The sequence below is a fragment of the Biformimicrobium ophioploci genome, assembly GCF_030270605.1.
GTDB lineage: Bacteria > Pseudomonadota > Gammaproteobacteria > Pseudomonadales > Cellvibrionaceae > Biformimicrobium > Biformimicrobium ophioploci.
In genome coordinates, this window is sequence record NZ_BSYJ01000001.1 from 345,090 (window position 1) to 402,760 (window position 57,671).

Consider the following 57,671-nt stretch of genomic DNA (forward strand, 5'->3'; position numbering starts at 1 on the left):
CCGAACCTGACTACCCGCGGCGAGCCCGGGAAATAGCGGTCCCCGGAGAAGCTGCTGAAATCTGCGCGCGATGCGTAGCGTTCATCCAGTGCATTTTCCAATTTCAGGAAAACCGTGACCGAATCCGTAAATTGCCTATCTGCCGTCAGGTGCAGCAACCGATGGCCGGGGTACTGGTGCAGGCTCTGCGGGTCCGTATAGTATTTCCCAACGTAATCCAGTGCAGCCCGCACGTTCCAGCGATCGCCAATGCGCTGGTCGATAGAGGCACCGCCAAACCACAGGGGCGCTGAGTCCATCAGGTTGCCTGTCGTACCCGCCACCTGGTCATTGCGGTAGCGGTGCTCGCCGTAATTCAGCAGCAAGCTGAACGTTGTGCGATCCGTCAACGATACCCGCGCCCGGCTCTCCAGGCCGCGGTGCGCGGTCTTACCGCCGGAGACGTTAAAGAAATCCGCATTCCGGTAGATGACGTTGCGCTTGCGCTGCTGATAGGCCGCCAGTTCAAATTCCACACGGGCGATGGAGCCGCGTATCCCCACTTCGCCGCTGAACGCTTGCTCGGGATCGAGGTCAGCGACCTGCTGCACGCGCTGCAGGCGGTACAACTCTGCAGCCTGCGGCGTGCGATAGCCATTCGAAAGGTTTGCGTAAAACTGCAATGATTCGCCCATCCGGTAAGCGAGGCCCGCACGCACCGCACTGCTGACAAAATCATCTGCCCTGTCGGCAGGCCGCGAGTAGCGGCACCCACCAAAGGCGCAGGGCTCGCCATTCGCATCCGTGCGCCCATCGGGCAAATGGTTGTCGTAGTCGTAGCGCGTCCAGCCCGTACGCAACCCGGCATCGAAAACCAGCGCCTCACTGAGGGGGCGTCGGTAGCTGCCAAATACCGATAGTGATGCCGCCATCACGTCATAGCGGTACTGGTAACCCGCCGGAATCGTAGCTTGCAGGAAGGCAGAACCCTCTGTCGGCTCGGCCTGGAACTGCTCCAGGTAGGCGTCGGTCAATTCAGCCTCGGTGCCGTAATCCACCCGCCCACCAGCAAATGGCAGCCAGCCGCCTGCGCGTGCACCGACAGACGCATGGCTATTTTCTTCATCCGGCTGCCCCGGCAGGAAATGCATGCGAAATGCCATGTTGGTATCGCGGAACCAGGCGCTGAGCGCACGGCCCTGCTGGTCCCGCTCGTCGGTGCCGACGCGTACCTGGCCACGTATGGACCTTGCGGCACGGTAGGCGCCGGGCGTCGGGTTGGCCTCGCTCAGCGTTGTGTCTTCATAGGCGCGGTAGCCGCTGACGTAGCCGGCGGAGTCCTGGTCGAGATCCGCGAAGTGTATGGATGCGCGCAGTTGGCCTGTTGTCCCGCTGTGCTGCAGTTGCCACAGGCCGGTCGTCTGACGGTAGGTATTGTCCTGGCGAAAACCGTCGTTGCGAATATGTGCAAGACCCAGGGACTGGCCGCGCTGCGCATCACCCCGTGACAGGTCGAGGGCGGCCTTGGCGAAGCCCTGTTCGCCGTGCCAGAGGCTGAGCCCGGAACGGTCCCGCTCTGGCAAACGCAGGCGCGTGTCGATCACGCCATTGGTTGCGTTGGCGCCATGCACCATGCTGGCGGTACCGCGCACCACCTCCACACGCTCGGCGAACTCCAGCGGCGCCTCGAACAGCTCATTGATGTTACAAAAACCCGGTGCACGCAGTGCAACGCCGTCGAGCGTTGCACGGATACTGCCGCAGGCGGCCGCACCGGTGAGCACAGGAGAGCGCACAGCGGGCAGGTATTCAATACCATTGCCGCGCGCGATATTCACGCCCGGGGCATTGTTCAGCAGCTGCTGCACATGTGCGTAACCGCTGCGCGTGATTTCCTCATCGTCAATTACCGCGGTGTTGCCCGCGAGATCGGCAAGCACCAGCGGCTGCTGGTGTGCCGTCACCACCACCGTATCCAGCAGCGGTGCCGGCTCTGCGGCATCCACAATCAAAACGGGGAATAGTAGCGATAGCGCCGTAGCAAACTGCTTATCCACTAACTTACTTTCCCGCGTAGGTTACACGGTAGATCACACCGCCCTGGTCATCCGACACCAGCATGGCGCCATCGGGCATCACCAGCAGGTCTACCGGGCGGCCCCAGTTATTCTCCCCCTCGAGCCAGCCGTCGATAAACGGTTCGTAGGCGGTCGCCTTGCCGTTTTCATCCAGGGTCACCAGCGTCACCCGGTATCCGATCTTTTTACTGCGGTTCCAGGAGCCGTGCTCGGCAATAAACACCTGGTTGCGGTATTGCGCCGGGAATTGGTCGCCGGTGTAGAACTTGATACCCAGTGGCGCCACATGGGGGCCGAGGTTCTGGACCGGAGGTACGTAGTCTGCACAGCTTTTGCCTTCACCGAATTCAGGGTCGAGGGTATCGCCCTGATGGCAGTAGGGGTAACCAAAATGCATGCCCGCTTTCGGGGCGCGGTTCAGTTCGCAGGCAGGCATGTCATCGCCCATCATGTCGCGACCGTTTTCAGTGAACCAGAGCTCCCCGGTTTGCGGGTGCCAGGTAAAGCCGACGGTATTGCGCACGCCTTTGGCAAAGGTTTCCATTTTCTTGCCATCCGGGCTGATACGGCGGATTTCTGCAAACCCTTCTTCATCGCAGATATTGCATGGCGCGCCCACTGGCACATACAACCAGCCATCCGGTCCGAAAGCGATATATTTCCAGCCGTGGTGACGGTCCGGGAACTGGTCGGTAACCACGACCGGCTCCGGCGGGTTATCGAGCCGCGCCTCGATATCATCGAAACGCAGGATACTGGTCACCGCGCTGACCCAGAGCGCGCCATCACGAAAGGCGACACCGGTCGGCTGGTAGAGGTCCTCGGCAATGGTAATGACGCGGTCCGCACGATTGTCTCCGTCGTCATCGCGCAGTGCATAGACCTTGCCCTCGCGGCGGCTGCCTACAAAGATGGTCCCCTTGTCACCCCGCGCCATATGGCGCGCATTCGTCACGCCATCGGCGAACACCTCAATTTTAAATCCCTCGGGCAGGCGCAGCTTGTCCAGAGGCACTTCGGCGAAAGCAAAGTTGCTGGCCAGGGCGAGCAGAATCACTCCAAGTCGCATTGGTATTCTCCCGGTATTCTTTCCCAATATTCGGTTACTGTTGCTCGAGGGCTTCGAGTTGCTGCTGGTGCGGCCGGAACCTTGGCAGGTTCGACTCGCAGAAGGCGCGTACCGCGTCGATGCTATCGCCCCGCCGCGCCGGATCGGCTTTCAGCCGGACGGGAAAGCGACCCATTCCCGCGAGCAGGCAGTACCAGCTCGGGCCCGAATAGATCAGCTTGGCGCCCTCGCGCTCGAGCATCGCGTCAAAGTCACTATCGCCATCCCACACCGCCAGGATGGCTCGCAAGCGCTCGGATATGTGGATTTCCTCACGTGCAGCGCGCCAGTATGGGGTGTCGTCGCGGTTGTTGAGCGCATAGTGGGCAGCCACATAATCCAGCACCCCGTCAAACAGCTCGTTGATGTGCAGATTGTATGCTTCCTGTATGCCCTGTTGCTCTCTGCATATCGCAGAATCCATGGTGCCCGGCTCAAAACGCTCAAGGAAGCGCTCAATGGTGAATTGCACCAGCATCAGCGCCGTGGCTTCCAGCGGCTCGATAAAGCCCTGCGACAGTCCGACAGCGAGGCAGTTGCCGTGCCAGTGCTGTTCAGTGCGGCCCACCCGCATTTTTACATGGTTCAGCCTGGTCTCGTCTGCCAGGCCGAGTTTTTCGCGCAGCTCCTGGCCCGCCTGATCCGCGCTGATAAAGCGGTCGCTGTAGACATACCCACAGCCGGTGCGGGTCTGCAGCGGAATGCGCCACATCCAGCCGGCGGACATCGCCTCGGAGACCGTTTCCGAGATCAACGGCGCATCATCGTCGCGCGGCACCTGCACCGTCACAGCGGCATTGTTGTACAGGGTGTCGCTGAACTCGCGGAACCGGTAGCCCGGCATGCCGCCGATCAGCATGGCCCGGAAGCCGGTGCAGTCGACGAAGAAGTCCGCCTCGATATGGCCGGCGGACGCCGCCCGCACCGCGACAACCCGGTCGCCGTCACGCTCGACATGTTCCACCGTATCGACGATATGGCGCACACCCAAAGACCGGGCTTTTTCCCGCAGGAATGCCCCGAGCAGCCCAGCATCGAAGTGGTAGCCGTAGTCCATCTCGAACGGCATGGGCTGCGCGGCAACCGGCGCGCGCGCGGATGCAGACAGGAATGGGGCGTGAAAGAAATCCGTGGGGTTGGCAGGCACGTCGAGGCCGCTGCGACGCAAATTGGCGTTGCGGAAAAACTCCATTCCGACCTCGCGGTCAAGCGGCGAGAAAAACGGGTGGTAGTAGGATTCGTAGCCGGTCGCCGTGGACCAGTTGGGGAAGCGGATACCGCATTTGTAGGTGGCATTGCAGGCCGGCATCCACTCGGACTCGGGGATTTCGAGGGTCCGGAAAAAGGATTTCAGGTAGGGAGTGCTGCCCTCGCCAACGCCAATGGTGCCGATCTGGTCTGACTCCAGCAGTGCGATTTCAACGCCCTGCCCGTGCCAGTACTTTGCCATCAGGTTGGCGGCCATCCAGCCGGCGGTACCGCCGCCGACTATCAAAACAGAAAAGGGCTTGTCCAAAGCGCGCTCCAGCGATTCCTGCAGGCTGCCAATTGCACAAAAATGGCGCTATTCAGGCCTGCCCGCAGGGATTAAGATAATTCGATAAATCCAGTTAGAACAAAGCATTACAACATCGAACAGGGCCGCAAACAACGGCACTGCGGGGGCCGCTTGAGCAACATTAAAGACATATTGATCGTAGGCGGCGGTACCGCCGGCTGGCTGGCTGCAGCTTCCCTGGCACGCCAGCTGAATATTCTCGAAGACCCGGAGATGAGCATCACCCTGGTGGAGTCACCGGACACGCCCACCATTGGCGTTGGCGAGGGCACCTGGCCCACCATGCGCAGCACCCTGAAACGCATCGGCATCGATGAGACGGATTTTATTCGCGAATGCGATGTGTCCTTCAAACAGGGGACCAAATTCGTCAACTGGCACCAGCTCAACGAAGATGGCAGCGACGCGGCCTACCATCACTCTTTCGAGCTGCCCCACGGACAGTGGCGCACCTCACCGGGCCCCTACTGGCAGATGCTGGAAAAGGAACTGGGCCTACCCTATGCCGAAGCCATTTCGGTCCAGCCCCACGCCTGCCGGGAACACTTCGCCCCCAAGACCATGACCACGCCCGCCTACGAGGGCATCCTCAATTACGCCTACCACCTGGATGCCGGCAAGTTTGCGAAGATGCTGGCCCGCTTTGCCACCGAACAGCTCGGCGTCAGGCATGTGCAGGCGCATATCGAACAGGCCCACCTAGACGAAGATGGCTACATCCGTTCGGTCAGTACGCGCGAGGCCGGTGAGCTGCACGGGGATTTCTTTGTGGATTGCAGCGGCTTCACCAGCCTGTTGCTGGACAAGACCTACAACATACCGTTCCGGTCCGTCAGCGATACCCTGTTCGTCAACAGCGCGATCGCCATACAGACGCCATATGAAAGCGAAGACGCACCCATAGCGAGCCCCACTATTTCCACCGCGCAGAAGGCCGGCTGGATCTGGGACATCGGCCTGCAGAGCCGGCGCGGTACCGGTCATGTCTACAGCGATAATTACATGAGTGACGACGAAGCCGAGACCACACTGCGCCGTTACCTGGGCCCGGCATCAGAAAACCTGGATGCAAAGCTGATCAAGATGCGGCTCGGTTACCGGGAGAAAGTCTTTCACAAGAACTGCGTCGCCATTGGGCTGTCAGCGGCCTTCCTGGAGCCGCTCGAGGCCAGCGCAATCTTCCTGATCGAGGCGTCCTGCAATATGCTCGGGGAGCTGTTCCCGGACTCACGGGAAATGATGTCGCTGCTGGAGAAAAAATATAACCAATCGTTCCTAAAACGCTGGCATGCCGTGGTGGACTTCATCAAACTGCACTACGTACTGTCTGGCCGAACCGACTCCGAGTTCTGGATTGACAATACCAATCCCGGTACGGTGCCTGACACGCTGAAAGCGCACCTCGAGTTCTGGGCCCACCACCCCCCAAGCCGGTTCGAACTATCCAGTGCACTGGAGCCGTTCGTGCGTGAAAGCTATGAGTTCATTCTGTATGGCATGGGCCACCACAGCCGCTACACGCCCAACCCGGCGCGACTGCCACACCTGGATTATGCGCGGGAGAACTTTGCCCGTATCGCGCAGACGCGCAAGGAAATGCCAGAGCACCTGGTCACTAACCGCCGGTTACTGGAACAGTTGCAAAAGCATCGCTTCCAGGCGATCTGAGCAGAAAAATTTCAGGCATAAAAAAACCGGCGTTTTCACGCCGGTTTTTTCGTTCTGGATCCGGTGCCCGAAGGCACCGGAAAAACAGCATCAGAACTTGACAGAAGCATTCGCAAACCAGCGGGTGCCACCATCATTGATCAGCTGGAACAGACCATCCCAGTTGTCCTGGGAGTTTTTGGTGCGATACAGCTCACCAGTCAGGTTCACGCCCTGCAGGCTGACAGTGATGTTCTCGGTCACTTCCGCAGAGAACGCTACGTCCAGGGAGGTGAACGCTTCAGTTTCGGAGGCAGTGCCGATACGGATGCCGTTGAAGAACTCACCACGGTGGTTCGCCATCAGACGCGCACTGTAACGATCGTTCTCCCAGTAACCGGTTACGTTCCACATATCCTCGGAGTTACCCGGCAGGTTCAGACCTGACTCACCCATGTTGTCGATGACTTCCGCATCGGTGAAGGTGTAGTTGGCACTGACACCGAAGCCGTAGGCCAGCTCGGTCTGCAGTTGCAGCTCGAGGCCCTGCAGCTTGGCTTCACCGCCGTTACGGGTACGGGATACCTCGATATCCGCATCGATCTCATTACCGGAGTTTTCCTCGATGATGCGCAGGTTCTCGATCTCTGAGAAGGAGAACAGGAAGGAATCGATATCCTTGCGGAAGTAGGTCGCACTCGCCAAGGCGCCGTCAGCGAAGTACCACTCAACACCCAGATCCAGCTGGGTAGCGATCCACGGATCCAGGTACGGGTTACCCGCAGAGCCGGTCAGGGTGGTGCTGTTGTAGCTGAAGGTGTTGCGCAGGTCCTGGTAGTTCGGCAGCGCCATAACACGCGCTGCGGCACCACGAATCAACAGGTCATCGTTGATTGCGTAGACCACGTTCAGGCTTGGCAGGATCTCGTTGTAGTCATTGGTGGTCGGGACGTTCAGAACGTCTTCACCGTTGGCCACCTGGTTCGCAATGGAAGTCAGGTCGTAGTCGACGTAACGGATACCGAAGTTACCGCTGAATTTGTCGTATTCGAACTCCGCCATGGCGTAGAGCGCCAGCTTTTCTTCTTCAATCTTGTAGAAGTCGCTGAGGCTTTCACGCTGCATGGTGTTGCCCGGTGTCAGGTCGCCAGACAGGCTGCGGATACCATCCAGGTCCAGGGTCGGCAGGCAGGTCAGGGTGTTTGCCTTTGCCGTTTCCTCATACTGGCCACAACCGGTGTCTACCGGCAGGTCAGCATAGGTCGCGCCGGAGGCGAGGCTCGCCGGAATCAGGGCATCGAAGCTGTACAGGTGACGCTCGTTGGTGTGATCCTGGTACTTGAGGCCAGTCTTCACGGAAGTAATGTAACCGGCATTATCCAGCGGCACGGTCAGGTCGAACTGCGCGTAGGTTTCCTCGTCGGAATCCATGATATGCGGGTTGTTCGGGCGGATCGACAGCGGGTAGCTGGCCGGGTTGGACGGATCGAAACCGTCGAACTCGACACCCAGCTTGTTGCCGGTCAGGTCGAGGGTCAGTACCTCATCACCGGTCAGGCTGGTTGCGCCGATGTTGGTGGAGTCGATGCGGCCGGAGTAACCGATCACGATGATATCGCCTTCCGCTTCGGTGTGACCGACTTGCACGTGCGCCTCGAACAGGTCGTGCGTGTAAGTGGCATCCAGGTCAAACGCCTGAGCTTCCGGGTTGGTGTTACGGAAGAAGGAATCCGGACCAAACCAGTAGTCATCGCCACCATCACCGGAAACATTGGCGAGGATAGAGTCGTGACGCAGAATGCCGTTACCAGCCGGGAACTGCTGGGAAGCGGTTACGTTGCTGATGTCGTTGGTACGGCCCGGAATTACCAGGTAGTTGGAGTTGACGTTGTCCGCAGACAGGTCGAAGTTCAGGTAGTTGGCAGTGATGTCCAGCCTTTCGGTCGGACGATACTGGGCAGTGAAGTTGTACGCGGTACGCTCACGCTGCTGCTGGAAAATCGCGTGGCCAGCACCCCAGGTGGCATTGGTGTATCCACCGTCCGGGTCTACGTTCTTGCTGCCAACGCCGGTGCCATAGTAGTTCTCCATGGCATCGTAGGTGGTGAAACGTTCCTGGTGGCTCGCGGTTACGAGGAAACCGATTTTCTCATCGTCGGACTTCCAGCTGTAGAGACCGGAGTAAGCCGGGTCCCAACGCTCTGCATTTTCGGAGTACTGGGACTCAAAAGACGCACGCATGGTGTTGGCGTCCAGATCCAGCGGCTTGGCGGTCTTGATGTTTACCACACCGCCAACAGATCCGTCTGGCAGGTCGGCACGCGGGGACTTGTAGACCTCAAGGGAGGATACCAGCTCGGCGGCCAGCATATCGGAACGGAAGCCACGAGTTGGACGGTAGCCTTCGAACCACTGCGCTGTGGAGATGGCCTGGCCGTTCAGGTAAGTCAGGCTCAGCGCCGGGTCCAGGCCACGGATGCTGACACCGTCGGCCTCGCCGAAGCGACGCTCGATACCAACGCCCGGGATACGCATCAGCGCATCACCGATGTTCTTGTCGGGGAACTTGCCGATATCTTCGGCAGTAATGCTGTCCATGACCATGGTCGCGTAACGCTTGGCGTCGATGGCCTTTTCCAGGGACGCCTTGAAGCCGACAACCTCGACTTCTTCAATTACGTCTACTTTCTTGTCTTTCTGCTGCTCTTCCTGAGCCATGGCGAGCGGCGCAGTTACGCCAGCGAGTGCCAGGGCAATACCGCTAGCCAGCATGTTTTTACGAAATACGTTCGATGACATAGCTTTTTCCGGTCTTATCGTTATGTAAGTGGTACAAGGGCGTCTGTGCACAAATGACATCGCTGTCATTTGCCGGAAAAAAAATAGCCACCGCATCCGTAGCACTTCAACGCACATTGTCAGTACCGCACAAATCCCCCTAAGACCAGGTAGCCCGTGTGTCTGCTGCCTTGGACCTGGAAAGTGGCGGTCTTTGGCATTTTGTATTTATTCGTAGCAGTTTTTTAGTAGGCCGGAGCAGCTTCCACAACAATTACTGCGGGATTGCGCCGAAATTGCACATGCGAGCAAGGATGATAGCCGCTGGGCAATAGCAGGAATCCAGCTTTTGGTTCGCGGCTGGCAGACAGCAAAGAAATTTCGCGCCAAAAAATTCCCGTATACATTGACTTCGATCGACCCCTGCATAAACTGCGAGCCAAGTTATCAATACCACCGGGCCTAGCCCATTCTTTGGAGAGATGAAATGCGTTTGACAGTTTTGGTAAACCGGTTTCTCTAGACGCCTTTCATGCGCCCACGCTTGAAAGGCAAGCACGCCTTTCAAGCCAGCAGCCCCAAGAGCCCTGGCTAACGCCGGGGCTTTTTCGTTTACGGCCTCCGTAAAGGCATCACTAATATTTAAGTGGAGTTATCCAGGGGTGGACTATGCCCGTAAAACTCATACTCAATAAAAATGCAGACGCAGGGTCTGTGCCGGTCAAGATTTTTACTGACCAGGTTGAACAGGCTGCGCTGCAGCAGCTGAAGAATATTGCCAGCCTGCCGATCATTTACTCGCATGTGGCAGCCATGCCGGACGTGCATCTTGGCAAGGGTGCCACCGTCGGCTCGGTCATTCCGACGCTGGACGCCATCATTCCGGCAGCAGTGGGCGTGGATATCGGCTGCGGCATGAACGCGGTGCGCACCTCGCTGAATGCGAGCCAGCTGCCCGATAACCTGAAGCCACTGCGGAATGACATTGAAGCGCACGTGCCCGTCGGTTTCGGCAGGCACAAGATGATCAACGCGCGCGATACGGCCTGCAAGACACTAGCGCCTGGCGCGAACCGCCTGTTCGAGCAGCATCCGCAGCTACTAAAGATGCTGAAGCGACCACAGGAAACCTGGGTGACCCAGGTCGGTACCCTGGGCGGTGGTAACCACTTTATCGAGATCTGCCTCGATGAAAGCGATGCGATATGGATCATGCTGCACTCAGGCAGTCGCGGCATCGGCAACGCCATCGGCCAGTATTTTATCCGCCTGGCGCAGCGGGATATGGGCGGGCACCTGCACCAGTTACCGGACAGGAACCTCGCGTATTTCCGTGAAGGCAATCCGAACTTCGATGCCTATATCGAGGCGGTGAGCTGGGCGCAGGAATATGCGCGGGTGAATCGGCAGGAAATGATGAAGCTGGTGGTGAACTGCCTGAAACGACAGCTGCCAGCATTCACATTGACCGGCGAGGCGATCAACTGTCATCACAATTATGTGGTGCGGGAAAAGCACTTCAACCGCGATGTGTTCGTAACCCGCAAGGGCGCGATTGCTGCAAATGTGGATCAGCTGGGCATCATTCCCGGCTCCATGGGGACGCGCTCTTACATCGTCCGCGGCACCGGCAATGCCGAGTCTTTCTGTTCCTGTGCGCACGGTGCGGGCCGGCGCATGAGTCGCAGTGAGGCGAAGCGCCGCTTCAAGCGGCGCGACCTGGAAGAGCAGACTCGGGGCGTGCAGTGTCGCAAGGACAAGGGTGTGATCGATGAGATACCGGCAGCCTATAAGGATATCGACGAAGTCATGCAAAACCAGAGCGACCTGGTAGATGTGGTGCACACGCTGCGCCAGGTCATCTGTGTAAAAGGGTAATGGAATTCAAATACAGGGAGGATCCACGAATGACCGTGGACAACAGATATGGATATCGAACTGGCAAGGGAGATCATGGAGTGCCTCCCCAAAGAGCGCACCAAGTACTACTACTTTAAGGATATGTATGCGCTGCAGTTGCTGAAGTGGCATTGCAGCGGCGGGCGTAGTGTGCGCGAGTTAAAGCAGGGTGCATACGGCAAGCTGCTGCAGAAGCCGCTGGTACGGGATGCGCTGCGCTGTATCGGTAACGGCATGGTATTTCCGGAATTGCTGCACGATTACTGGCCGGACGAGATTGACGCTTACACACTGAGCCTCGGCTTGTGGGGCTCAGACCGTAAGCGCAGGGGTAGAAGCAATTATCACCAGACATCCCGTACCGGATACAACCTGGTGCTACAACTGAACTTCTGTAATCAACACGACCTGGAATACCAGCGCCTTCTTGGCAATCCGGCATACGACCCATTCGTGATGTGCTGTCACCCGGTTAGTCGCGCGCGCAACACCATGGCATGGGCGCGGATCGATCTGGATCTAGAGACGGGGGTCGCACTGATTGAAGAAATTCAGAATGACTGGTTACGAGAAGTAGAGTGGTCTGTACAGGAAGCGCGTTCCTATCTGGAAAAGCAAAAACGCAATGAGGACTCCATGTCCTGGTACGAAGATTTTTCGCCGGAAGCGACCCTCAAATATTTCGAGACCGCAATCAGGCAGTATCAAAGCACTTGGGCGGAAACTATGTTGTCGGCAGCGCTGTTTTTCCTGGTAGAGGAGATCGGCATTGAGCAGGTTTTCTACCACAGCTGGAAAACGGGTCGAGCTGTGAAGAAATGCAGCCCTCCAAAATCCATTTACAGCAAATTGCCGGAGAAATTCTGCTTTAACAAAACTGCCACCGGGCCGGCATTCCTCTACGAGGACAAGTCCTCCCGGCGCAAGATGAAAAAAATTCAGGATCAGCAGTGGTATCTGCTCGACCTGTCAAACAAGGAAAGGTGTTATGAAGAACAACAAACCGCGCAACCATGTTGCGCTTAATCCCCTGCTACGCAAGGGCGGGCCGCATACCCGGCCCCGATCGGGTGAGCGTCAGCGCGCACGCCAGCAGGTACGTCGCGACCTGATACATTTCGGCAGGTAAAAAAAGCCCGGCCATTGGCCGGGCTTAAGAAGCGATGATGAGAGATGCTAATCGGAACTACCCGGTGAGAGCCGGGTAAAACCGTACGCACCAGATACAGAGCAATTGCCGTGCCAACTTTGACAGGGTCCATTGGCAAGAGTTCATCGCCAGAAGCCCTTCCCCTGCACGGCAGAGGTGCATTTGCCGTATTGTCCGCGCGATCGTGGTGCGCGCAGGCAACAATATCCGCGTTTATACCCGCATTGCGTTTTTCTGCTGCTCGATCATCCGGGCGGCAACATCCGATATACCCAGTTTTGCCGCCAGCTGGTCCATATACTGCTTCTCGCGCGGGTTGTCCTCGTCGATGGTCATGGCGGAAACCATATAGACATTGAACGCCGTGCTCGGATCCTGGATGCGGGAAACCATCTGGTCGACGTCGACCGGGGACGTAAGCAGGCGCTTGAGCTCGGCCAGGTCCCCGGAATCCAGCTGCCCCTGCAGGGCGCCCATAATGTTCTGCTGCTCCGCCTCGTCGATACTGCCATCCGCCTGGGCTGCTGCGACCATTGCAGTCAGCATCACATCTGCCTTCTCTTCTTCCGCTGCGGCATTAGTCGGCTGGGCGGGCTGTGATTTGGCGGGGTCCGGCCAGATATCGGGCTTTGACTGCTGCCCCAGCGGCCCCTGCTGGCCAAATTTGCCTGCTGCGCCGCCAAACACCTGCCCAAGAATGTCCTGCAGGTTGCCGCCCTGCACGACTTTGACATTGCCCTGCTTCTGCGCCTGCTCAAAGATCCTGCGGGCGAGGTCGAACAGCGCCCCGGCACCGCCCGCTGCAGCCGCCGGGCCCGCCCCACCCGGGAAGCCGCCGCTCGCGCCACCGGGTGCCGCACCCGGCTTGACGCTGCCCCCGAATACATCGCCGGCAGGTGTACTGCCGGCCGCGGGACCCGCGCCGCCTGGCGCGCCAATTTTCGCAAAGATGTCCTCCAGGCTCGGCCCCGCAGGGCCCTCACCCGTGGGGCCGGGCACCTGCGAAAAGTCCGGTGTGTCGCCCTGCGGCACCTGCTGTTGGCGCTTTTTCTTGTTCAGAAGTGAAATACCGGCGCCAAGCAGCGCGCCGAGCAACAGTTTCTTGTTCATGGCTGAGAATCCGTTTGTCTGGTCAGGAATGGTTGAAGCCCTGCTATTTAATCTAGCCCAAGCGAACGGACGTGCCGGTTCTTCCCGGCAGCGCGGGTGACGCTCAAATCCTTCCATAATTTCGCATTTTTCAAGTACGCTTTTTCTAATCTTTCCTACCTCGCAGGAACAACTACACTGACTTTGCACGTTTGTATGCCTAAAAGGAGTCGTGGCATGAAAAGCCTTCCCACCCTGGCCTGCGGGTTATTGCTAGGCGCGTCTATCAGCCTTCCGGCGCTGGCCGATTACGAGCGCGAGACCATTGTCCTGCGTGCCGGTATAGGCCACGTCGATCCCTATTCCGAATCAGGAAATGTCTCTCTGGATGACCTGAGGCTGGAGGGAACTTCCATCGATGTGGATACCGGCACCAGCCTGTCCCTGACGGGAAGCTTTTTCTTCAACGAGCACTTTGCGGTGGGGCTGTTGGCGGCCTGGCCCTTCGAGCACGACCTGAAGGTGGAAGGCCTGCCGGATCTGGTCGGTGACAATGACTTTGAGTCGTTTGGCAGTGTCGACCTTGGCACCATCGACCACCTGCCGCCGACCGTGACCCTGCAGTGGTTTCCGCGTTGCTCCTGGGACTGGATCCAGCCCTACGTGGGCATCGGCCTGAACTACACCACCTTCTTTGACGAAGACCTTAGCGACGTCACCGAAAGTTACCTGGAAACCCATCTGGGCGCGGTGACGCGCGGCAGCCTGGAGCTGGACGACTCCTGGGGCGCGGCCGGTGAACTGGGTGTGGACTTCCTGTTTGGGGATGAAAAGGAGTGGTTGGTCAACTTCTCCGTGTGGGCCATCGACATCGACAGCGATGCCACCATCACCTATGACACGGAAGAAAGTACCGGCAGCAACGGCGAGGTGGTCCGTGTGAGCAACAAGCTTGCAGTCGATGTTGAGATCGATCCCTGGGTGTACTCCATCGGGATTGGCTACCGTTTCTAGGTTTGCCCCCGGCGCCGGCTTCGTGGCCGGCGCTGAGCAATCCTGAAGCCGGGCTCAACCGTCCTCAAACGCGTCGTCCCCGGAATCGGGGGCGTCCGGCTGTTCATCGGAAGGTACCTCGGTATCCGGCAGCGGTTCCGCTGCCGGTGATACCTGCCCGGAGGCATTGGAGTCGGCGGCAGCAGCCGGTGCCGGCACTTTCTCTTCCGGTGCACGGATACCTATGTGGTAGGCCGCAAAGCCCGGCTGCACAAACTGGTTCAGCGCCATACCAAGCACCCGGCCGTCGTAGGCCGAATGGATTTCCGTGCGCACATTGGTGATCGGGTTGGTAATGGTGCCAAGCAGGTCACCCTTGGACACGCTTTCCCCCAGTGCCACCTCACTGAAAATCACCCCGCCCATGGGCGCGCGCTGCCAGGTCGAGGTGTAGTAGACCGGCTCCGGATCCCCCCACAGGCGGAACTTGCTCACCATCTCCATGTGATTCAGCAGGGTCTGGATCGCCTTGGAGCTGTGCTCCACGGATGTTTCATCCAGCAGCATCGAGGCGCCGGCCTCGAGCGTTACCGCCGGAATCCCCTGGTTTACAGCAGCCCGCCGCAGGGTGCCCTCCGCGCCCTCGCTGTGCAGGACCACAGTGGCGCCAAAGCCCTTGGTCAGGGCCACTACCCCGGGGTTGGTCAGGTCGGCACGCAGCTGTGGCAGGTTGGTGCGGTAGTAGGAGCCGGTGTGCAGATCCACCAGGGCATCACAGTGGCTGATTACCTCGTGGAAAAACGAATGTGCGATCCGTGACGCCGAGCTGCCATCGGGGTCGCCCGGAAAAAAGCGATTGAGGTCGCGCCGGTCACTCAGGTAGCGCGAATGCCGGTGAAAGCCCTGCAGGTTGACGATTGGCACCCCCACCACTGTGCCGGCCAGTTTGTTCGGGTCGAGGTTGTACAGAACCCTCCGCACCGTCTCAATGCCATTCAATTCATCCCCGTGGATCGCCGCCGTCAGGCAGAGTACCGGCCCAGGCTTCTTGCCGTGCACCACCAGCACCGGGGTGGCCGCGTATATCCCCTCGAACGACTGGCTCGGTGCCCAGGCCAGACGCGTGGAGGTGGCGGGCGGCACTTCCCGGCCCAATAGTACGAAAGGCTGCGCGCCGACCAGATCATCCGGCGTGGCTTCCACAGCCGGTGCAGCGTCGGCGGTCGTGCCGTCCGGTGCCACCAGCTCTGCACCCTGGATCGGCTCCTGCAGGTCGATATTCTGCGCTTTCGGCAGGCCCTCGGTAGTGCCCTTCTGCGCCTGCGTCTGTGCTTTGGCCCCGGCCTGGGCGGGGGTCGCCGGCTGCTCCGCAGCTTCTTCTGATTGCGGCTTTGGCGCCTCCTGCGATTGCGCCTGTGCTTTGGCCCCGGCTTGGGTTTTAGCGTTGGCCTCGGTGGCAGGCGTCTGCCCGGCAGCAGCGGAGGGGTTACCGGCATGGCCCGCGCTGGTGGCGAGCAGCAACGTCAGGGAGACAAGACAGGATGAAACTCTGGAAGGCAAGACAAGGCTCCGCAATGGTAAGGCTGTTCTATAGAGCGCGGAGCGGGAAATAAATTCCCGCCGCGGCGCCAATACTAGCGGCTTCTTCTCCACGCCGCATCGACTGCCCTGGCGGATTCCCGCCCGGTCTGCCGGATTCAGGAATCGGCGGCCTGCAAAGCTGGCCAAAACCCTGCCGCTGCGTGACCATGGCAGCAAGCCGTGTGAAAGTCACCCTGCCCGGAGCAAATCGTGAACCAGTCCCATGCACCAGCCCTTCCTCCAATCGGGACAGAGAATGCCCCGGCCCGGCGCTATGACCTGGACTGGCTGCGCATACTCGCGTTTGCACTGCTGATCCTGTACCACCTCGGCATGCTCTACGTGGCCGACTGGGAGTTCCACCTCAAGAGCAGCCACCTGAGCGAACCGCTGAAATGGCTGATGCTGTTTTCCAGCGAGTGGCGCCTGCCACTGCTGTTCTTTGTCTCCGGTATCGCTTCGCGCCTGGCACTGCGCCGGGTCCCGCTCGGTCGCTTTACCGGTCTGCGCAGCCTGCGCCTGCTGTTGCCGCTGCTGCTGTGCAGTTATCTGGTGGTATCGCCACAGCTGTTTTTCCAGCTGAAGGCCGACCACGGCTACCCGCACGGATTCGGCACCTTCCTGTGGCAGTACCTGCAACCACTGCACCCGGAACTGACCCGGGGCGTGTTCAACGGGCTGATCAACCCCACCTGGAACCACCTGTGGTTCCTCGCCTACCTGTGGGCCTACTCGATGGCACTGGTGGCATTGCTGCCCCTGCTCGGATGGCTGACGCGTAGCCGCGTGGGGCGCGCCGTCCGCGAGCTGCTGAACAGGCCGCTGTCGCTGGTGCTGCTGCCCGCGCTGCCACTGGCACTGGGGTTCCTGCTGCTGAGCGAGCACTTCGCCACGACCCGTGCGCTGGTGGACGACTGGAACATGCACAGCCTGTACTTCACAGTGTTCCTGTACGGTTACTGGCTGGGGGATGCGGAAAGGCCCTGGGCCAGCATCCGTCGCCGCCGCCGCAGCCTGCTGCTCCTGGGCATGGCCGGTTACGCGCTGGTGAGCGCTCACTATCTGGCCGGCATGGCGCTGCCCAGAGTGATAGAGGCGCTAGTGGTCCACCTGAACATCTGGCTGTGGCTGCTGGCGCTGAGTGGCTATGCGGCGAAATACCTGAACTTTGACCACCCACTGCGCCGTTATTGCAACCGCGCCATCCTGCCCTGGTACATATTGCACCAGACGCTGATGATCGCCGCGGCTTACTGGCTGGTCCGCCAGGGGCTGGGACCGGTGCTGGAAGCGGTAGTGATCGGGGTGATAACGGTTGCGGGATGCTGGGCCGGGTATGCGGTCATCCGCCGCTACCGGCCGCTGCGACTGGTGTTCGGCCTGCCGCTGGCGGAACGCGAACGGGTCGCCGGCCAGGACGATGGACCACTGGAAGCCGCCGCGGGCGGCATGCAGTCCTAGGCAGGACGGCAGGCGCGGGCAGGCAGACCGCCCGCGCCAACCGTGGGGCGGGCCTAGCCGCCGAACAGGTCACCGAAGAAATTGCCCTGGTTCCAGCGCTGGCGCTCCTCGGTATTGGCTACCTCGCGCCCAATCTCGTAGTTCACCTCAGTGAACTTCTTCGCCGCCAGGTAGTTGATCGGCAGGTCAATCTGGTCGCTCGGGCGGTGGTAATCCGTCTTCAGGAAGTTGGTGAACACCTCACCGCCGTCGATATCCGGGTCGGCGGACTCAAAGCCCACCACCAGGAATACCGACGGCACACCCTGGCGCACGAAGCTGTAATGGTCGGAGCGGGTAAACAGGCCCTGCTCCGGCATCGGGTCCGGGCTCAGCTTGATACCGGCATTGGCCGCAGCCCGGGCCACGGTCTCGCCAAGGCTGGAATGCTCGGCACCAAACGCAATCACGTCATTGAACGGGTACAGCACCAGCGGCATGTCCAGGTTGATGTTCGCCACCATCTTGTCGCCCGGCACGGTCGGATACTGTGCAAAGTAGTCAGAGCCCAGCAGGCCGCGCTCTTCACCGGTCACCGCCACGAACAGGATCGAGCGGCGCGGGCGCTCGCCCTCGGCGAACATGCGTGCCGTCTCCAGCATGATCGCCACACCAGTGGCGTTATCGAGTGCGCCGTTGTTGATATGGTCGGCGCCTTCCTCGGCGTGCGCATCCAGCCCGATATGGTCCAGGTGTGCCGAAAACACAACGAATTCATCCTTCAGCTGTGGGTCGCTGCCCGGCAGCATCGCCACCACATTGGGGCTGGTGATCTGCTCGTGCTGGCTGTGGTTGCTGAGGCTGGCACGCACCGCCAGGTCAAAGCCCTGCAGTTTCTCGCCTTTCTCTACCGCCTCGAATACCTGCGCAAGCTGCTGCGGTGCACCGGCAAACAGCTTCTCGGCAGCGCCGATATCCAGGTAAATGCCCGGATGCACACCCGGCACTGTGTCGGAGGGCACCCCATCCTTGCCGACCCAGCGCAGGTTCGGGCGCTCGGCATACTTGGCGGAACGTTCGAACGGACGGCGCTTCTCCGCCTGCGGCGTGTGCACGGAAATCATGCCGACTGCCCCCCGCGCGGCGGCGGTCTGCAGCTTGGTGCGTCCGGAACGGTAATGTGCACCCTCTTCCGTCGGCAGGCTGGCGTGGCGGCCAGACAGCACCACCACGATCTTGCCGTCTACTTCCAGGCCTTCGTAGTCATTGATGCCAAAGCGCGGTGCGTCGATGCCATAGCCCGCAAACACCATCTCTGCGGTTACCGCGGAAGCCTGCTGGGCCTGACCGGCGCCGGCGAGGAAGTCCTCACCGAATGCCAGTTCGATATCGTCATCGGCGGTATGCAGCACCGCGGTGGGCTTCTGTTCTGTGTGGCTGGCGCGACGGAACGGCACCGTCTGCTTGAAGCCATCCTCGCCGGCGGGCTGCAGGCCGATTTCCCTGAATTGCGCGGCAACGTAATCCGCCGCCTGTTCATAGCCCTCGCTGCCGGTATCACGGCCCTGCAGCTCGTCGCTGGCCAGGTAGGTTACATGGGCGCGGATGGTATCCGGGTCGGCAGTGGGTACTGCGACAGTTGAAACTGGCTCGGTACTGCACGCGGCGAGCAGCGCAGCAGCCAGCAGGCTGATGGTCTTTTTCATGTTCTGGTTCCGGTTGGCGGCCTGGCCGCGGCAAATAACGCGCCATTTATACCGGAAACTGCCCATTATTTCAGCAGCTGCAGACTCGCTTCGGAGTGCCCGGCGGGCGTCTGGTCGAAAATGTGGTGCAAGGAGGGAATCAACCAAACAGCCGCTGTACCGCGCGGCCGAGGCGCTGGTGCGCATCGTGCCGACACAGGCTGCCGTGCGCGCCCAGGTGATGGCAGAAATCCAGCGCCAGCAAGCGCTCGAAATCCTCCGCAAGATACCCTTGTGGCTGGCCGCGGGGGCACATATAGCGCCGCCACGGCAGGCTGACCTGCATACCGCTGCGGAACCCCATCAGTGCCAGCAGCAACCGCCCGCGCCAGTTACACCGGTGCCAGTCACCCCAGTACTGCACCGCATCGCAGGTGAGCAACAGGCCGCCTCCCAGCGGCAGCCACAATGCGGCTTCAGGGCGCCGCGCGTTGCGAAACTCGAAAACCCGCGCACCACTGAATGGCACCGGGCCATCTTCCTGAAGCGGCTGGTCCAGTGGGGGCGCCGGGTAGCGGGCCGAGCCCTGCTGGCACCAGAAAGAGGCGTGGTATTGATCGCGGTAGTAGAGGTCGTCGCGCCCGTGGAAGTAGCCGAGCCGCACCAGGTGACGGATCCGCCCGAGCTTGGCCAGGCGCTCTTCAGCGGCGGGTTTCAGGCGCACCGGATTGACCAGGGTGAGGTCGTCGCCTTCGCGCAGTACCGCCATATTGCGACTGATGCGGGCACCGCCGGGCATGCGAATACTGCCCTGCACCCAGAAAAATCCGGGCATCTCGGCCTTGAGGGCGCCGTGTCGACACGGTAGCGGGTAGTTGATCATCAGGCGCCAGCCTGGAACCTCTTCGCTTCGAGGCGTTCACCGGTGTGCAGCAGGCGCCGGCACCGCCGCAGCGCGCGGCGCGCGTCGTCGAGCCGCGCCAGCACATCCAGCTGGAAGGCCTGCAGGATCATCAGTCCGATAAATTCGCCTAACTGCAGCGAACCTGCCGTGATCATGCGCTGTGAATAGACCACCAGCGCCAGCACCACCAGCAGTGGCAGCAGGCGCTGCAGTGCCCGGCGCACCCAGGGGCGGGCGAACAGCTGCAGGCCGGCGACCAGCACCAGCAACAGGAGCTGGGCCATGCCGAATACCGGCATCAGCCACCAGGCCACCGCCACCCAGATCAGGGTAAAAGGCAGCTCCAGCCAGGTCATCAGCTGCGAAAGGGAAAAACGCACCAGCTGGCGCCGGATTGCGTGATTCATCAGGCCGATGCAATGCAGGTTGCTATGCAGGCGACGCCGGAAGTGGGCCTCATCCTCGGCCAGACTGGCAGCCTGCAGGCGACGCAGCGAGAAGTAGGCAAGGAGTAGCAGCGCCGACAACGCAGAAAGGAGGCCCGCATAAGGCTCCGTAGGCCCGCTGCAGGCGACTGCCACCATCAGCGCAACCGCAGGCGGCATGGAGTAGATCAGCAGGTTGCCGGCAGTCGCCAGGCAGGTGTTATGGCGCACTCCCCACCAGGCATCCCAGAACCAGTGCCAGCCGGGCCGCGTCGCGGCCACCGCTTCCTGTGCCAATTCCCTCTGGCGATCCACCGCTATTCCTCCGGCTGCTTTTCCGTGGGATATCCCTGCTGCTGTTCCTTCAGCAACAGTTCCTCGACCATGATTTCGAGGGCGCTCTCTAGCTCAGCATCGGGTAGCAGCGGGCACGGCTGCCCCCCCTGGGGGTTGATCCAGTCGTGCAGGCGCCCGACAAACACGATGCGGGACTTGTGCAGGGTGTTGTCACCGATGCTGGCTTCGGTCCAGGTGGTCTGCCACACATTGCGGCTCTCCACCTTGTAGTCGCTCTCGTAGGACTTGAGTGTCAGGAAATAGGGGTAGACCTTGCCGCGCCGGCAAACCAGGCGCCGGCCCGTCTTGATATTGGCCATGCCGGTGTATGGATCGTAGTACCAGGAGACGTCGTACCCGTATGAGAATGCCGGCTGGCCACCCTGCTCCCTGGTAAAAGCATAGACGCGTCCGCTGCCGTCTTCGTTCAGACTCCAGACATGGCGCGCACTTCCGTCTCTGGCGATGAGCCAGCTGCCATGCCAGTCCGAAATCGTGAACCGGCTCTTGAATCCACCGAAGTTTTCAGTGCCGGCAATGGCGGTATCCGGCACCAGTAGCAGCCCGGATACCAGAAACAACAGGCAGGCCAGGCGTACCACGATGCTTACCCCGGTCCATCGCAGGGCGCCGGTGGCGATGCCGGCGGCAGGCGCCGCAGGAATTGCACCAGGTGGTTTGCCCCGAGTGCGCGCGGACGCCACTGCGCCGGCCCCAGCACCTGGTAGCGAATCTCAACGGGAGTGGCGGCAAAAGCCTGCAGGTGGCCGCCCTCACAGGCGAGGCGGTTGGCGGTGCGGACATGGATATCGCCGCCGGGTTGCAGGTCCCAGTAAAACTCGAAACCGTAGGCGAATTTACCGTTACCGCTGTCGTAGGCGTAGGTACGACCACTGCCATCGGCGGACAGGCTCCAGACATACTCCTCGCCGGCAATACGAACCTGCCAGCTACCCTGCCAGTGGGCCCCTTCCGGGGCCGCGATGGCGGCACTCGCCGCCGCTACCGCTACAACCATCGACAGGGCCACAGACCTCAAGGGCGGCATGGCGCGTCCTTCTCGTGGCTTTCCCTCGATAAAAGCCTAGCAGCGGCTGGCGCGACGCGGCGGTCTCCGCCAGCTGAACGCAACACCAGCCAGCAACAGCGCCATCAGCAACTGCGCGCCGATGCCCTCGAACGTCGGGTAGACCCCCAGCGACGGCAGTTCTACCAGCCCAATACCATGGGATGGGATCCAGCCCGCTGCCTGCCAGGCCTTGATCCAGTGCCCAGTGAAGATAACCGCCAACAGCAATACCGCCACATTGTGCCAGCGCACCATACGCGCCACGGAGCTGCGTCGCTGCTTGTGTACGGCATACCAGAGCAGGCCAATCAGGGTCGCCAGGGCAAACAACAGGCCGGCGACAATATAGTTGCGGCCACCGCCAGCGGATATCTGCCAGTAGTCCTCCACCAGCAGCCGGATCACGAGGACTTCATGGAAGAACACCAGGAATACCGCGGCACAGGTCAGGCGCACCCGCATTCGGGATTTTGGCAGTACCTGCGGCGGCATCTGCTGGCGCAACCGCCACAGGATCAGCCACAGGCCCGAGCCGAGGAACATCAACAGGAGCAACAGCGATATGGAACCGCGCAATGCGGCCCGGCCGGTGCTGCCGGGCGGCAGGCTCTCCCCCAGCAGCGCACCGGCAACCAGGCCGGCCACCAGTGCGGCGCCAAATAGCCCGAGCAGCAGCTTCACCTGGGAGTGCGACGGGGTGCCAGCCACGGCCTGCAGTGCCAGGGCCAGCAGCACCAGCTCCAGGCCGAGGCGCAGGATCAGGCGCAGCGTTGCCACGGTTGCAGTCGGGCCGGTGATGCCGGAATGGTAGCTCTCGGCCAGTGGGCGGATTTCCTGCAGGTCGGCGCGCAGGTTGTTAATCGCCTCCAGGGTCTCCAGCCGGCTGGCGTCCGCCGCCACGACCTGCCGCAGCTTGCGCCAGTCTTCATCGATGCGCGCCGCCACCGAGGGCACGCGACGGCGCATTTCTTCCGCCACCGGCAGGTAACCCTGGCCGTAGGCGGCGAGCAGGCGCCGGTATGCGCGCTCGGGCTCACCCTGCTGCAGCGCTTCGGCGGCCATCGCCAGCAGCCCATTGGCTTTCTGCAGCGGGTCCTGCAGGTGCGCAATCTTGTCCGGATTTCCCCGCCACCAGATCAGTGCGCTGGCAGCCTCCGGCGGCAGATCCACCGGGCGCGTGGTGGCAATACCCGGCAGGATCACCAGCTCCGGCCAGGATTGCGCGGCGCTGGCGGCGGGCAACGGGGTGCGATTGGCCAGCAGGCGCGCGCTGTAGACCGCGACTGCCCAGCGATCCGCACTGGTGATACCGCGACCTCCGAATCGCTGGTGGGCGCCGGGCACCCCCAGTTCCAGCAGGTTGTAGATATCGTAGAGGCTGAAATTTGCCATGCGTACCGGGTCCGCCAGGGAAGGTACCGGTGGTTGTGCCTGCGAGTCACCGCGGCCGTCGAGACCGTGGCAGCCCGCACAGTAGCGATTGAAATGGCGGCGCCCCCGGGCCGGCGATGGCAGCGCGGCCGGCGCCCGCGGCAACCGGTATATCGCTGCGATGCGGTCGCTGATGATGCCGGCACGCTCCTGTACCTCAGTGGCCGGTGCACGCCGCGCAACCGCCTGCTGGAGCTGCTGCACCTGACGATTGATGGCACTGCGCCCGGGGCGGTCCTCGAGCAGGGAAAGGCCGCGGGAGACCGCCTGCAGCTGCAACAGCTGCTCGCGGTGCCTGACCTGGTCGAGCACCCGGCCATCCTCGACCACATCGGGATAATCGGCACCGATAAACGACAGGATGCCGATGGTGCGTGCAGCTACCTCGCTGTCGCCGGCATGGGCTTGCAGGCTGGCAATCAGGCCAATGGTCAGCAGGAAGAGTCGCGCCGCGGGCACCGTGGATACCGTTCCAAACAGGGACTTAGGGATCAGTCTAGTGGCGCCTGCAGGGGATGCGCGGGATGCAAGGGACGCGAAAGGAGATCCGGGAGCTTCCGGAGGGAACTGCGGCGGCCAGGTGGCCGCCGCGGGGTCGGGCAGAAGGCCCGGGAATCAGCCGTTTTTGTCGGCCCTTTCCTTCTCGATCAGGTACTCGGCCACACGCAGCATGGCCTGCTGGCCACCCGGCTTGCCCTTGAAGCCCGGCATGGATGCGCTGATGCGGTATTTGCCGGCAACGACCAGCTCCGGTGTGCCGGTGATGGCGTAGGCGCGCTGCTTGGCCTGGCCCTGGCGCACCTGGCTGGTGATACCGAAGGAATTCAGCATTTTCACGGCCTTGGCGCCGTCAGCGCCATGCGCGTTGAACAGGTCCTCGATGGCCTTGGTGTCCGGAGTCCAGTTGCGACCGTTGCGGATTGCCAGGGTCTTGCGTTCCTGGGTGATGGCGTTGAACAGTGGCTGGTGCATCTTGTCCAGCACGCCCATGGCCTTGGCGATGTAGTAAAGGCGCGCGTGCACCTCCATCACCGGCTGCCAGACGGCCGGGGTCTTGACCACGTCGACATCCGCCGGCAGTTTCGCACTCCAGCCGTTGAACACCGGCTCGAAGGTGTAGCAGTGGCCACAGCCATACCAGAACACCTCGTTGATCTCGATTTTGCTGGCATTGGCCTGCGGTACCGCACGCGGCAGTACCTGGTAATGCTCGCCGGCCTTGAACTGGCTTGAGTCCTGGGCGCAGGCCGCCAGGCTCAGGATCATGGAGAACAGGGCTACAACAGCTCTCATTGGGCTAATTCCTCTCGATTATTCTGTTAGCGGGCGAAATGGATTCCAGCCCGCCCTCTATAGACAGCGGCCATTATTGAAGTTCCACGCCCCGCGGACAAGTCGGCGGGCGCTGCGGGCAACAAAAAAGGCGATCAACTGATCGCCTTTTTACTAGGTGACTGCTGAATCGCCCCTGAACGGGACGACCGGATCAGTCCTTGAGGCCGGCAATATACTGCGCCAGGCTCTTGATCTCTGCATCGGAGAGCTGCTTGGCCACAGAGCGCATGACGCGGGTTTCGCCGTCATTGGTGCGCTCGCCGGCGCGGAAGGCGCGCAGCTGCTTCTCGATGTACTCCGGGTACTGGCCAGCCAGTGCCGGGTAACCTGCCGGGGCGTTGCCCTTGCCGGTCGGGGAGTGGCAGCCCATGCAGGCCGGCACACCGGAGTCGGCATTGCCAGCGCGGTAGACATCGTGGGCCAGGGCCAGGCCATCCACGTCCTCACCATTGTTGAGGCGCACGGAAATCGCCTTGGCTCCGCTCAGCTGCATGGTCTTGCTAGCGTAGAATGCCGCGATATCCGCCAGGTCCTGGTCGTTGAAATTATCCAGCTGGCCAATCATTTCCGGGATCTTGCGCTCGCCGGACTGGACATCTTTGAGCTGCTTGAGCAGGTATTTCTCGCCGAGGCCGGCAATTTTCGGGAAAGTCGGCGCCGGGCTATTGCCATCCGGGCCGTGGCACGCAGCACATGCGGCAACCTTTGCCTCACCCGCAGCGGCATCCCCCGCTGCCATTGCGCCAGAGGCGCCTGCGACCATCCCGAGTGCCAGTACGGCGAGTTTGATAATGCTGTTCATACGTCATCCCATTAAACGTAAACACTGAGCGGCGCCGTCGTGCCCCCACGATACCGCCAAAAAAGCTGCCGCATTATATACCACCGATGGCGGCGCGATAAGCCGGCAGCGTAAATACTGCAGGGATCGCAGTTGCAAGTTGGCGCCCACGCGGCCAACATTGCGCCTGCCAAGACCGACCAGGTGTATTTTTCCATGTCCGAGCCGATCAATTTCCGCAACGCGAGCTACCTGCTCAGCGCGCCCACCCTGAAGGAATGCCCGCCCGACGAGGGCTTCGAGGTGGCTTTTGCCGGCCGCTCCAACGCGGGCAAGTCCAGTGCAATCAACGCACTAACGGAAAACACCAAGCTGGCCCGTACGTCCAAGACCCCGGGTCGCACCCAGATGATCAACTTCTTTACCCTCAGCGACACCCAGCGTCTGGTCGACCTGCCCGGCTACGGCTTCGCCAAGGTGCCCAAGGGCATGAAGGACGAGTGGCAACGACACCTGGCGGCCTACCTGGAGAACCGGGAGTGCCTGCGCGGGCTGGTGCTGCTGATGGATATCCGCCAGCCACTCAAGGAGTTCGACCGGCATATGCTGGCCTGGGCAGTGGAAGGGCAGCTGCCAGTGCACATCCTGCTGACCAAAGCCGACAAGGTGAAGAACGGGCCCGCGCAGAATATCCGCCTGAAGATCCAGAAGACCCTGCGCGAGGAGGGCCTTGGCGACGACGTGACCATTCAGACATTCTCGGCACTCAAGGGCGCCGGCCTGCCGCAGCTGCAGAAACAGCTGAAAGCCTGGCTCACCGGGCCAGTGCAGGAAGAGGACTGAAGCCAGCCTCCGGCAACCCTCCGGCCAGCTTCTGCAGGGCAAAAAAAAGCCGGCAGATGGGAGCTGCCGGCCAGGGGGATTGCGCCCTTGGGGAGGGGCGCTAAAGATGTGCCCAAGGGGGGTGGACACACCTAGGGGTTCGTTCTCCCTTAAAGTTAGGGTGGCGCCCGCATCATTCCAAACCGGCAAAAAAATGCCCCGTCAGTAGGGGGAACTGCGGGGCCAGGTCTAGCTGATTTTAAGGGGATGATGAGGTTGTTAACGCTGCGCTTTCCCAAGCACTTTCCAAACGATCTGTACCTTAGAAGGGGCCCGGCGGCGAAAGTTCCGGCGCCGGCGAAAAAATTTCGGTAAAGATATGTAAGCGTGCGCCAGAGCACACGCCTAGTGTGCTTCGTCCCAGTTCTTGCCCACATCCGCGTCCACGATCAGCGGCACTGCCAGCTCGGCGGCATCCTGCATCAGGGCCACCACGCGCCCTCGCACCTCCTCCAGCGCCTGTTCCTCCACTTCCAGCACCAGTTCGTCATGCACCTGCAGGATAATTCGCGCCGGCGCGCCACTTTCCTGTAGCCACTGGTCCACGGCGATCATGGCCAGCTTGATGATATCGGCGGCCGTGCCCTGCATGGGGGCGTTGATCGCGGTGCGCTCCGCGCCCTGGCGGCGCATGCCATTGCGCGAATTGATGTCCGGCAGGTACAGGCGGCGTCCGAACAGGGTCTCCACGTAACCGTCTTCAGCGGCCTGTTTGCGGGTGCGCTCCATGTATTCGAGTACGCCCGGGTAGCGGGCGAAATAGCGGTCGATGTATTCCTGCGCATCGGCGCGGGGGATATCCAGCTGCTTGGCCAGGCCAAACGCAGACATGCCGTAGATCAGGCCGAAGTTGATGGCCTTGGCCCGGCGACGCTGTTCGTCCTCCACTGCCTCCAGCGGTACCTGGAACACTTCGGCGGCGGTGGCGCGGTGGATATCGGCCCCCTCCGCAAATGCGCGGATCAGGCCGGCATCGCCGGACAGGTGCGCCATGATGCGCAGTTCGATCTGGGAGTAGTCCGCCGCCAGCAGCTTGTGGCCCGGCTCCGGCACAAACGCCTGGCGGATACGGCGCCCCTCGGCGGTGCGGATCGGGATATTCTGCAGGTTCGGGTCCGATGACGAGAGGCGCCCGGTGGCAGCCACCGCCTGGTGGTAACTGGTGTGCACGCGCCCGGTCACCGGGTTGATCATCAGCGGCAGCTTGTCGGTGTAGGTGTTCTGCAGCTTGGCCATGCCGCGGTACTGCATGATCACCGCCGGCAGCTTGTAATCGTGAGCCAGTTCCTGCAGCACCGGCTCGGCGGTGGAAGGTGCCCCTTTTGGCGTCTTCTTGATTACCGGCAAGCCGAGCTTCTCGAACAGGATGGCGCCAAGCTGCTTGGTGGACGCCAGGTTGAACTCCTCGCCCGCCAGTTCAAAGGCTTTTTGCTGCAGTTCGGCCATTTTCACTGACAATTCCTGGCTTTGTGCCTTGAGCATGGAAGCATCCACGCGCGCGCCATTGCGCTCCACACGGGCCAGCACCGGCAGCAGTGGCAGCTCGATGCGCTCGAACACCTCCTGCGGACCATCTTCCGCCGCCAGTCGCGGCGCCAGCTCCCGGTGCAGGCGCAGGGTGATATCCGCGTCCTCCGCCGCATAGGGACCGGCCTTTTCCAGCTCGATCTGGTTGAACATCAGCTGCTTGGCACCCTTGCCGGCGATGTCCTCGAAGTGGATGGTGCTCTCACCCAGGTACTTGAGTGCCAGGCTGTCCATATCATGGCGGGTGGCGGTGCTGTCGAGCACATAGGACTCCAGCATGGTGTCGGCGGCAATGCCATTGAGAGCAATGTCGTAATTCGCCAGTACATGGCTGTCGTATTTCAGGTTCTGTCCCACCTTTTTGCAGGACGGGTCCTCCAGCAGCGGCTTCAGCTTTTCCAGTACCAGTTCCTGCGGCAGCTGCACCGGGGCGCCCATATAGTCGTGCCCGAACGGCACATAGGCGGCCACGCCGGGTTCTGCACAGAAAGACACACCTACGATACGCGCTTCCATATAGTTCAGGCTGGTGGTCTCAGTGTCGAAAGCAAACAGCTCGGCCTCGCGCAGGGTTTTCAGCCATGCATCGAGGTGCGCTTCGTCGGTGACGATTTCATAATTGCGCTCGACTTCCGGCGCGGCGCTCGCACCTTCGCCGCTGGCGGTTGTGTCACCACCCGCCTCACGCAGCAGTTCGTCGAGCCAGCCCCTGAATTCCAGGCTGCGGTACAGCTCGATCAGCTTTTCCCGGTCCGGCTCGCGGTTTTGCAGGTCGGCCGGGCCCTGCTCCAGTGCCACATCGGTCTTGATGGTGGCGAGCTTGTAGGACATTTCCGCGGCGTCGCGGTGCTGCTCCATCTTCGCGGCCAGGGTCTTGGAACCGCGAAAACCCAGCGGCGCAATGGCATCCAGGTCCGCATAGATGGCATCCAGGCCGCCGAGATTCTGCAGTAGTGCCAGCGCTGTCTTCTCACCGACGCCGGGCACCCCCGGGATATTGTCGACCTTGTCCCCCATCAGCGCGAGGAAGTCGATGATCAGGTCCGGGCCAATGCCGAACTTCTGCTTCACTCCGTCCACATCGAGCACAGAGTCATTCATGGTGTTGACCAGGGTGACGCCCGGGCGCACCAGCTGGGCCATGTCCTTGTCGCCGGTGGAGATGATCACCTCGCGGCCCTCGGCCGCCGCCTGCACCGCCAGGGTGCCGATTACGTCATCCGCTTCCACGCCCTCGATCACGATGCGCGGCAGGCCCATTGCATCGATAGCATTGTGCAACGGCTCGATCTGCTCGCGCAGGTCGTCCGGCATCGGCGGCCGCTGCGCCTTGTATTCCGGGAACATTTCGTCGCGGAAAGTCTTGCCCTTTGCATCGAAGACCACCACCAGCGGGCTGTCCGGGTAGTCCTTGCGCTGCCGGCGCAACATCGCCAGCACGCCGCGCACCGCACCGGTGGGGCGCTTGTCGGCGGTACGCAGGTCTGGCAGCGCGTGGAACGCGCGGTAGAGGTAGGAAGAGCCATCGACAAGGATCAGCGGGGCATTGGAGGACATGGAAAAACCTGTGCGGAAAAACAATCGGCATAGGATAACCGCCAACGCAACTTTTCGCTCGCCCGGTCGTGGCCAAACCACACTTCAACGCAGCCTGCGCGCGATTCATCTTTGCCCTTCTATGTTTAATAAACCTGTCCGGCAACTGTTACGCCGCTGTAAAGGATGACCGCTGTAATGGCGCCGCGACGGGCATTCGGGCGATACAAATCAGGCGTTGAAACGCGCGCATATTTCGCCCAAGTCGCGCATCCGCCGGCAAGGACACCGGCGTCTTTTAAGCGAAACGGAAACATAGCTGGTTGGCCAACAGGTGCTGACCACTCAGGAGGTAGTATCAGATGGACACATTTTCCCGTAAGAACGTGATCGCCGCGGCTGCGGCACTGGCCATGACCCTGTCTGCCGGCATCGCCAGCGCGGACAGCGCAGGCGCGGGCAACCGCGCAGCATTCACTGAAAACAAGCGCAGCGCACTGATCAGCAACGCCGACCAGGTACGGGCCGACTCGGCCTCACAACGGCGCAAGTCACAGCTGCAGGCACTGCAGGACCTTGCCAAAAAAGAGGCCTACCGGCTGGAGCGGTTACGGGCGCTGCTGGAAGCCGGCAAGGGCAGTGAGATGGAGTACGTGGGCAACCCGCCGAAGGTCAACGAGTCGCAGCCGATTCTGTGAGGCACGAAACTGTCGCATCCAGGATCGAGGCATACAGCTGCGCAATATCGCTGGTGGGGGCGAGATTATTGCCGAGTGGGTCCATGCTCGCAAAGTGCAGGCCCAGCTGGCTGGCGAGGCGCTGCTCGGCAGGGCTTCCCCCCGACTCCCCGAGAAAACAGCCGGGCCCGCGGACCTCGCGGCGCAGCTTCAACAGGGTTGCGGCGCCGTGATGCCCGTGCCCACCCTCGTCGAGGCTGAGCAGCACCAGGCCACTGCCGGCAAAAAAGTGCCCGTAAGCCTCGTGCGTGGATACCAGGGTGTGGCCCTGAAAGCCCTGCAGGCGCTCGTTGATGCGCGTCTCCCAGAGAGTCATCTCGGCTGCGAAAGCCTCGGCGTTACTGCGGTAGGTGGCAGCCGACGCGGGGTTGAGCCGGGCCAGGCGCTCCGCCAGGGCGGCGGCGATCAGCGCCATGTTAGCGGGGCGCAGCCACAGGTGCGGGTCCACGCCCGCCGATCCCGGCCACGCCAACCCCTCTACCGCGCTGGCGCGCAGGACACGATCCGGGTCCGTACCCAGCAATCGTGCCAGTGACGACTCCAGTTCCGGCCCCACCCACAGCACCAGGTCGGCACGCTTGAGTAACATGCGCTGCGATGGCCTGAGGGCGCCGGCATGCGGATCGCCCCCTCTCTGCATAACCTGCACCTCGTCCGCCGGCTCCGCCACGGCCTCTGCCAGCATGGCCAGCGGGCGGATGCTGGCCACGACCTCGACCGCCCCGGCGGGTACGATTACGGGCAACAGGCAGAGCAGCAATACGGCTCGGGCGATGGTGCGTCTGGACAAAAACTTCATATCACGGGCTTCAGGCGGAATTGCTATATAATAACAGGCTGCCCGGAACTCACTAAAGCAGGCGCCATTGGACAGTCCTCACTCCAACCCTCTCCCGCAGGATAGAGCCGCGGCGCAGCCCGACCTGCTCCTCAGTGGCGAAAAGCTCGGCGTGCGCGTTGGCGAGCGCTGGCTGCTGCGTGACATTTCACTGAAATTGCATGCGGGGGAGATCGTCACCGTGATCGGCCCAAATGGCGCCGGCAAGACCACCCTGCTGAAATTACTGCTCGGGCTGCAGGCGCCGTCCAGCGGTCGCGTCTTGCGCTCGGGCAAGCTGCGCATCGGCTACATGCCGCAGCGGCTGCAGCTCGATCCCACCCTCCCCCTGAGCGTGGCGCGGTTCCTTTCCATCGGCATCAGCGGCAGCGTCAACGGCGAGACCCGCGCTGCCCTGCGCCAGGTTGGCGCGGAGCCGTTGCTACAGCAACCCATGACGGGTCTTTCCGGTGGCGAATTACAGCGGGTCCTGCTGGCGCGAGCACTGTTGCGCAAGCCGCAGCTGCTGGTCCTCGATGAACCCACCCAGGGGGTGGATATCGGTGGCCAGGGCGAACTTTACGAACTGATTGGGCGGGTCCGCCACGATCTGAATTGCGGCGTGCTGCTGGTCTCCCACGACCTGCACCTGGTGATGGCATCCACCGACAAGGTGTTGTGCATCAACCAGCATATCTGCTGCGAGGGCCACCCCGAGCAGGTGAGCCGGGACCCGGCATACCTGTCGCTGTTCGGGCACGCCGTCGCGCCCTATACACACCACCACAATCACACACACGACCTGCACGGCAATGTCGTGCCGCCGGGTGATTGCGACCACAAGCATTGAGAGGCTGACTTGCTGGATATCCTCGGGGCCGATTTTATCTGGATGGCGATTGCCGCGGGCAGCCTGGTGGCGCTGGTGAGTGGCCCCCTGGGGTGCTTCGCGGTCTGGCGAAGGATGGCTTATTTTGGCGATACCCTGGCACACTCTGCCCTGCTCGGGGTGACATTCGGTTTCCTGTTGTCCGTCAACCTGACCATGGCCGTGGCCGCCGGCTGCTGTGTAGTGGCGGTGGCACTGGTCTACCTGCAACGTTCACGTGAACTGGCCACCGATACACTGCTCGGCATTCTTTCACACTCCATGCTGGCGCTCGGCATCATCACCGTGAGCCTGATGGAGGTGAATGTAGACCTGATGAGCCTGTTGCTTGGCGACCTGCTGTCGGTGACCCTCAGCGAGCTGGTGCTGATGGCGGCCGGCGTGGCGGCCATACTCGGGCTGCTGTATGCACTTTGGCAGCCGTTGCTGGCCATCACCGTGCACGAAGAACTGGCTGCGGTTGAAGGCGTGCCGGTGGAAAAGGTACGCCTGGCACTGATGCTGATGCTCGCCCTGCTGATTGCACTGGCCATGAAAGTGGTGGGCATCCTGCTGATCACGGCGCTGCTGATTATCCCCGCGGCCACGGCGCGGCGCTTCGCCGGAACCCCGGAGCAGATGGCAGTCCTCGCCAGTATCATCGGCGTTGCTGCGGTACTGCTCGGTGTCATGGCATCGGCACTCTGGGATGCGCCGGCCGGGCCGGCGGTGGTGCTGGCGGCGAGCTGCCTGTTTGCCGCCAGCCGGTTTTACCCGGGTTATCGGGCAGCGTAAGCCTCGGCCTGCTGCCACACACGCAGCAGGTTGCCCCCCATGATCTTCTCGATATCCGCCTCGCTGTAGCCGCGCTCGAGCAGGCCATCGATCAGGTTCGGGTAGCTTGCGGTATCCTTGAGCCCCGTTGGCAGGCTGTCACCGACACCGTCGTAATCCGAGCCAATACCGATGTGGTCCACTCCGACCAGGTCGCGCACATGGTCAAAGTGATCCAGCACGTCACTGATATCCGCATACTCGAATTTTTCCCTGATCAGGGCCTTCTCGAGTGCCCGCGCTTCCTCGCCCCTGGGGTCCAGCCCACCGGCCTTCACCTGCCCCGCGACTTCCGCTTTGACCGACTCCCACGAGTCCTTGGAAGCCTGGCTGATAAAGAAAGAACCAAAGTTGATCATAATCAGGCCGCCGTTCTCGGCCAGCGCCTCGATCATCTCGTCACTCATATTGCGCTCAAACCCCGGGGTGAAATGCCGCGCGGAAGAGTGGGACGCAATCACCGGCACCTCACTGACTTCCATCACCTGCCAGAAGGCATCGTCAGAGATGTGTGATACATCCACCATAACGCCCGTCTTATTCATTTCCCGCACCAGTTTTTTGCCAAACTCGCTGAGGCCGTTCCAGCGCCGGTGCTCATCGTAGGAAGAGTCGGAAATATGGTTGCTCTTGGAGTGGCACAGGGTGATGTAGCGGATACCGCGCTCGGCGAAATGGTGCAGGTTGTCGATGCTGCCAGCGATGGGTGCGCCGTTTTCCATGCCCATCGGCAGGGAGATCAGCCCCCTGTCCACCTGCGCCTGCATATCCGCAAGCGAATAGGGAATGGCGAATTTGTCCGGGTGTCTTGCCACCAGCTTTTCAACATCGTCGATCAGGCGGTTCGCATGCTCGGTGGCAATACCGGCGTCTTCGTCCGCGGGGGGAATATAGATCGACATGAACGGCACATCGAGGCCACCCTGCCTTGCGCGCGGGAAATCGAATTCGCCATGCTCGGTGCGAAGCCCTACGTCCTCGAACCTGTCTTCCATCCGGTTGGGTACGTCGACATGGGTATCGATCAGGGTGTAACGCTGCGCGAGTACCTGGCCGGTGACGGCCTGCTGCGGCGCGGCCGCCGCGGGTGCCGGGGTGTTGGATTGTTCCGGCTGGCCGCAGGCGGCGATGGCGCTGCTCAGGGCCAGAATCAGGAATTTCTTGTGCATGGTGGGCTCCCTTTTTTTATTCAGTCATTACGCCTGAACGGGAGCCGCGATGCAAATTCACCGGCGCTGCGTCAATCCTCGAAGGTAACGCGCATCGAGCGATAGGTGAGCTTCAATCGGCCCGGGTCCAGCGGCGCGCGGAAATAGGCATGATAGTGGCCGTTCGGATTGATCAGCACCACCTGGGCGCCGTGATCCATAGTGTAATCCCCATTTTCCATTGGAACCTTGTTGAAGGGCACGTTGAGCTGGTTGGCAAAGCGTTTCAGGTTCAGGAAGGGCCCAGTCACGCCGATGAAGTCACTGTGGAAATAATTCACGTACTCATCGAGTTTCTGCACAGAATCCCGGTCCGGGTCGACAGACACGAGCATCACCCGCGTATCCAACATGGTCTCTTCATCCAGTGCCTTGTAGAAAGTATTCAGCAGCGACATGGTATTGGGGCAGACATCCGGACAGTTGGTAAATCCGAAAAACACCAGTGTCCACTGCCCTTTCAGGCTTTCCGTATTGAACGGCTGGCCGTGGTTATCGACAAGGTCGAAACCGGAAAGAATGCGCGGCCGCTCGAGCAGCACCGCACCATTGGCACGCAGCTCGGCGTTACTGATCACCCGCGGCTGGCTCATTTTATTGATGAAGCCGGCGAGCACCGCCACCATCAATGCGATCAGTACAACCACCGTCAGGTGAATACCGCGCTTGCGATCCTCGGCATAGTACGAGGTTGTCATACTTAACTCCTGCCCTTATCCGTTCACTGCAACCAGGTAATGGTCCAGCAACATAATCACGAACAATACCATCAGGTAGACAATCGAATACTTGAATGTTTCATAGCCCGCATTGCGATTCTTGCCGCGCAACAACTCGATGCACCACCACAGGAAACCAAAGCCCAGCAACAGTGCGCCGCTCAGGTACAGCCAGCCGAGCATGCCGGTTGCAAATGGCAGCAGTGTGACCGCAATCAGGATCAGCGTATAAAGCAGGATGTGCAGTTTGGTGTAGGCAACGCCGTGGGTGATCGGCAGCATCGGGATGCCGGCCTTGGCGTAATCATCCTTGCGGTGGATCGCCAGCGCCCAGAAATGCGGCGGCGTCCACGCGAAAATGATCAGTACCAGCAACAGGGCATGGCCGTGGATTTCACCGGTGACCGCAACCCAGCCCAACAGCGGGGGCGCGGCACCGGCGAGACCACCGATCACGATATTCTGTGGCGTGGCGCGTTTCAGGAACATCGTGTAGATCACCGCATAACCCAGCAGCGAGAACAGGGTCAGCCACGCAGTCAATGCGTTGACGAACAACAACAGCACCGACATGCCGGCAAGGCCCAGAAGCAGCGCAAACAGCACGGCTTTCTGCGGCTCCACACGCCCTTTGGCCACCGGGCGATTGTGGGTGCGCGCCATCTTCAGGTCGATGTGCCGGTCCACCAGGTGGTTGACTGCCGCCGCCGAGCCCGCGCAAAGGGCAATGCCCAGGTTGCCCAGCAGCAGCACATCGAGGGGCACCATGCCGGGTACCGCAAGCAGCATGCCAATGACCGATGTCAGGATCATCAGCAGCACTACGTTCGGCTTGGTCAGTTCGTAATAGTCGCGCCAGCTCGCGCCACCGGTCAGAGTTTGGGTCGTCATGACTATCTCCCTAAGGTCTCTGCGTGGCCGGGGCCAGCTTGCGAATACGGTAATTGAAGGACAGCACTCCGAGCAGCAGCATTGCTGCCATGGCATTGTGCGCGACGGCCACCGGCAGCGGCAGGAACAGCACTACGTTGGCGATGCCGAGGGCAACCTGCACAGCCAGCAGGCCGGCCATGCCGATCGCCCAGCGTGGCGATCCCGCCCGCCACGTCAGCAAGGCGAGCCAGGCGACCAGTAATGTCACTACGATGGCACCAATGCGATGGGCCAGGTGAATCGCGGTACGGGCGTCGTTTTCCAGTGCACCACCGAGGTAATTCGGGCCAATCTGCTGCGCCATATTGAAACCCGAGGCGAAGTCCGCACTCGGCAGCCACTCACCGTGGCAGGTGGGGAAGTCAGGACAAGCGAGCGCAGCGTAATTGGAACTGGTCCAGCCACCGAGTGTAATTTGCAGGACCACCGCAACCACGGCGATGATAGCTAGCGGCCTCAGGCGCTGCAGTGCAAGGTATTCCGCGGCAGGGACGGGTTTTACCTCTGTTGCCAGGCGCATGGCCAGCATCCACAGCATCGACAGGGTTGCCATGCCGCCAAGCAGATGCGCGGTCACGACCTGCGGCCACAGCTTCAGGGTCACGGTCCACATACCAAAAGCCGCCTGCAGGATGATCAGCCCAAGCAGGATATTGGTCTGCTTGAACGGCATTCGCTGCAGCGCCTCTCCCGTTTCCAGACGGCTGCGGTTGCGCCACGCCATCACGGTGAGTGCACCCACCAGCAACAACAGGCCACCGGCGAAATAGCGATGCACCATTTCCGGCCAGGTCTTGTCGGTTTCCACCGGGGCGTCCGGGAACGCCTGGTTCGCCGCGGCAATCTCCTGTGCCTCGTTCGGCCACAACAGGTGGCCATAACAACCCGGCCAGTCCGGGCAACCAAGGCCCGCGTCCGCCAGACGGGTAAAGGCGCCCAGCACCACAACAACCACCGCGAGCGCTGTACCGGCCAGTGCAAGCTTCAGGGGTTTATCATTCTTCATTATTCGCCTCCCTTTGCCGGCTGGTTATTTTTCGTAGCTGTACTTGAGCAGCTTCTTGATGTCCTTGAGCAGGTCACCACCGCTTGTACCGGCGCGGTAGACCATCATCGCAAAGCCCTGCTGGTCCACCAGCAGGCTGCTCGGCCCCTGGTCCAGCAGGCCCGCATGACTCGTGTTGCGCAGCAACGCGCTCAGATCTGCCGCCGAGGTGTGTGCGATCTGCAGGCGCGGGTGTTCGCTCTGGATTTTTTCGCGTTGGGCCTGGGGGAGTTCCGATGTGGTCAGAAAGATTCGCTCCACTCGACGCGCTTTCTCGCCAAGGCGCACATGCACCTGGCGCGTGGTATAGAGCACGTCCTCACACTGCGCGTCACAATGGTCTCCACCGAGAATCACATAGCGCCATTTGGCGTCCGCCTGGATTTCCCCAGTGAGGTCCAGGGGTTGCAAGGCGCTGTCGACCAGCGCCAGTTCCGTTACCGGGGTTGCCGGCTGCAGGAGTTCGCCCTTGTTACTGGTGCCGGTGGGCATGCCGACTCCGGTGTGATAGATCAGGCTCGCCGCCACCATGGGCAGTCCCACGACTGCCATCACGGCGAGACCCTTGAGGCGCCCCAAACGGCGCGGCTGCGATTGCTGTTGGGTACCAGCGGGGGATTCAGAAATGTTCACATCTACCTCGACTACAACTCTTTTTGTGCTCGTTATTGTTATCTGGTTGCGCGCCTGAGCAGGTCGCGCAGGGAGGTGGCCGTGTATAGCCAAAGTAACAGCAAAACGGCCGCCATAGCAAACCACTGGAAGGCATAGCCGCGATGCTTGTCCGGCGATACCCGGGTCAGGTTCCAGTCAGTGACCATTGCACCGATCGAGTCAGCACTCAGGCGAATCAACCAGTCGGCGCGATGCAGCCCCAGCGAGCCTGTCAGGTCGCGACCGAGCAGCGTCAGGCGGCGGTCTGCATCCAGCGGATCCGCAGCGCGGTCCGGAACAGAATCGGTAAAGCCGGTGAGGCGTACCTGGCCCTGGGGCGTCGATATTGCCGGTACCTGCCCGCGCGCGCGGCCGGCCGCTACCCAGCCGCGATTCACCAGCCAGCGACGGCCATCGACAACGAAAACCTGCAGTATTTCGTAACCCGCACGGCCGCCTCGGGTGCGGTTATCCAGGTACAGGGTTTCATCGGTAAAATTGCCTTCCAGCACCACCGGCACATAGGGCTGCCAGTCCCGCAACTGGGCGATGTGTTGCGGTTGCTGCGCAAGACGGGTATCCACGGCGTGCAACTGCCGCGCTTTCTGCGCCGCGCGGTCCAGCTGCCACAGGCCCAGGCTGACAAGGACCGGCAGCAGCAGCCAGCTGAAAACCGTCACCGGCCAGTTGCGGATAAGTGCTAAACTCGTGGGCGGCTGTGCGGCGGATTTTTCACTGCGGGCGGATGCCGGGCTGATCATGCTGGCCTGTACCTCTTTTTGAAACATCGCTGGCCATCAAAACAAATAAAAAAGAAGAAAATGCTATGTGGCTTAAAGTGCTTATCGTTTTACTGTTTCTGGCCGTGCTGGCCAGCCTGAGCAGCGCACTGTTCTTCCTACTCAAGGATATGGGCGCGCCCCAGTCCAAGCGCACTGTCTATGCGCTCGGTATTCGCATTACCCTTGCTGCACTGCTCGTACTCGCAATCTGGTACGGCTATGCGTCCGGAACATTGACCGGCACCGCGCCCTGGGCCAACCGTTACTAAATAGTTCTGGAAAGCTATTTTGCTCGACGTGGCGGCGTTAAATTTTTCCCCGGGCTGCTCATTTATTTCAATAAACTCCGCGCCCAAATAAAAATTTGCCTAGCCACGTCATCGCCAATCACGCTTTCCTGAATCACTCAAAATCTGCCTTATCACCTAAACCGGAAAGCGTCGGCGTCGACGCTGTAACTAGGCAGATTTTTGCGCGGACGGGGAGCTTATTGAAATAAGTGACCTGTCCAAGCAAAAAACTAACACCGCTACAGCGAGTAAGGCAGCTTTCTTTAAGACCCTAATACGTAGACGAAGATAAAGAGACCAACCCAAACTACGTCAACAAAGTGCCAATACCAGCTGGCAGCCTCAAAGCCGAAATGGTCGTCCTTCTTGAAATGCCCCGCAAACACCGAGCGACACCACATTACGAGTAGCATGATGGTGCCCAGGGTCACGTGTGCGCCGTGGAAACCGGTCAGCATGAAGAAGGTGGTACCGTAGATGCCGGACTCCAGGGTGAGCCCCAGCTCCTGGTAGGCTTCCAGATATTCCTCGACCTGGAAGAACAGGAACGCCACGCCCAGGGCGATGGTTGCAAACAGCCACCAGTTGAACGCCTTGCGGTTGTCCTTCTTCAGGAAAACATGGGCGAAGTGCACGGTCACACTGGAAGCCAGCAGCAGGATGGTGTTGATCAGCGGCAGATGCCACGGATCGATAATGGCATTGGGCCCCGCGATCTTCGCAGCGTCACCATTTACTGCGGCATCCGGCGTGGTCATCAGCGGCCATGTCGCCTCGAAGCCTTGCCACAGCATGTTGGTGCTGCCCTTGTCTCCTTCACCCCCAAGCCATGGCAGCGCGAAAGTGCGGATATAGAACAGCGCGCCGAAGAAGGCTGCAAAGAACATGACCTCGGAGAAGATGAACCAGCCCATTCCCCAGACATAGGATTTCTTCAGCTGGTCGCTGTTGAGGCCCGCCATATTTTCCTTAATGACCTGGCCGAACCAGGCCCAGAGAACACCGGCCAGAACGATCGAGCCGAGCATGAACAAATAGGAACTGTTGCCGTTGACCCAGTTCGCCGCGCCGTATGCCGTTAGTCCAAGGCCGACAGTGGCGAAGATTGGCAGCCTGGACTGCTCCGGAACATAGTAACTGCTTTCACTGGCCATAGTTTTTTACCCTTCGTAAAAACTTTTGGTTATTGTGTTGGCACTCTCATCAGAAAGCTTTGCCAGCTTACCGTCATACATCTCGGTAACATCGAAAATGGTGTAGGAAAGGGTGATGGTGTTGACGCTCTTCGGCAGGTCCTGGTCGACAATGAATTGCAATGGCATGTCGGTACGCTCCCCCGCCGCGAGTGCCTGCTGGTTAAAGCAGAAACACTCGGTCTTGTGGAAGTACTCCGCCGCCTTGAACGGCACCAGGCTGGGGATTGCCTGAGCAACCATATCCCGCCCGGTAGGGTTCACCGCAACAAAATGCACATCGACCTGTTCCCCGGGGTGCACGACAATTTCCCGCACGCCCGGCGCGAACTCCCAGGGCATGTTTTCATTGTTGGTGGCAACAAACTGGACCTTGACGGTACGGCTCGTATCCACCGCGGCCGGTACCGCCTCATAACGGCCGCCGGTCTTGCCATTGAGCCCTGTTATTTCACAGAAGGCGTCATAGAGCGGCGGCATCACAAAGATCGCGAACAGAAACATACCGACTACCGTGGCCAGGTTCCTGGCCAGGGTACGCGCGTTTGCTGTTTGTCGCTGCTGTGTGCTCACCGCTCTTCCTCCTTTTCCTTACTTCACAACCGGCGGGGTCGCAAAGGTGTGGTACGGCGCCGGTGAAGGCACGGTCCACTCGAGCCCGTCCGCGTCTTCCCAGACCTCTGCAGTGGCCTTCTTGCCGCCGTTGATGGTGCGCAGGATGTTGAACAGGAACACCAGCTGCGACGCACCAAACAGGAAGGCACCACAGCTTGCGATCAGGTTGAAGTCAGCAAACTGCAGGGCGTAGTCCGGGATCCGGCGTGGCATCCCGGCGAGGCCGACGAAATGCATCGGGAAGAAGGTCACGTTCAGGCCGATAAACGACAGCCAGAAGTGCACCTTGCCCATGGTCTCGTTGTACATGTTGCCGGTCCACTTCGGCAGCCAGTAATAGACGCCGGCGGTGATCGAGAAGATCGCGCCCGGCACCAGCACATAGTGGAAGTGCGCAACCACGAAGTAGGTGTCGTGGTACTGGAAGTCCGCCGGTGCAATCGCGAGCATCAGGCCGGAGAAACCACCGATGGTGAACAGGATCACAAAGGCTATCGAGAACAGCATGGGTGTCTCGAATGTCATTGATCCGCGGAACATGGTGGTGACCCAATTGAAGACCTTCACCCCGGTCGGAACCGCGATCAACATGGTGGCATACATGAAGAACAGCTCACCGGCTATCGGCATGCCCACAGTAAACATGTGGTGCGCCCACACGATGAAACTGAGGAATGCAATGGATGAGGTGGCGTAGACCATGGAGCTGTAACCGAAAAGCGGCTTGCGCGCGAACGTCGGGATGATCGCGGAAACAATACCGAACGCCGGCAGGATCATGATGTAGACCTCGGGGTGGCCGAAGAACCAGAACACATGCTGGAACAGTACCGGATCGCCACCGCCAGCGGCGCTGAAGAAGCTGGTACCGAAGTGGATATCCATCAGCATCATGGTAACCACACCGGCCAGTACCGGCATGACCGCAATCAGCAGGTAGGCGGTGATCAGCCAGGTCCACACGAACAGCGGCATCTTCATCAGGGTCATGCCCGGCGCGCGCATGTTCAGGATGGTAGCGACGATATTGATCGCACCCATGATGGAAGAGGCACCCATGATGTGCACTGCGAAGATAAAGAACGTCACGCTCGGCGGTGCGTACTCTGTCGACAGCGGGGCATAGAAAGTCCAGCCGAAGTTCGGTGCGCCGCCTTCCATAAACAGGGTGGAGACGAGCATTGCGAACGCAAAGGGCAGGATCCAGAAGCTCCAGTTGTTCATGCGCGGCAGCGCCATGTCCGGAGCGCCTATCATCATCGGAACCATCCAGTTGGCGAGGCCGACAAATGCCGGCATCACAGCACCGAATACCATGATGAGACCATGCATGGTGGTCATCTGGTTGAAGAATTCAGGCTCGACTATCTGCAGGCCTGGCTGGAAAAGTTCGGCGCGGATGACCAGGGCCATGATGCCGCCGAGGAAAAACATGGCAAAACTGAACCAGAGGTACATTGTGCCGATGTCTTTGTGGTTGGTGGTGTAGAGCCACCGCTTGAATCCGGGTTGCGGACCGTGTGCCATGACTACCTCCTACTGCTTTTTCTTGAAGTTCAGAATGTCGATGGGCTGCACGGTATCGCCCATATTGTTGCCGAAGGCATTGCGCTGGAAGGTAATCACCGCAGCGAGGTCAACCTCGGACAGCTGCCCGCCAAACGCCTGCATCGCAGGGTTTGTGGCAGAGCCGTCGACGACCATGCTCAGGTGGCTATCCAGCGGGCCAGTGGCAACCTTGGAACCTGCGATTGCAGGGAACGCGCCCGGCACGCCCTGTCCATTCGCCTGGTGACAGGCGGCACAGGCCGTGTTGTAAACGCTTTCACCCTGGGCGAAGAGCTCGTCAAAGCCAAAGGTCTTCTCGGTGAGCTCACGCAGTTTCACGGCCGCCATGCGGCGCTCCTCGATCCAGGCGGCATAGTCGGCCTCGGAGACAGCCTTGACCACCACCGGCATGAAGCCGTGGTCCTTGCCGCACAACTCGGCACACTGGCCACGGTAGATGCCCGGCTCGGACACCTTGGTCCAGGCTTCGTTGACGAAACCGGGGATCGCGTCCTTCTTCACCGCCAGCTCCGGTACCCACCAGGCGTGGATGACGTCGTTTGCGGTAATCAGGAAGCGTACTTTCTTGTTGACGGGGATCACTACCGGCTCATCGACCTCGAGCAGGTAATGGGGGTTGGCCATTCGGCCTTCCACATCGGAGCCATCCAGTTCGTATTGGGCGCGCGGGGTGGAGAGGTTACTGAAGAACTTGACGTCCTCACCGATGTAATCGTACTTCCACTTCCACTGGTAGCCGGTGATCATGATGTCCAGCTCTGCTTCTTCAGTGTCGTAGATATCGTAGAGGGTGGCCGTGGCAGGGATTGCCATCAGGACCAGGATAATGGTGGGAACAATGGTCCAGGCAAATTCCAGCGCTGTGCTTTCGTGGAAATTTGCTGCCTTGGCGCCACGACTTTTGCGGTGCGCCCACATACTGTAAAACATCACCCCGAAAACCAGCACACCGATACCCACACAGATCCAGAAGATCAGCATGTGCAGGTCATAAATGTCACTGGAAACCGTGGTAACCCCCTTGGTCATGTTAACGCCCCAGCGCTCGACTTCATCGGCCGCAGCCGGACCGGCAAGCACAAAGGTGGTTAACAAGGCGAATACCCGCTTGATGCCACTCAACATCGCCCAAAATCTCCGTGTATTTTTTTGTTATCAGCCCGCCGGCTGTACACGGTCGATGAAAAACATAAGTCATGCGATGTCCGCAAATGCGGGCATCGGGAGCCGAAGCACTAACTTATGTAATACCACATCTGAAATGTGGACATCCTGTTAGTACAACAAGACTTCATACACTGGCCGGGCCATCCCCCGGAGGTACATCGCATACAGTGCAACTTGTTATTCTTAAATCAAACAGATGCCGTCGACCGGAAGGTACAACTAACAAACTGCGTCTTTTTGTCGCAACTACTACAGGACTAAGGCGAACACATCGGCGCCAAAATGTCAATGAAAACAACAGTATGCCCTGCCGGTTTTGTACGCGGGTTCTGGTCTTTTTATGACCACTAACACCCGGCCGTTTGGCGCCCCGCAACAGGTGTGGACGCTAGCCTGGCCCATGATCCTGAGCAATGTATCGGTACCGCTGCTTGGCGCGGTGGACACCGCCATCCTCGGCCACCTGGACTCCCCGGTTTACCTTGCCGCAGTAGCCATCGGCGCCAGCATACTCACGTTCCTGCTATGGGCATTCGGCTTTTTGCGCATGGGCACCACCGGGCTGGTGGCGCGCGCGCACGGCTCCGGTGACGACCAGGCCGCACTGGCATGGCTTGAGCGCTCGCTGCTGCTGGCCGCCGCGCTGGGGCTATCGCTGTGGTTACTGGCGCCGGTCGCCGTGCCAGTGGTGGTCGAACTCATGAACGCCAGCGCCGCGGCGACGCCGATGGCGCTGGAATACACCTATATACGCCTGTTCAGTGCACCGCTGGCGCTGGCCAACTTTGCCTTTATCGGATGGTTTATCGGCCTGCAGGACAGCCGCGCGCCTCTGCTGATACTGGTTTGCGCAAACCTGTTGAATATCGTCCTGGATGCCCTATTTATCCTGGGGTTTGGCTGGGGTGCGCGCGGTGCTGCACTGGCGACGGTGTGCGCTGATGTCGCAGGGTTTGCATTGGCGTTATGGCTTGCCCGGCGCCATCTGCGGGGGGTCCGCAAGCCCTCCGCCAGGGAAATTTCGCCCCTGACCAATGCTGCCCCCTGGAAAGCCCTGTTCGGGATCAACGGCAATCTGTTTGTACGTACCTGCGCGCTGCTGCTGACGTTCACGTTCTTTACGGCGCAGGGCGCGGCGCAGGGTGATACGGTGCTCGCCGCCAACGCCATCATGATGCAGCTGCTGATGGTCACGGCTTACGGCCTGGACGGGTTTGCCCATGCCACCGAGGCGCTGACGGGCAAGGCCATCGGCGCGCGCGACCGCGCGGGTTTCCATTCGGTGGTGCGTATCGCAACTGGTCTCGCGCTGCTGGTGGCGCTGTTGCTGACGCTGGTTTTCGGCAGTGGCAGCGGCTGGATCCCACGGCTGTTTACCGGTATCGAGCCCGTGCTCGCAAACCTAGGCGCCTACTGGCCGTGGCTGTGCGCGCTGCCGCTGATCACGGTCTGGAGCTACCAGCTGGACGGGGTGTTTATTGGCGCCGATCGCAGCCGCGAGATGCGCGATACCATGCTGCTGGCGACCGCGCTGGTGTTCTTCCCGGCCTGGTGGCTGACCCGCGGCTGGGGCAACCACGGCCTCTGGTTCAGCTTCCTGCTTTGGTCTCTGGCGCGCTCGCTAGCGATGGCGCTTATCTACCTGCGGATCAGTCGCGCCGGGCGGTGGCTGGCACCACAACCTGCGGGGGAAGCGCCAACCGGTCAGTAGCCCGCGGCCTGGCCATCCTTGCGGCTTTCCGATGCGCCAAAGTAAACACCGGAGTCGCTGTCTTGCAGGATCGCCTGGTAACCACCGAACAGGCCTGAATTGAAGCGGATCGAGTGCCCCATCTGGCGCAACTGGCGCCGGGTCTCCATAGGGATCCCATCCTCCAGGCTCAGGTAGCCACCGTCTGTCATCTGCTCATCCGTGGGCTGGCCGGATCCCGAGTGCACCATGCGCGGCGCATCACCGGCCTCCTGCAGGTTTAGCCCGAAATCCACCATATTGATGATGATCTGCGCGTGCATCTGCGGCTGGGTTGCGCCGCCCATGACCCCGAAGCTCATGTGGGGCTTGCCGTCGCGAGTGACGAACGCCGGGATGATCGTGTGGAATGGGCGCTTGCCGGGGGCATACTGGTTGAAATGCCCCTCTTTCAGGCTGAACATCTCACCGCGGTCCTGCAAAATAAAACCGAGGTCGGCCGGGGTCATGCCGGAGCCCATACCGCGATAATTGCTCTGGATGAGCGAGACCATATTGCCCTCTGCATCCGCGACCGTCAGGTAGGTGGTATCGCCCCGCTCCAGCGCCGGGTTGCCCGCCTCCAGGCGCTTGCTGGCCCGAACCGGGTCGATCAGCTGGCGCCGTTTCGCTGCATATTCCTTGGAGATCAGTTCTTTTACCGGTATCTCATTAAATGCCGGATCCGCGTAGAACTTTGCCCGATCCTCGAAAACCAGTTTTTTGGCTTCCGTAAAAAGGTGAATGTAATCCGGGCTGGTGCGCCCCATGCTCGCCAGGTCATAGCTTTCCAGGATGTTCAGTATCTGCAGTGCAGCGATGCCCTGGCCATTCGGGGGCAGTTCCCACACATCGTAGCCGCGGTAATTGGTCGATACCGGCTCTACCCATTCCGAAGTGTGGCTTGCCAGGTCCTCGTAACCCAGGAAGCCGCCGTTTTCTTCCATATAGGTGGCAATCTTGCGGGCAATCTCTCCCTTGTAGAATGCGTCGCGGCCACCCTGCGCGATGGCGCGATAGGTCTTCGCCAGGCGCGGGTTGCGGAACATGTCTCCTTCCGCCGGTGCCTTGCCACCGGGCATAAAGGTTTCATTGAAACCGGGGAACTTGCTCAGGTTTTTTGTGCTTCGCCCCCAGTAATAGGCAACCAGCTGCGTTACAGGAAAGCCCTGTTCCGCATAGCTGATGGCGGGTGCGAGATTGTCGGCCATCGGCAGCTTGCCGAACTTGGCGTGCAGCTCGAACCAGCCGTCGACAGTACCCGGCACCGAAACCGGTAGAGGCCCATGGGGCGGGATGCTGGTGAGCCCGTTCTCTGCAAAATAACTGAACGGCAATGAACGCGGCGAACGCCCGCTGGCATTCAGCCCGTACAGTTTTTTGTCGCCAGCGTCCCACACGATTGCAAACAGGTCCCCGCCGATACCACAGCCTGTGGGCTCCACCAGACCGAGCATGGCATTGGCAGCAATTGCCGCATCGACGGCACTGCGCCTTTCTTGAGAACATCCAGTGCAACCTGGGTCGCCAGCGGCTGCGCCGTCGCCGCCATGCCATTTTTTGCAATGACCATCGAACGGGTTGCGAAACCTTCCCCATTAATTCTGTCAGCGGCGGAGACTGTTACCGGCGTAGCAACCAGGGAAACTGTGCAGGCCACACCAAGCAGTGCGGCGAACTTCCGTAATCCTTTCATCGATCGGCTCCATTCCTGTTGATGCCCGCGCTCAGGTGAACGGGCAATCCGATTGAAACCGCATTATTTCACCGGTGGTGGGATGTGTAAAAGCGAGCTCAAGGGCATGCAACAGCAGGCGCGGGGCGGCCTGCAATGCATCGGAGTGCGCGTAAAACGGGTCACCCAGGATCGGGTGGCCGATTGCCTGCATATGCACCCGCAGCTGGTGCGAGCGCCCGGAGACCGGCATCAGCCGTAACAGACTGCTGCCATCGCGCGAGGAAACTTTTTCCCAATGGGTCAGCGAGGGCTTGCCCACCTCGTGGTCGACTTTCTGGCGCGGCCGGTTCGGCCAGTCGCAGATCAGCGGCAGGTCGGCAGAACCGCTGTGAGCCTGCGGCTCCCCCCAGACTCTTGCCACATAGGCTTTATCAACTTTCCTGTCCTGGAACTGGATGCTCAACTGGCGATGTGCGCTTGCATGGCGCGCCATCACCACCAGCCCGGACGTATCCATGTCCAGGCGGTGCACTGTCATGGCACCGGGAAACTGTTGCTGGGCACGGCTGGCAAGGCTGTCGGCGTGCGCCGGATCGCGGCCGGGCACACTGAGCAGACCGCTGGGCTTGTCGAGCACCAGCAGCGCATCATCGGAATAGACAAGCTGCAGGAAGGGATCGTCCGGCGGACAATAGGGCCGCACTATTTTTTCCCGACGTGTTTACTGCCAGATCCGCCGATGATTTTCACTGCCTGCTCCTCGACCGGCTGCTGCGGCTGGTTGACGCGGGTTGTGAGCTCCGAGGGCTGCGACTGCAGCCGGATCTCATCCTTGAAGCCGCAGGCGACGCACTCGCGAAAGTTTTTCCCGGCTTCCGTGTAATTCACGATGCGGTCCATTTCGCCACAGCGGGGACAGACAGCGCCCGCGATAAAGCGCTTTTTGACCGGTTTTGCTTCGCTCATGATGCAGCACCCGCTGTTTCGCTGATGCCACTGTGCCTCAGCAGCGCATCAACCTCGGGGGCGCGACCGCGGAACTCCACGAACAACTCGGTGATTTCGCGGCTTCCGCCCTGCTCCAGGATCGTCTGCAGGAAGCGGCGCCCGGTATCACTGTCGTAAATACCCTTTTCTTCAAAAAGTGAAAACGCATCCGCGGACAAGACCTCGGCCCACTTGTAGCTATAGTAACCGGCCGCGTAACCGCCGGCGAAAATATGGCTGAAGCTGTGCTGGAAGCGATTACTCTCTGCCACCGGCACCACAGAGACTTCCGTCCTGACCTGGTCCAGTAACACCTGCAATTCTGTTTCCCGGTCGTATTCCCGGTGCAGCAGGAAATCGAACAGGGCAAATTCGAGCTGGCGCACGGTCTGCATCGCAGACTGGAAATTTTTCGCGGCAAGCAATTTCTGCCGCAATGCACCCGGGAGCAGCTCGCCACTCTGGTAGTGGCCGGAAATTTCATCCAGTACCTCCTCCTGCCAGCACCAGTTTTCCAGAAACTGGCTCGGCAACTCCACCGCGTCCCAGGGCACACCGTTGATACCGGAGACCGCTGCGGTTTCCACTCGGGTCAGCATGTGGTGCAGACCGTGCCCGAACTCGTGGAACAGGGTGGTGACCTCGTTATGGGTCAGCAGTGAAGGCAGGTTTTCGGTGGGCTGGGAAAAATTGCAAACCAGGTAGGCCACCGGCAGCTGCAATGTCTCGCCGGAGCGGCGGCGCTGGGCAACGGTGTCCATCCAGGCACCGCCGCGTTTCTTGTCGCGCGCAAACGGGTCGAGGTAGAAGCCGGCAATCCGCTCGCCGCCGCGCAGCACCCAGAAGAACTCGGCATCGGCATGCCAGGTGGGCACGGACGGGTCCGCCTCTACCTGAATATCAAACAGGCGCCCGGCCACCGCAAACATGCCATCGCGCACACGCGCAAAGGGGAAGTAGGGACGCAACTGTTCCTCGTTGAGGTCGTAACGCGCCTCGCGCAGTTTCTCCGCCACCCAGGTGATATCCCACGGCTGAAGCTGTGCGATACCCAGTTCATCCGCTGCGAATGCCTGCAGTGCGGCGTATTCCTCGAGCGCCGCAGGGCGGGCGCGCGCCGCCAGGTCGCGCAGGAACCCCACCACCGCTTCGGGATGCTCTGCCATCTTGCTGGCCAGCGATACCTCTGCGTAGTTGTCGTAGCCGAGTAGCCTGGCCTGCTCGGCGCGCAGGTCCATGATTTCGCGCATGACCGGGCCATTGTCCCAGGCGCCGGGTTCGGGGGCGAGTTGCGGGCCCTGTTCGGAGGCACGGGTGACGTAGGCCAGGTGCACCTCACGCCGCAATTCGCGGTCGTCGGCGTGGGTCATGACCGCCAGATAACAGGGAATATCCAGGGTGATGCAGTAGCCGTCGAGCTGGCGCCGCTCGGCAGCGGCGCAGGCCTGCTGGCGCGCACTTTCCGGCAGCCCTCCCAGGCGGCCATCATCTGCCAGATGGAGCTGCCAGGCATTACTGGCATCCAGCACGTTATTCGCAAACTTGCTGCTCAACTCAGACAATCGCTGCACGTTGCTCGCAAACTTCTGCTTTTCCTGCCCATCCAGTGCAACCCCGGCCAGATGGAAATCGCGCAGCGCCAGTTCCAGGGCGCGGCGCCGGCATTGGCTCCAGCCGACCGCCTGTGGCGATTGCGCCAGTGCCCTGTAGGCTTCGTACAGCGCATGATTCTGGCCCAGCGCAGCCCAGTAGGCGGTGGCTTGCTTGAGCGCAGCTTCGTAGGCCGGGCGCCAGTCCCCGCTCAGGACGCTGTTGAGGTGGCTCAGGGGCGAAAAGGCCCGTTCCAGCGCATCGTGGGCATGCTCCAGTGGCGCCACGGTATTGTCCCAGGTGCGCTCCCCTTTCTCTGCGAGGACCTTTTCCAGCGTGGCGCGGCAATTCTCGATTTCTGCCTGTACCTGTTCACCGGCCTGTTGCGGGCTCAACTGGTCAAAAGGCGGAAGATTTGCACACGACGCCATAAGGTTCTCCTGAATCGGGTTAAAATGGGCGGCTATCATAACCGCTTTGCTATCGAGAGTTTTGTGCAATGAAGTCCGTCCGTCCACACGAGAGCCACAGCCCGCGCTATGACAGCAGCGTCTATATCGACCCGCAGGCGACAGTGATCGGCGACGTCGAGCTGGGTGAGGACGTATCGGTATGGCCCGCAGCAGTCGTGCGCGGCGACATGCACAGGATACGTATCGGTGCGCGCTCCAGCGTACAGGACGGCTCGGTCCTGCATATCACCCATGCCGGCCCCTTTAACGAGGATGGCTGGCCACTCACCATCGGCGAGGACGTCACCATCGGCCACAAAGCGTGCCTGCATGGCTGCACCCTCGGCAGCCGGATCCTGGTGGGCATAGGTGCAATCATCCTGGACGGCGCTGTGGTGGAGGATGACGTGGTGATTGCCGCCGGTGCGCTGGTTCCGCCCGGCAAACGGCTGGAGAGTGGATACCTGTACGTAGGTGCCCCGTGCCGCCAGGCGCGGCCACTGAGCGAAAAGGAAAAAGCGTTCTTCAAATACTCCGCTGCAAATTACGTGAAGCTGAAAGACACCTATCTGGCGGACAGCGCACAAGAAGGGGAACAAAAAGGGGCACAAACCTGATGGCCGACCCGGGTGTGACCGGCCCCGCCCTGCGCGACTGGCATGCGTGTATAGCGCAACTGCTGGAGTGCAACTCCGACTGCGAACAGGTCGGGCAGCTACTGCAAGCCGCCGAAGCCCTGGTGCAGGGCAGTAACAGCATGGCGATCCTGTATCCCGTTGGTAGCGCACCGGAAGTCACCCATTACGAGCTGCCCGCAGGTGAGTGTCCGAACGCACAGGTAGACCGGTATGTTGGCGGTGCCTACCTGCTGGACCCGTTTTACCGGGCGGCGGTGGATGAAAAACGGGAAGGCCTTTTCCTGTTGCGGGAAGTTGCCCCGGACGCCTTTTCCAAGACCGAATATTTCCGCAAATACTATCGCGATGCGAACCTGACAGACGAGGCCTGCTTTCTGGTTCAGGCGCCTGACGGCGCCATCGCCAGCCTGTCGATCGGGCGTACCACCAGCGCGGGCGCGGGTCGCTTTTCCCGGCAACAAGTCGGCGTGCTGCAGGCAATCGAACCACTGGTGGATAGCATTCTGAAAAAGTGGCTGCAAAACCGCGACGCCAGCGATCCGCAAAGCGACAGTTTCGGCAAGCGGCTCGACAAGGCACTGGCCAACTTCGGCAGCTCGACACTGACCAGGCGGGAATGCGAGGTGCTGCACATGACCATGCGCGGCCACTCGATCCGCTCCATGGCGGAAAAGCTGAGCGCCAGCGTGGACACAGTGAAAACCCACCGCAAAAACATCTACGCCAAGCTCGATGTGAAATCGCAATCCGAGCTGTTTTACCTGTTCATCAGCGCGCTGCGCCAGCACACTGATGACAGCGACCCGCTCACGAGCCTGGCTTGTCAGGACGCAGGCTGATTCGCACCGCGCCTACTTCTGGGTAACCGGGAAGCCCATGCGCTCCACCATACGGACCCAGGGCACTCTCCAGCCCCCTTTTTCGTCGAGCGTATCCAGTGCATACATGGTGATCTTGGCGCCAATCCAGCGGAACGGCTCCGGCGGTATAAAGGCCGGCAGGGTGCGGGCAAACTTCAGCCTGGCTTCCGGGATATCGCGCCCGTCCAGGATCGCCAGCGCGACCCTTGCACCAAAGCGCGTTGCGGTCACACCAAACCCGGAGTAACCGCCGGCATACAGCATCCTGCCACCGCAGTAATGCTGGTAGTGCACCGCCATACGCGTGGTCAGCGCGATCGGCCCACTCCACGCATGGGAAAAACGGATGCCGCGCAGCATTGGGAAAGTGCGATAGAAATTTTCGATCAGGCGCACATAGGGCGCCGGGCCCTTGTCTTCCTCCGGGTCGGTGTTGTTGCCGAAGAAGTAATCCAGGCGTCCACCAAACAAGATGCGATTGTCTGCGGTGAGGCGCATGTAATTGAGCTGGGTGCGGGTGTCATAGATACCCTGGCGGTTTTGCCAGCCAACCGCCGCCAGTTGCGCATCAGTGAGCGGCTCGGTTACCACGATACGATCGCGAATGGCCGCCACCCGGTTGCGGATGCGGCGGTTGCCCGCGGCAAACGCATTGGTGGCCAGCAGCACCTTATTCGCCTGCACGCTGCCATCCGGGGTGGTAACCAGTACGCCCCCGGCTTTGCGCCGGTTGGAGAGCATCGGCGTATTTTCATGAATACGCACACCGAGCTGCATCGCCACCCGTTTCAGGCCCCAGGCCAGTTTCGCCGGATGGACCGTGCCGCTGCGTTTCCTCGACCACAGGCCGCCGCGAAACAACGGCGACTTCACCTCACACTGCACGGCTTCCTGGTCGAGCAGGTGGGCATCGTGGCCGTAATGGCGATAAAGGTCGTACTCCCGCTCTATATCGTCGATACCTTCGTCGCCAATCGCAACCGTCAGCTCGCCACCCCACTCCAGGTCGCAGTCGATTTCGTAGTGCTCGATGGTTTCCCGGAAGCCATCCAGGTTTTCCTTGCCGAGCTGCTCCAGCGTTTCCATATCGTCCGGGTACAGGCGCTGCGCATTCACGAGGCCGTGCATGACGGAAGTGGAGAGGATCGCGGCCGGCCGGCCGGACGCACCTATGGCAATGCTGCGCGCCTCGATCAGCACCACCTCGCGCGCGGGATTCTCCTCCTTGGCCTGCACTGCTGCCCAGAGGCCGGTGAAACCACCGCCAACGATGAGCAGGTCGCAACGGATATCCTGCGCAAGCGCAGGCTCCTCCTGCGGCCGCCCCGGCGCATCCAGCCAGTAGGGACTGAAGCGGGCACCCTGCAGCGCTTGCAGTGCCTGGTCCCCGGTATTTTCTCTAGACATCTGTTCTCTCACCATCTTGTCGCAGACCACATCCGTCGACCACCTGTTGGTCTAATCGTGTGATACGGCCAGTTCTGCCTCGCCAGTGCCGGCCTTGCGCTGCCGTTCCGCCCAGCGGATCGCAACCTCCCCAAGCAGCAGGGTCACGACCGAGCCAATCAGCACCGGCCACTGGAACCCTTCACCCGGGGTATAGACAAAAAGGAAAATGCTGCCGAGCAGTACGGCAACACAGGATGCTGTCAGCAAAAGCGCCACGGTTTCACCGCCAGGGACGCGGAATGGGCGCGGACGGTCACCATCGATACGGCGCATCTTCAGGAACGCGAGGAACATGCCGACATAGGGCAGCAGGAAAATAACACCGCTGAAGGCAAACAGGGACCAGAACAGGTCCTCGTTGCTGCTCACCAGCAGCCCGTACAGCAGCAGGATCAGGGTACTGGCGATACCCATCAGCACCGCGGCACCCACCGGGGTATTGCGCGCCTGGCTCTTGATCGCAAACGGGCCCGGCAGTTCACCCTCCTCCGCAGCTTCCGCAGCGGCGCGATTACCGCCGATTGCCCAGGTCACGCCATTGGAGAAGAACGTGTAGAGCGCTGCCACCCCCAGTGCGAGTACCAGCGCCTCGCCAAATGGCGTACCGGCGAAGAACAGCTGCAGGGTATCCACCAGGCCTTCCACCAGGTCGATATCCCGGGCCGGGATTGCCGCCAGTATGGCCGCAGTACCCAGCACATACAGCGAGAGAATGATGATGCCGGAAACCAGGATCGAGCGTGGCACGTCCTTCTGCGGATTGCGCATCTCTTCACTACTGGCGCTGATCAGTTCGAAACCGAGCATGCCGTAGATGATCGCCGGGATGTACTGGAGGCTGTCCTCCAGGTTCGGCTTGATGCTCTGCAGGTTGATGGGGTTTGCCAGGCCGTTCTCCGCGGCGTGGAAAATCGCACCGACTATGATGGCCACAAAAATGAAGATCTTGAGTATTGCCCCCACGTTCGGTACCCATTTGCCGACGTTGAGCGTTACCACATTGGTGGCGACGGCGATCCAGGTGAGCAGGATACCCATGCCGATCTGCTGAGACACGCTGAGTTCGGGAAAGAACAGCTGCTTGGCAATACCGGCGAACAGGATGAATATCGCCGGCATCCAGATAGCCACGTTCACCCAGTAACTCCAGCTGATACGCGACCCCCAGCGACCGCCATAGGCGTCACGCACCCAGGCGTAGATGCCACCCTGCTCGGGGTAGGCGCAACCCAGCTCGGCGGACACCAGTGCAAACGGCACGAAGAAGAACAGGCCGAGGAACAGCCACCAGAAAATACTGGAAGTGCCAATCGCAGCCGTGGCAGCGAGGGTATCCACCAGCAGAATGGCGGAAACGGTAAACAGGATCATGTCCCGTTTGCCGAGGTTCTTCTTCACGGCAACTTGTGTCACGGTTTGCTCCCCTGGTGGCCGGTCATTATTGATATTGGTGCCTGGCCCTGTCGGACCCCCGCCGGCCGGCGGATTTCACACGATACCCCAGTATGCCGGATGCGTCGTGACTGCCGCCATCACCCGTTCAGGTGATAGCCGCTGGCAGGGGAAAAGTCAGGGGGGACAAGAACAATGGCTGGCGGCGTGGATCAGGCGCGGATCTGCTCCCGCAGCGCCGCCAGCACCGGTGCGGTATCCGGGCGACAGCCGCGAAATACCACGAAGGCCTCCGCGGCCTGCTCCACGAGCATACCCAGGCCATCCGCCGCCTCGGCGCCCTGCGCTCGCGCCCACTGCATCGCCACAGTCGGGCGGGCGCCATAGACCATATCGTAGAAACAGCACCCGGGTGCCAGGGCCCCTCGTGGCAGCGCCGGTACCGCACCACTGAGGCTTGCAGCGGTGCCGTTAATTACCAGGTCGAAGGGCCCAGTGGCGTCCGCGAAACCGCTGGCGGACAGCTCGGCCTGTGCAAAGTCGGCGGCCAGCACCTCTGCCCTGGCCGGGGTTCGGTTGGCAATATGGATGGAGGCGGGCGCCTCCGCCATAAGTGGCAACAACACGCCGCGCACGGCACCGCCGGCGCCGAGCAGCAGCACACGCTTGCCACGCACCGGCCACCCGAGATTACAGGTGATATCCCGCACCAGGCCGGCACCGTCGGTATTGTCCCCGAGAATGCTGCCATCGCCTTGCAGGGCCAGTGTATTGACCGCACCGGCAGCGCGGGCGCGCTCCGTCAGCACACTGGCAAAGTCGCGCGCGTCGAGCTTGAACGGCATGGTGACATTCAGTCCCTTGCCGCCGCCGGCAAAAAACTCACGCGCGAAGTTTTCAAACTCGCCGGGTTCTACCAGAAGCTTGTCATACTCGATGGGGTCGCCGACCTGATCGGCAAAGGCAGTGTGGATACGGGGCGACAACGACTGGACAATCGGGTTGCCTACAACAGCGTAGCGGTCCTTCAAATTATTTCCCTGTCAGAGTTTTTCCAGCGCCTCGCGAATGCGATCTGGCTCATCGACAACAAATACAGACTCGATGCGATAGCCATCCTCTTCTTCGCAAATCAGATAATGGGTGGTGGCACTGTACAGCTGGAAAGCATCATCGCCATGCCCGGTGATAACGACCCAGTTCAGCGAGGCAATGCAGGTTGCCGGATTCAGCTCCGTCACGTTGGTTAGGTTTCCCAGGATCTGGCTCACATGCAGGGCGCGGTAATTCTGGAACAGCTTCTCCGCGATCGGCAGAAACTCTTCCTTACTGAACTGTTCACGCTCTCCCTTGGCGGAGTACATGGACGCCGGGAAGTGGAAGAACTGTGACGCCTCCTCCGCATCCTGGGTTTCGAAACAGCGGCGGTAATGCTGGAAAAACTGGTGAATTTTCTGCTTTAAATCAGACACGCGGCACCCTCAGGTTCAGTCCCTTAACCCCTAACTGCAGCCTTACACCCAATCCCGGTGCGGCAAAAAATCGGTATACAGCTTTTCTTCAGCCGAACCCGGCTGCGGCTGCCAATTGTAATCCCAGCGCACCAGTGAAGGCAGCGACATCAGGATGGACTCGATGCGTCCGCCGGTCTGCAGGCCAAAAATGGTGCCCCGATCGTACACCAGGTTGAACTCGACATAGCGACCGCGCCGATAGAGCTGGAAGTTGCGCTCGCGTTCACCGTATTCCGTGTCCTTGCGCTTCTCGACGATCGGCAGGTAGGCATCGAGGTAACTGTCGCCAACCGAGCGCATAAATGCAAAGGCATTTTCGAAACCACCTTCGTTGAAATCGTCAAAGAAGAGGCCGCCGACGCCACGAGCTTCCTTGCGGTGTTTGATATAGAAATAATCGTCGCACCACTTTTTAAGGTCAGCGTAGAGGGTCTCACCAAACGGTGCGCATGCCGCCTGCGCAGTGCGGTGCCAGTGCACCACATCTTCCTCGCAACCGTAATAGGGGGTGAGGTCGTAACCACCGCCGAACCACCAGATGGGCTCGGCGCCCTCCTTGGTGGCGACAAACAGTCGGACATTTGCATGGCTGGTGGGGACATAGGGGTTGCGTGGATGGATCACCAGCGACACCCCCATTGCCTCGAATGCCCGCCCCGCCAGCTCGGGACGACTCGCCGTCGCGGACGCCGGCAGCGAGGCACCCTTCACATGGGAAAAATTCACCCCGCCTTTCTCGATGACATTGCCGTCCGCCAGTATGCGCGTGCGGCCACCGCCACCACCCTGCTCCGCCGGCCGCTCCCAGCTGTCTTCCACAAATTCATGGCCATCGACGCGACTGATGCCGGCACAGATGCGGTCCTGCAGGTCCAGCAGGTAATTCTTCACGCGCTCGATATCGGCGCGGGTTACGGAAGTCATAATTTTTTCCTGTTATTCGTCTTCAGCCTGCGCGCACAACGCTGCCGCTGCGCAGGTCCAGGATCTCGCTGGGCTTGCTCAGGCCGCCGGTGTTGCCGGGGCAGATGTAATCGAGCTCACCGCCAAAGTAGCGCTGCACCTGGAAGGCACGGGTGGCGGGCTGCTTGCCGGCCGGGTTGGCCGAGGTGGAAACCAGGGGGCCACCAAAGACCTCACTGATTGCGGCCAGCAACGGCTCCGCGGTTTGCCGGATCGCCACCGTGCTGTGTTCGCCGGTCACCCACTCCGGCACCAGCCCAAAATGGGGCACCAACCAGGTCACCGGCCCGGGCCAGCGGCTGATGGCGCGCTCGCGCAGGGGCGCATCCAGGTTGGTCAGCAGGCCGCCGAAATGGTTGCGATCGCCCGCCGCGAGGATCAGGCCTTTTTCCTGTGGCCGGTTCTTCAGTGCCAGGATGCGCTGCACCGCAGCCTCGTTGAACGGGTCACAACTGAGCCCCCAGACGGACTCTGTCGGACACGCGATGACACCGCCGCGGCGCAGGATGGCGGCGGCGATACGGACTCGGTGATGGGTCTTCCAGTCTGGCAAAGGCGGGCCCTTAGCTGATTCGGTAAGTCTGAAAAGGCGGCAAATCTAGCGGATTTACGCCATTTAGGCCAGCGTAGCGGCTGCCACGGCACGCTGGCCGGCAACCGTTAATTCATAGCCTGCAGCGGCGGTACTGACAAGGCCGGCCAGTTCCAGCTGCACCAGCTGCGCGAGCAACGGCCCGGCCTGCACGCCTGCGGCGGCCGCAATCCGGTCCAGGCTGACTGGCCCACCGGTGATTGCCGCCAGGACCCGGCACTGCTCGGCATCGAGCCGCTGGCCGTGCACAGCAGCCGCTTCCGGCAGCAGCTCCTGCTGCTTGTAGGCGAGCATGGCCGGCATCTGTTCAACGATATCGGCACTGGACTCAACCAGGTGCGCGCCCTCCCGGATCAGGCGGTGGCAACCTCGGGCGAGCGGGTTATGGATGGAGCCCGGGATGGCAAATACCTCGCGCCCCTGCTCCAGTGCCAGGCGCGCGGTGATCAGGGAGCCGGAGCGCACTGCCGCCTGCACCACCAGCACGCCCAGGGAAAGCCCGCTGATAATGCGGTTGCGCTGCGGGAAGTTCGGCGCGTCCGGCGCGGTCCCCAGGGGAAACTCGCTGACGAGTGCGCCGCCCTGGGTGAGGATTTTTTCCGCCAGGCCGCGATTGCGGGCCGGGTAGACCAGGTCGGCACCGGTGCCCATCACCGCCACCGTGACCCCGCCGGCCTCCAGCGCGCCACCGTGGGCACAACTGTCCACCCCCAGTGCCAGCCCGGAAGTGATGGCAAAGCCACCCGCGGCCAGCTCGCGCGAGAAAACACGGGCATCCTCCTGTGCCGCACTGCCGGCACGGCGCGCGCCCACCACGGCCACCTGCGGCAGGTGCAGGGCGCCAACGCTGCCCTTTACATACAGCAGCGGCGGCGGCCGCGATATTTCCGCCAGCAGCGGCGGATAACCGTCATCGAGCCAGCAGAACACCTCGATGCCCTGTGCCGCACATTGGTCCAGGTCGGCGCGGACCTTTGCTGCGAGGGTGGAGTCTTCGCCGCTGCGTTGCCAGCCGGACAGCAATTCAGCACCATTGGCACGCAAATGCTTGCGGGCGCTGTCGGGGAATTCTTCCAGTACGCGTGCGGGCGTGCCAAGCTGCTCAATAAGTTGCCAGAAACGGCCGGCGCCAATGCCGGGCAGGCGCAGCAGCGCCATACAGCCGCGGAGTGATGGTGTTGCATC

General features: G+C 61.1%; 50 protein-coding genes (2 of these 50 cut by a window edge). 13 read left to right on the top strand and 37 right to left on the bottom strand.

Going from position 1 to position 57,671, the window contains the following annotated elements; genetic code table 11:
* The 3 genes in view from QSJ80_RS01495 to QSJ80_RS01505 are tightly spaced (at most 34 nt apart) and all read right to left on the bottom strand, a layout consistent with a single transcriptional unit that may run on beyond the window.
* On the bottom strand, positions 1-2,036 hold the 5' portion of the coding sequence (locus QSJ80_RS01495; RefSeq protein WP_285762495.1) for a TonB-dependent receptor. The gene continues 19 nt to the left of window position 1, outside the view; the window shows 2,036 of its 2,055 coding nt (coding positions 1-2,036); it begins with the start codon at positions 2,034-2,036; the stop codon falls past the left edge of the window.
* Between the two features lie 4 nt (positions 2,037-2,040).
* Entirely contained in the window at positions 2,041-3,126 is a 1,086-nt protein-coding gene (locus QSJ80_RS01500) for a PQQ-dependent sugar dehydrogenase (RefSeq protein ID WP_285762496.1), read from the bottom strand.
* Between the two features lie 34 nt (positions 3,127-3,160).
* Complete coding sequence (locus tag QSJ80_RS01505) at positions 3,161-4,681, bottom strand: tryptophan halogenase family protein (protein ID WP_285762497.1); 1,521 nt, start codon at positions 4,679-4,681, stop codon at positions 3,161-3,163.
* Between the two features lie 153 nt (positions 4,682-4,834).
* On the opposite strand from QSJ80_RS01505, the gene QSJ80_RS01510 reads away from it, so the two are divergent.
* Positions 4,835-6,391, top strand: a complete 1,557-nt coding sequence (locus QSJ80_RS01510; RefSeq protein ID WP_285762498.1) for a tryptophan halogenase family protein — start codon at positions 4,835-4,837, stop codon at positions 6,389-6,391.
* Between the two features lie 90 nt (positions 6,392-6,481).
* Here QSJ80_RS01510 and QSJ80_RS01515 read toward each other — a convergent pair whose 3' ends face one another.
* Positions 6,482-9,169 (bottom strand): TonB-dependent receptor, encoded by a 2,688-nt coding sequence (locus tag QSJ80_RS01515; RefSeq protein ID WP_285762499.1) that lies wholly within the window; start codon positions 9,167-9,169, stop codon positions 6,482-6,484.
* 648 nt (positions 9,170-9,817) lie between these two features.
* Here QSJ80_RS01515 and QSJ80_RS01520 point away from each other — a divergent pair.
* Positions 9,818-11,026 (top strand): RtcB family protein, encoded by a 1,209-nt coding sequence (locus QSJ80_RS01520; protein ID WP_285762500.1) that lies wholly within the window; start codon positions 9,818-9,820, stop codon positions 11,024-11,026.
* A 48-nt stretch (positions 11,027-11,074) separates the two neighbouring features.
* Positions 11,075-12,073 carry a hypothetical protein gene (locus QSJ80_RS01525; protein ID WP_285762501.1) on the top strand — a complete coding sequence of 333 codons (999 nt, stop codon included), beginning with the start codon at positions 11,075-11,077 and terminating at the stop codon, positions 12,071-12,073.
* Between the two features lie 337 nt (positions 12,074-12,410).
* On the opposite strand, the gene QSJ80_RS01530 is transcribed toward QSJ80_RS01525, so the two are convergent.
* Positions 12,411-13,307 carry a DUF533 domain-containing protein gene (locus QSJ80_RS01530; protein ID WP_285762502.1) on the bottom strand — a complete coding sequence of 299 codons (897 nt, stop codon included), beginning with the start codon at positions 13,305-13,307 and terminating at the stop codon, positions 12,411-12,413.
* Positions 13,308-13,523: 216 nt separating this feature from the next.
* On the opposite strand from QSJ80_RS01530, the gene QSJ80_RS01535 reads away from it, so the two are divergent.
* The gene (locus QSJ80_RS01535; RefSeq protein WP_285762503.1) at positions 13,524-14,300 is read left to right on the top strand and encodes an OmpW/AlkL family protein; all 777 of its coding nucleotides are present in this window, start codon (positions 13,524-13,526) and stop codon (positions 14,298-14,300) included.
* A gap of 54 nt (positions 14,301-14,354) precedes the next feature.
* Here the strand turns inward: QSJ80_RS01535 and QSJ80_RS01540 are convergent, their stop codons facing one another.
* The gene (locus QSJ80_RS01540) at positions 14,355-15,839 is read right to left on the bottom strand and encodes a succinylglutamate desuccinylase/aspartoacylase family protein (protein WP_285762504.1); all 1,485 of its coding nucleotides are present in this window, start codon (positions 15,837-15,839) and stop codon (positions 14,355-14,357) included.
* A gap of 231 nt (positions 15,840-16,070) precedes the next feature.
* Between QSJ80_RS01540 and QSJ80_RS01545 the strand changes: the two genes are divergently transcribed.
* Complete coding sequence (locus QSJ80_RS01545; RefSeq protein WP_285762505.1) at positions 16,071-17,321, top strand: acyltransferase family protein; 1,251 nt, start codon at positions 16,071-16,073, stop codon at positions 17,319-17,321.
* Between the two features lie 53 nt (positions 17,322-17,374).
* On the opposite strand, the gene QSJ80_RS01550 is transcribed toward QSJ80_RS01545, so the two are convergent.
* The 8 genes from QSJ80_RS01550 to QSJ80_RS01585 form a co-directional block, all read right to left on the bottom strand.
* On the bottom strand, positions 17,375-19,006 hold the full coding sequence (locus QSJ80_RS01550; RefSeq protein WP_285762506.1) for a M28 family metallopeptidase: 1,632 nt from the start codon (positions 19,004-19,006) through the stop codon (positions 17,375-17,377).
* Positions 19,007-19,145: 139 nt separating this feature from the next.
* On the bottom strand, positions 19,146-19,868 hold the full coding sequence (locus tag QSJ80_RS01555; protein ID WP_285762507.1) for a hypothetical protein: 723 nt from the start codon (positions 19,866-19,868) through the stop codon (positions 19,146-19,148).
* Positions 19,868-20,629 carry a hypothetical protein gene (locus QSJ80_RS01560; protein WP_285762508.1) on the bottom strand — a complete coding sequence of 254 codons (762 nt, stop codon included), beginning with the start codon at positions 20,627-20,629 and terminating at the stop codon, positions 19,868-19,870. Before QSJ80_RS01560 ends, QSJ80_RS01555 begins: the two co-directional genes overlap by 1 nt.
* A gap of 2 nt (positions 20,630-20,631) precedes the next feature.
* On the bottom strand, positions 20,632-21,252 hold the full coding sequence (locus QSJ80_RS01565) for a hypothetical protein (protein ID WP_285762509.1): 621 nt from the start codon (positions 21,250-21,252) through the stop codon (positions 20,632-20,634).
* Between the two features lie 5 nt (positions 21,253-21,257).
* On the bottom strand, positions 21,258-21,698 hold the full coding sequence (locus QSJ80_RS01570; protein ID WP_285762510.1) for a hypothetical protein: 441 nt from the start codon (positions 21,696-21,698) through the stop codon (positions 21,258-21,260).
* 36 nt (positions 21,699-21,734) lie between these two features.
* Positions 21,735-23,609, bottom strand: a complete 1,875-nt coding sequence (locus tag QSJ80_RS01575) for a c-type cytochrome (RefSeq protein WP_285762511.1) — start codon at positions 23,607-23,609, stop codon at positions 21,735-21,737.
* 156 nt (positions 23,610-23,765) lie between these two features.
* Positions 23,766-24,443 (bottom strand): thiol:disulfide interchange protein DsbA/DsbL, encoded by a 678-nt coding sequence (locus QSJ80_RS01580; RefSeq protein ID WP_285762512.1) that lies wholly within the window; start codon positions 24,441-24,443, stop codon positions 23,766-23,768.
* A 193-nt stretch (positions 24,444-24,636) separates the two neighbouring features.
* Positions 24,637-25,287 carry a c-type cytochrome gene (locus QSJ80_RS01585; RefSeq protein WP_285762513.1) on the bottom strand — a complete coding sequence of 217 codons (651 nt, stop codon included), beginning with the start codon at positions 25,285-25,287 and terminating at the stop codon, positions 24,637-24,639.
* Between the two features lie 195 nt (positions 25,288-25,482).
* Between QSJ80_RS01585 and yihA the strand changes: the two genes are divergently transcribed.
* A complete protein-coding gene (gene yihA / locus QSJ80_RS01590) occupies positions 25,483-26,109 on the top strand; it encodes a ribosome biogenesis GTP-binding protein YihA/YsxC (protein ID WP_285762885.1) in 627 nt (208 codons plus the stop codon).
* A gap of 384 nt (positions 26,110-26,493) precedes the next feature.
* Here the strand turns inward: yihA and polA are convergent, their stop codons facing one another.
* Entirely contained in the window at positions 26,494-29,232 is a 2,739-nt protein-coding gene (gene polA, locus QSJ80_RS01595) for a DNA polymerase I (RefSeq protein WP_285762514.1), read from the bottom strand.
* Positions 29,233-29,573: 341 nt separating this feature from the next.
* Between polA and QSJ80_RS01600 the strand changes: the two genes are divergently transcribed.
* Positions 29,574-29,909 carry a hypothetical protein gene (locus QSJ80_RS01600; RefSeq protein ID WP_285762515.1) on the top strand — a complete coding sequence of 112 codons (336 nt, stop codon included), beginning with the start codon at positions 29,574-29,576 and terminating at the stop codon, positions 29,907-29,909.
* Here the strand turns inward: QSJ80_RS01600 and QSJ80_RS01605 are convergent.
* Complete coding sequence (locus QSJ80_RS01605; RefSeq protein WP_285762516.1) at positions 29,884-30,747, bottom strand: metal ABC transporter solute-binding protein, Zn/Mn family; 864 nt, start codon at positions 30,745-30,747, stop codon at positions 29,884-29,886. The two genes, QSJ80_RS01600 and QSJ80_RS01605, sit on opposite strands and share 26 nt — an antisense overlap.
* A gap of 124 nt (positions 30,748-30,871) precedes the next feature.
* Between QSJ80_RS01605 and znuC the strand changes: the two genes are divergently transcribed.
* Both znuC and QSJ80_RS01615 read left to right on the top strand, forming a co-directional pair.
* The gene (znuC, locus tag QSJ80_RS01610; protein WP_434219159.1) at positions 30,872-31,615 is read left to right on the top strand and encodes a zinc ABC transporter ATP-binding protein ZnuC; all 744 of its coding nucleotides are present in this window, start codon (positions 30,872-30,874) and stop codon (positions 31,613-31,615) included.
* 9 nt (positions 31,616-31,624) lie between these two features.
* The gene (locus QSJ80_RS01615; protein WP_434219154.1) at positions 31,625-32,428 is read left to right on the top strand and encodes an iron chelate uptake ABC transporter family permease subunit; all 804 of its coding nucleotides are present in this window, start codon (positions 31,625-31,627) and stop codon (positions 32,426-32,428) included.
* On the opposite strand, the gene QSJ80_RS01620 is transcribed toward QSJ80_RS01615, so the two are convergent.
* The 6 genes from QSJ80_RS01620 to QSJ80_RS01645 all read right to left on the bottom strand — a co-directional run bounded on the left by QSJ80_RS01620 (position 32,413) and on the right by QSJ80_RS01645 (position 37,814).
* Positions 32,413-33,636, bottom strand: coding sequence for a dipeptidase (locus QSJ80_RS01620; RefSeq protein ID WP_285762518.1), 1,224 nt, complete (start codon positions 33,634-33,636; stop codon positions 32,413-32,415). The two genes, QSJ80_RS01615 and QSJ80_RS01620, sit on opposite strands and share 16 nt — an antisense overlap.
* A gap of 71 nt (positions 33,637-33,707) precedes the next feature.
* Positions 33,708-34,373 carry an SCO family protein gene (locus QSJ80_RS01625; RefSeq protein ID WP_285762519.1) on the bottom strand — a complete coding sequence of 222 codons (666 nt, stop codon included), beginning with the start codon at positions 34,371-34,373 and terminating at the stop codon, positions 33,708-33,710.
* A gap of 15 nt (positions 34,374-34,388) precedes the next feature.
* Positions 34,389-35,285, bottom strand: a complete 897-nt coding sequence (gene cyoE / locus QSJ80_RS01630; protein WP_285762520.1) for a heme o synthase — start codon at positions 35,283-35,285, stop codon at positions 34,389-34,391.
* A 10-nt stretch (positions 35,286-35,295) separates the two neighbouring features.
* Positions 35,296-36,333, bottom strand: a complete 1,038-nt coding sequence (locus QSJ80_RS01635; protein WP_285762521.1) for a COX15/CtaA family protein — start codon at positions 36,331-36,333, stop codon at positions 35,296-35,298.
* A gap of 24 nt (positions 36,334-36,357) precedes the next feature.
* Positions 36,358-37,005 (bottom strand): redox-active disulfide-containing membrane protein, encoded by a 648-nt coding sequence (locus tag QSJ80_RS01640; protein ID WP_285762522.1) that lies wholly within the window; start codon positions 37,003-37,005, stop codon positions 36,358-36,360.
* Between the two features lie 38 nt (positions 37,006-37,043).
* Positions 37,044-37,814 (bottom strand): SURF1 family protein, encoded by a 771-nt coding sequence (locus tag QSJ80_RS01645; protein ID WP_285762523.1) that lies wholly within the window; start codon positions 37,812-37,814, stop codon positions 37,044-37,046.
* Between the two features lie 38 nt (positions 37,815-37,852).
* Between QSJ80_RS01645 and QSJ80_RS01650 the strand changes: the two genes are divergently transcribed.
* On the top strand, positions 37,853-38,077 hold the full coding sequence (locus QSJ80_RS01650) for a DUF2909 domain-containing protein (RefSeq protein ID WP_285762524.1): 225 nt from the start codon (positions 37,853-37,855) through the stop codon (positions 38,075-38,077).
* Between the two features lie 284 nt (positions 38,078-38,361).
* Here QSJ80_RS01650 and QSJ80_RS01655 read toward each other — a convergent pair whose 3' ends face one another.
* Genes QSJ80_RS01655 through coxB form a run of 4 tightly spaced genes read right to left on the bottom strand, consistent with a single transcriptional unit; the run spans position 38,362 to position 42,600 of the window.
* A complete protein-coding gene (locus QSJ80_RS01655; RefSeq protein ID WP_285762525.1) occupies positions 38,362-39,252 on the bottom strand; it encodes a cytochrome c oxidase subunit 3 in 891 nt (296 codons plus the stop codon).
* 6 nt (positions 39,253-39,258) lie between these two features.
* Positions 39,259-39,864, bottom strand: a complete 606-nt coding sequence (locus QSJ80_RS01660; RefSeq protein ID WP_285762526.1) for a cytochrome c oxidase assembly protein — start codon at positions 39,862-39,864, stop codon at positions 39,259-39,261.
* A gap of 18 nt (positions 39,865-39,882) precedes the next feature.
* Positions 39,883-41,433, bottom strand: coding sequence for a cytochrome c oxidase subunit I (gene ctaD / locus QSJ80_RS01665; protein ID WP_285762527.1), 1,551 nt, complete (start codon positions 41,431-41,433; stop codon positions 39,883-39,885).
* Between the two features lie 9 nt (positions 41,434-41,442).
* Positions 41,443-42,600, bottom strand: a complete 1,158-nt coding sequence (gene coxB / locus QSJ80_RS01670) for a cytochrome c oxidase subunit II (protein WP_285762528.1) — start codon at positions 42,598-42,600, stop codon at positions 41,443-41,445.
* A gap of 382 nt (positions 42,601-42,982) precedes the next feature.
* Between coxB and QSJ80_RS01675 the strand changes: the two genes are divergently transcribed.
* Positions 42,983-44,353 carry an MATE family efflux transporter gene (locus QSJ80_RS01675; protein WP_285762529.1) on the top strand — a complete coding sequence of 457 codons (1,371 nt, stop codon included), beginning with the start codon at positions 42,983-42,985 and terminating at the stop codon, positions 44,351-44,353.
* Here the strand turns inward: QSJ80_RS01675 and ggt are convergent.
* From ggt to QSJ80_RS01695, 4 genes are all read right to left on the bottom strand, one after another.
* A complete protein-coding gene (gene ggt / locus QSJ80_RS01680) occupies positions 44,347-45,828 on the bottom strand; it encodes a gamma-glutamyltransferase (protein ID WP_285762530.1) in 1,482 nt (493 codons plus the stop codon). The two genes, QSJ80_RS01675 and ggt, sit on opposite strands and share 7 nt — an antisense overlap.
* Before the next feature lie 270 nt (positions 45,829-46,098).
* Positions 46,099-46,752, bottom strand: a complete 654-nt coding sequence (locus QSJ80_RS01685) for an RluA family pseudouridine synthase (protein ID WP_285762531.1) — start codon at positions 46,750-46,752, stop codon at positions 46,099-46,101.
* The gene (locus QSJ80_RS01690; protein WP_285762532.1) at positions 46,752-47,015 is read right to left on the bottom strand and encodes a YheV family putative zinc ribbon protein; all 264 of its coding nucleotides are present in this window, start codon (positions 47,013-47,015) and stop codon (positions 46,752-46,754) included. Before QSJ80_RS01690 ends, QSJ80_RS01685 begins: the two co-directional genes overlap by 1 nt.
* Positions 47,012-49,057, bottom strand: coding sequence for a M3 family metallopeptidase (locus QSJ80_RS01695; RefSeq protein WP_285762533.1), 2,046 nt, complete (start codon positions 49,055-49,057; stop codon positions 47,012-47,014). Before QSJ80_RS01695 ends, QSJ80_RS01690 begins: the two co-directional genes overlap by 4 nt.
* 68 nt (positions 49,058-49,125) lie before the next feature.
* On the opposite strand from QSJ80_RS01695, the gene QSJ80_RS01700 reads away from it, so the two are divergent.
* Entirely contained in the window at positions 49,126-49,695 is a 570-nt protein-coding gene (locus tag QSJ80_RS01700; protein WP_285762534.1) for a gamma carbonic anhydrase family protein, read from the top strand.
* Entirely contained in the window at positions 49,695-50,555 is an 861-nt protein-coding gene (locus QSJ80_RS01705; protein ID WP_285762535.1) for a helix-turn-helix transcriptional regulator, read from the top strand. The genes QSJ80_RS01700 and QSJ80_RS01705 overlap by 1 nt, the downstream gene beginning before the upstream one ends.
* Before the next feature lie 12 nt (positions 50,556-50,567).
* Here QSJ80_RS01705 and QSJ80_RS01710 read toward each other — a convergent pair whose 3' ends face one another.
* The 7 genes from QSJ80_RS01710 to dprA form a co-directional block, all read right to left on the bottom strand.
* A complete protein-coding gene (locus QSJ80_RS01710) occupies positions 50,568-51,983 on the bottom strand; it encodes an NAD(P)/FAD-dependent oxidoreductase (protein ID WP_285762536.1) in 1,416 nt (471 codons plus the stop codon).
* 51 nt (positions 51,984-52,034) lie between these two features.
* Positions 52,035-53,438: an APC family permease gene (locus QSJ80_RS01715; RefSeq protein ID WP_285762537.1), complete on the bottom strand. Its 1,404-nt coding sequence runs from the start codon at positions 53,436-53,438 to the stop codon at positions 52,035-52,037.
* Positions 53,439-53,629: 191 nt separating this feature from the next.
* Entirely contained in the window at positions 53,630-54,448 is an 819-nt protein-coding gene (gene aroE / locus QSJ80_RS01720; RefSeq protein WP_285762538.1) for a shikimate dehydrogenase, read from the bottom strand.
* A 12-nt stretch (positions 54,449-54,460) separates the two neighbouring features.
* Positions 54,461-54,889: a DUF6841 family protein gene (locus tag QSJ80_RS01725; RefSeq protein ID WP_285762539.1), complete on the bottom strand. Its 429-nt coding sequence runs from the start codon at positions 54,887-54,889 to the stop codon at positions 54,461-54,463.
* 42 nt (positions 54,890-54,931) lie between these two features.
* Positions 54,932-55,855, bottom strand: coding sequence for an oxygen-dependent coproporphyrinogen oxidase (hemF, locus tag QSJ80_RS01730; protein WP_285762540.1), 924 nt, complete (start codon positions 55,853-55,855; stop codon positions 54,932-54,934).
* 22 nt (positions 55,856-55,877) lie between these two features.
* A complete protein-coding gene (locus QSJ80_RS01735; protein WP_285762541.1) occupies positions 55,878-56,447 on the bottom strand; it encodes an L-threonylcarbamoyladenylate synthase in 570 nt (189 codons plus the stop codon).
* Between the two features lie 63 nt (positions 56,448-56,510).
* Positions 56,511-57,671, bottom strand: partial view of a DNA-processing protein DprA gene (gene dprA / locus QSJ80_RS01740; protein ID WP_285762542.1) — the 3' portion only. 3 nt of this gene lie beyond the right edge of the window; only the last 1,161 of its 1,164 coding nucleotides appear in the window; the start codon falls outside the window, past its right edge — the gene reads right to left on this strand; it ends in the stop codon at positions 56,511-56,513.

Coding starts and splice junctions, on each gene's coding strand:
- QSJ80_RS01500 (WP_285762496.1), bottom strand. CDS start 3,126: ATGCGACTTGGAGTGATTCTGCTCGCCCTGGCCAGCAACTTTGCTTTC.
- QSJ80_RS01515 (WP_285762499.1), bottom strand. CDS start 9,169: ATGTCATCGAACGTATTTCGTAAAAACATGCTGGCTAGCGGTATTGCC.
- QSJ80_RS01520 (WP_285762500.1), top strand. CDS start 9,818: ATGCCCGTAAAACTCATACTCAATAAAAATGCAGACGCAGGGTCTGTG.
- QSJ80_RS01525 (WP_285762501.1), top strand. CDS start 11,075: ATGGATATCGAACTGGCAAGGGAGATCATGGAGTGCCTCCCCAAAGAG.
- QSJ80_RS01530 (WP_285762502.1), bottom strand. CDS start 13,307: ATGAACAAGAAACTGTTGCTCGGCGCGCTGCTTGGCGCCGGTATTTCA.
- QSJ80_RS01535 (WP_285762503.1), top strand. CDS start 13,524: ATGAAAAGCCTTCCCACCCTGGCCTGCGGGTTATTGCTAGGCGCGTCT.
- QSJ80_RS01550 (WP_285762506.1), bottom strand. CDS start 19,006: ATGAAAAAGACCATCAGCCTGCTGGCTGCTGCGCTGCTCGCCGCGTGC.
- QSJ80_RS01555 (WP_285762507.1), bottom strand. CDS start 19,868: ATGATCAACTACCCGCTACCGTGTCGACACGGCGCCCTCAAGGCCGAG.
- QSJ80_RS01570 (WP_285762510.1), bottom strand. CDS start 21,698: ATGCCGCCCTTGAGGTCTGTGGCCCTGTCGATGGTTGTAGCGGTAGCG.
- QSJ80_RS01580 (WP_285762512.1), bottom strand. CDS start 24,443: ATGAGAGCTGTTGTAGCCCTGTTCTCCATGATCCTGAGCCTGGCGGCC.
- QSJ80_RS01585 (WP_285762513.1), bottom strand. CDS start 25,287: ATGAACAGCATTATCAAACTCGCCGTACTGGCACTCGGGATGGTCGCA.
- yihA (WP_285762885.1), top strand. CDS start 25,483: ATGTCCGAGCCGATCAATTTCCGCAACGCGAGCTACCTGCTCAGCGCG.
- polA (WP_285762514.1), bottom strand. CDS start 29,232: ATGTCCTCCAATGCCCCGCTGATCCTTGTCGATGGCTCTTCCTACCTC.
- QSJ80_RS01600 (WP_285762515.1), top strand. CDS start 29,574: ATGGACACATTTTCCCGTAAGAACGTGATCGCCGCGGCTGCGGCACTG.
- QSJ80_RS01605 (WP_285762516.1), bottom strand. CDS start 30,747: ATGAAGTTTTTGTCCAGACGCACCATCGCCCGAGCCGTATTGCTGCTC.
- QSJ80_RS01620 (WP_285762518.1), bottom strand. CDS start 33,636: ATGCACAAGAAATTCCTGATTCTGGCCCTGAGCAGCGCCATCGCCGCC.
- QSJ80_RS01625 (WP_285762519.1), bottom strand. CDS start 34,373: ATGACAACCTCGTACTATGCCGAGGATCGCAAGCGCGGTATTCACCTG.
- cyoE (WP_285762520.1), bottom strand. CDS start 35,285: ATGACGACCCAAACTCTGACCGGTGGCGCGAGCTGGCGCGACTATTAC.
- QSJ80_RS01635 (WP_285762521.1), bottom strand. CDS start 36,333: ATGAAGAATGATAAACCCCTGAAGCTTGCACTGGCCGGTACAGCGCTC.
- QSJ80_RS01645 (WP_285762523.1), bottom strand. CDS start 37,814: ATGTTTCAAAAAGAGGTACAGGCCAGCATGATCAGCCCGGCATCCGCC.
- QSJ80_RS01650 (WP_285762524.1), top strand. CDS start 37,853: ATGTGGCTTAAAGTGCTTATCGTTTTACTGTTTCTGGCCGTGCTGGCC.
- QSJ80_RS01655 (WP_285762525.1), bottom strand. CDS start 39,252: ATGGCCAGTGAAAGCAGTTACTATGTTCCGGAGCAGTCCAGGCTGCCA.
- ctaD (WP_285762527.1), bottom strand. CDS start 41,433: ATGGCACACGGTCCGCAACCCGGATTCAAGCGGTGGCTCTACACCACC.
- coxB (WP_285762528.1), bottom strand. CDS start 42,600: ATGTTGAGTGGCATCAAGCGGGTATTCGCCTTGTTAACCACCTTTGTG.
- QSJ80_RS01675 (WP_285762529.1), top strand. CDS start 42,983: ATGACCACTAACACCCGGCCGTTTGGCGCCCCGCAACAGGTGTGGACG.
- ggt (WP_285762530.1), bottom strand. CDS start 45,828: ATGCTCGGTCTGGTGGAGCCCACAGGCTGTGGTATCGGCGGGGACCTG.
- QSJ80_RS01690 (WP_285762532.1), bottom strand. CDS start 47,015: ATGAGCGAAGCAAAACCGGTCAAAAAGCGCTTTATCGCGGGCGCTGTC.
- QSJ80_RS01695 (WP_285762533.1), bottom strand. CDS start 49,057: ATGGCGTCGTGTGCAAATCTTCCGCCTTTTGACCAGTTGAGCCCGCAA.
- QSJ80_RS01700 (WP_285762534.1), top strand. CDS start 49,126: ATGAAGTCCGTCCGTCCACACGAGAGCCACAGCCCGCGCTATGACAGC.
- QSJ80_RS01705 (WP_285762535.1), top strand. CDS start 49,695: ATGGCCGACCCGGGTGTGACCGGCCCCGCCCTGCGCGACTGGCATGCG.
- QSJ80_RS01710 (WP_285762536.1), bottom strand. CDS start 51,983: ATGTCTAGAGAAAATACCGGGGACCAGGCACTGCAAGCGCTGCAGGGT.
- hemF (WP_285762540.1), bottom strand. CDS start 55,855: ATGACTTCCGTAACCCGCGCCGATATCGAGCGCGTGAAGAATTACCTG.